Below are 57,671 nucleotides of genomic sequence, written 5' to 3'. Positions count from 1 at the left end.
AGATAATGTTCGATGATTGCCAGAAGCCGGATGTCGAGCCCGGCGCGAAAGACGACCTTGAATTGATCCAACAGCGAGGGATACATGCTGAGTAATTTTACGGCATCGATGCTCCGGCCAGTCCCGAGGTAATGCTCCTCCATGCGATTATAAATCTCGTTCGCGGCGGCCTGAAATTTTGCGTCCCCGAACGATCCGAACATCTCGGCTTCCGTTACGCAGAACCCATCCTCCACCAAACTCTGCCCCAACAATCTTTCGTCATCTCTCAATACTGACAAACTGGAGTTATGGGCCCGTACAGACTCCGCCCTGCTGTTCTCCCTTCTCGTCCTTATGATGTCAATTGAATATATCTGGTGAACCGCCTTAGACGGCCACTGCAGTATCCTGTGAGCGACTTTTTGTATGACGACGACGATTTTCCGAACGATTCCCATGGAGGATCGATTCCTGAAATTTCGAAAAATGGCTATAAATAATCTTCGAAAACGCCTTGGCACCCTACAAATACACACTTCGAAGAGCCGAGCTGTTCCGTTACAACGAGATGCTCCATAGGGCATAAGCAGCTGTAGCCCCGAGATATTTCATCTATTATCGATGCTCATGCCGCGGTCAATAACTAGCTGCCGCCGCATCTGCTAAAATCATATCAATCGGTGCCCGCGCAAATGTCCGTCTCCGGAGCCGTGAGTGGGCGCGATGATCGCGTCCGCTTCCCGGCACTGCCGCCCGGCGGCGGACCGGCGGTGCGGATCGAACGACCGGCCGGACGCCTGCCCCCGTTACGCGGCGCCCCCATCAAACCACCCTGGGTCAGGAATCGGGCTCGGTACTGGATCCGCTCAGAGCGGAGGCAATCCTGTATTCTCGCGGAGCCATACCGTGACGCGCCTTGAAGCGGCGGGCGAAATGGGCTTGGTTCGAGAAGCCGCACCCGTAAGCCAGCATGCCGATCGACAAGTGGAGGCAGGCCGGATCAGCCAGCCGCTTGGCTGCCACTTGGAGCCGGCGCTCCCAGATGTAATCGGAGATGTGGCGGCCCCGCTCGTGGAACAACTCCTGCAGCCGGCGCAGCGACACGCCCATCGCGGCGGCGAGTTGCGGCGGGTCCAGCGTCGGGTCGCCCAGGTTCGCCTCGATATACGCCTTGGCGCGCTGGACCGTGACGTTGCCGTGGATGGAACGCGGCACCTCCTGCGCCATTCGTTCGGAGAGGCTCGCCACGATCAGGTCGATCCCGATCGACGCCATGCGGGTGGCCGCGTCGGGGCTGAGCCGATCGCTCACCTGGATCAGATCCCGGATGTACGTGTTCGCCAGCGTCGTGGAGGCGAGGCCTGCTCCGACCGTGAGGACACTGAACAGCCGGGACGGACCCAGCATGGCCTCGAAACGCTCGCGCGGCAGGTCGAGGACCAGCGCGCTGCCCGTCTCCGTCTGGATGACAGCCGGGCGTGCATCGAGGACGACGAAGTCGCCCGTCCGGCTCACCGCCTCTCGGTCGCCTTGCTGGATGGCGTCCCGGCCGGAGAGCTTCATGACCGCGTAGACCCGGTCGTGCTGGCCATTGCGCCGGACCGCGTCGGCCGTCGCCTCGGTTCGCACCGCCGTGTGAGAGAAGCGCGAGATCGGCAGTGGGCCGATGCTCGACCCATCCAGACGGCCCTGGAAAGGGGCGTCTTGGAGGGTCCGCAGATCGGCCGGCACCAGCCGCTCGCAGACCATCTCCCGCCATCGACGAAACGCGTTCCGGGGATGAATTCCGTCCGTCGAGAAGAGCGGTAGCATCCGCGGCCTGCGCGCACAGCTCGCCGTTCGGCGGCGAGAGATGGGGAGGCGACCGTCTATTGTATATAATTTGGCCACTCAAGATTTGCGCGCCGGCTACGGGCGCGGAGGGGACGTCCGCTACCACGCACGGCCGCCCGGGAACGGGCCCGCGGAGATCAAACTGGCGCAGCTCTTCGGGCAAACCGCCTCGAACCGACGTGAGCGGCCCGAGGGCGAGCCTTCTGCTGTTCGGGCAGCGGACGCATGCAGCGAAGTTCGGGCCGAAGCGGCGATCTGGCGCCGCCGCATTCGGCCTCGTCCGCTACGTTCGGCCCGATCGCAGGCGTGCGACCTCGCTCGGCCCGATCTCGAGGTAGAAGCGAATCGCGTCGTCGACCAGGGCGTCGGGCGTGACACCCGCCGCCTTCGCGGCCCGAGCAACCTGGAGACCGAGCGCGAGATCGACGCGCAGGTCGGCGCCCCGGCTCGACGGCGCCGGTGCGGCGGTGGGAGCGGGTATGGGTGCAGCGGTGTTGCGCGACTCGAGCTTGCCGAGCTTCGCTTCGCGACGGCCCCGGTGGACGAGCGCGTCGGCGCGCTCGTTGAGACGGTCGCCGGCATGCCCCCGGACCCAGGTCCACTTCACGTCGCGCGCCGCGTTCAGTTCGTCGAGGCGCTTCATGAGATCGACGTTCTTCACGTCACCCGTGGTGGAACGCCAGCCCCTCGCCTTCCAACCGCGCATCCACTCGGTCACGGATTTGACGACGTACTGGCTGTCGCACCGCATCTCGATCGCGGCCCCGGCGGGAAAATGCTCGAGGCCCTTGATCGCGGCCGTCAGCTCCATCCGGTTGTTGGTCGTGGTGCCGGGCTCTCCGCCGCACAGCTCGACCGTGCCGTCCGGGGCCGCGATGACGACGCCCCACCCCCCAGGTCCGGGATTCGGGTCGCAACCGCCATCGGCATAAACGATCGTTCGCATCCTGGCGTCAGCCCTCTCGTACGCGGTGGTCGGTGGATGGCCGCCATCGATGCCCGAAATCGGCTGACAGATGGTAGCCCCAAGCCAGGCCTGTGCCGCTGGCGTGCGGCGCGCTGGGCAGCCCGTCTATCACCGATCCCGCGCCGTGCCAGGGCCGGTCGGGCGCTCACCGGCGGGATCGAGATCGTCGCGGGCCTGCCCCTCCGAGCGGAGCGGCCGCCCCGCGGCCTTCTGGCCGAGACCTGATCAGCTCGGCAGGGCGAGGCGTTGCTCACGAACCCGTCGCCGGCGTCCGCCCTGGCGACGACGGCGCGGTCCGCCGGGTGGCCGCACCGGGTGCCGAGCGACCGGGCTTTCCGAGGACCGTCCCGACGATCGGGCTCCGCGCTGGCGACGAGGGCGCTTTCGTGTGAAACGCGCTCCAGGGACGGAGACAGATGTGCGCCGGAATGGCTGAGGACGGGATCGCTGACTCTGGCCGGGCCTGGCGTCGGCTCGCCGCGGCGACGGCGCTCGGCACGGTCGGGGGCGTCGGCATGTGGTCGGTCGTCGTCGTGCTGCCCGCGGTCCAGGCCGAATTCGGGGTTGATCGGGCTGCGGCCGCCCTGCCCTATACCCTGACGATGCTCGGCTTCGCGATCGGCGGCCTCCTGATGGGGCGGCTCGCGGATCGCATCGGCATCGTGCCGCCGCTGGTCCTCGGCGCCGTGTGCCTCGCCCTCGGCTACGGGCTCAGCGCCCTCTCGACGAACCTCTGGCAGTTCGCCCTCGTGCACGGCGTGCTCGTCGGGGCGCTCGGCAGCTCGGTCGCGTTCGGGCCGCTGATGGCCGACGTGTCGCGCTGGTTCTGGCGGCGGCGGGGGCTCGCCGTCGCGCTGTGCGCGTCCGGCAATTACCTCGCGGGCACGCTCTGGCCGCCGGTGGTGGAGCGGGGTGTCCACGCTTTCGGCTGGCGCGCGACGCAGGCCGGCATCGGCCTGCTCTGCCTCGTCGCCATGCTGCCCCTCGCGCTGCTGATGCGCGGCCGGCCGCCACGGGCACCGGCAACGCGCGCGGCCGGCCCCCAGGCCGTGACGACGCTGTCGCCCGCGGCGATGCAGGGCCTCCTGGTCGTGGCCGGTCTCGCGTGCTGCGTGGCGATGGCGATGCCGCAGGTCCACATCGTGGCGTACTGCAGCGATCTCGGTTACGGCGTCGCCCGGGGCGCGCAGATGCTGTCGCTGATGCTCGGCTTCGGCATCGTCAGCCGGGTCGCGTCGGGCTTCGTCGCCGACCGGATCGGCGGGCTCGCGACGCTGCTGGCCGGTGCGCTGCTGCAGGCGGCGGCACTCGCGCTCTATCTCGCGTTCGACGACCTGACCTCGCTCTACGTGATCTCGGCCCTGTTCGGCCTGTTCCAGGGCGGCATCGTGCCGGCCTACGCGATCATCGTGCGCGAGTACCTCCCCGCCGAGGAGGCCGGGGCGCGGATCGGTGCGGTGCTGATGGCGACGCTGGCCGGCATGGCGCTCGGCGGCTGGCTCACGGGGGTGATCTTCGACGCCACCGGCTCCTACCATGCGGCGTTCGTCAACGGGTTGGCCTGGAACGCCGTCAACGTGGCGATCGTGCTGTGGCTGATCCACTGCCGCCGCGCGCGCACGGGTCTGGCCGCGCTCTGAGAGTGCCGGACCTGTTCCCGGACTCTCGTGCCGTCAGGCCGGTCGCGCGGCCGCCCGCCAGTCCCGGCTCGCCGCGCGCATCACGCCCGAACCGTTCTGGGGGTCACGGCGCGGCCGATCCTGTCTCGCGCACGGGCGACTCGTCGGGCCGGAAGAACAGGCCCGCCTTCAGACTGTCGCCGATGCGGTGAGCGCGCTCGATCAGGAGGGCGGCAGGTTCGGGTGAGAAGTGGGCGGAGGCCGTTTCCTCGAACAGGCCGAGCCAGCGCGCGAAGTGCTCGGGTTGGAGTCGGCCCAGCGCGAGGTGTTTGCCGAACGGATTGCCCTTGTACCGGCCTGACTTGAAGAGGACCGAAGACCAGAACGCCCGGACGGTCTCCATGTGCCGGGGCCAGTCCGAGTCGGGGATCGCGGCCGCGAAGACGGGTCCGATCAGCCCATCGCCGCGCACGCGGCCGTAGAAGGCATCGAGAAAGCGGGCGAGGCTGGCCTCGTCGAGTGCGACATCGGGCATGATCGTGAGATGCCGGCAGGGGCCGGTCTCTTCAAGGGGACGGGACGCTCGCCGGGTCGACAGCCCGAGGGGCGAGCTTGAGCCTCAGCCACCGGCCAGTGCCGGCCTTCGACCACGACCGAGGCCGTCTCGCGCGCCCCGCCTGGGCATCTGGCTGCCGGACGCATCTGGCCGAGCGCCCCGCGTCCGCCCGGGCACGTGCGGCCGGCGGACGCGCCGCCGCCCGTGAACCCGAGACCCTCCGAAGCGCGCCGATCCTCGCCGTCGACCGGGCGCGACGCCCGCGGGTCGGCGGAACCTGCCAGAGGGCATCGCCCATCGACCGCACGTCCTCGGCCGTCGCCGAAGCGGGCCCGCGGACCGGGCGACGAGGGGGAACCCTTGACCGCGATGCCGAGCCATAATAGATGATAGACATAATTTTTAGGCGACCAGCTGGCGACGGGGTTACGGCCATGGATGCGCGATGGGTGATCGGGTTCGCCGGCTTGGCACTCGCGGCATGCTCGCCGGCCGAGACCGCCGTCACGCCGGAGCCGGCGCTGGTCCAGACCGTCGCGGTCGCGCCCGCCGCGGCGGCCGTCGCGCGCTACACCGGGGTCATCCGGGCCCGCACCGAGAGCAATCTCGGCTTCCGGGTCGGCGGCAAGATCTTCGAGCGCCTCGTCGACCCGGGCGACCACGTGCGCCTCGGGCAGCCCCTGATGCGGCTCGACCGGACCGACTTCACCCTGGCGCTCAACGCGGCCCGCGCCTCGGTCGAGGCGGCCCGCGCGCAGATGATCAAGGCCAGGGCCGACGAGGAGCGCAGCCGCAGGCTCGTCGGCGACGGCTGGACCTCGAAGCAGACCTACGACCAGAACAAGGCGGCCGCCGACGCCGCCATCGCCCAGTTCGCCAACGCCGAGGCCCAGGCCGGCCAGATCGCCAACCAGGCCGGCTATTCCGAGCTCCAGGCCGATGCCGACGGGGTCGTGATGGAGGTGCCGACCGAGCCCGGGCAGGTCGTCGCCGCCGGGCAGACGGTGGTGAGGCTCGCCCGCGACGGCGCCCGCGAGGCGGAGGTGTTCCTGCCGGAGGGAAGCCGGCAGCTGGCCCAGGGCGCGGCGTCGGCGACCCTCTACGCCGAGGGGGAGACCACCTACCCGGCCAAGCTCCGGGAGTTGTCGGCCACGGCCGACCCGGCGACCCGCACCTACCGCGCCCGCTACATCCTCTCGGGCGGGGGCGAGACCGCGCCCCTCGGGGCGACCGTGACGCTCCAGCTGACTCCCGTCCAGGCACAGGCGCGGGCTTCGGTGTCCGTGCCGCTCGGGGCCCTGTTCGACCAGGGCGGCGGCTCGGCCGTCTGGCGCTACGACGCCGAGACCCAGACCGTCGCGGCGCAGCCCGTCACCGTCGCGCGCCTGGCGGAGGAGAACGCCGAGATCGCCTCCGGCCTGAACCCCGGCGACCGCGTCGTCGCGCTCGGCGCCCATCTGCTCAAGGCGGGGCAGACGGTCCGGCAGGCGACCGCGAGCATGGCGGAGGCCGGCCGATGACCGCCTCCGGCTTCAACCTCTCGGCCCTGGCGGTGCGCGAGCGCGCCGTCACGCTGTTCCTCCTGCTCGCCGTCACCGCGGCCGGGATCTTCGCCTTCGAGAAGCTCGGGCGCGCCGAGGACCCGACCTTCACGGTCAAGACCATGGCGGTCTCGGCCGCCTGGCCCGGCGCGACCACCGACGAGATGCAGCGGCAGGTCGCCGACCCGCTGGAGAAGCGGCTCCAGGAGCTCGTCTACTACGACCGGGTCGAGACGACCGTCCGCCCCGGCCTGATGCTGATGAAGGTCTTCTTCAAGGACAACATGCCGCCGGCCAAGCTCCAGTCGGAGTTCTACCAGGCGCGCAAGAAGCTCTCCGACCAGGCCTCCAGCCTGCCGCGCGGCGTGCTCGGGCCGCTCTTCAACGACGAGTTCTCGGACGTCTACTTCGCCCTCTACGCGCTCCAGGCCGAAGGGCTGCCGCACCGGCATCTCGTGCTGCGCGCCGAGGACCTGCGCCAGCGGCTGCTGCGCGTGCCCGGCGTCGAGAAGATCAACATCCTCGGCGAGCAGGCGCAGAAGATCTTCGTCGAGGTCTCCTACCAGCGCCTCGCGACTCTGGGCATCACCGGCCAGCAGCTCCTGGCGGCGCTCGCCAACCAGAACGACGTGACCCCGGCCGGCTTCGTCGAGGCCGACGGCCCGCGCGTGTACCTGCGGCTCGACGGCGCCATCGACGGCCTCGACGCGATCCGCGACCTCCCGGTGGCGGCCGGCGACCGCAGCCTCAAGCTCGGCGACATCGCCGCGGTGAGGCGCGGCTACGAGGACCCGAAGGTCTTCGCGATCCGCAACGACGGCGCGCCGGCCCTGGTGCTGGGGCTCGTGATGAAGCCGGGCTTCAACGGCCTCAGCCTGGGCGAGGCGCTGAACGCCGAGGAGGTCGCGATCCATCACGAACTCCCGACCGGCATCACCTTCACGAAAATCACCGACCAGGCGAAGGTGATCGACGACGCCATCCACGAGTTCATGGTGAAGTTCTTCACCGCGCTCTCGGTGGTGATCTTCGTGAGCCTCGTGGCCCTGGGCTTCCGGGTCGGCATCGTGGTGGCGCTGGCCGTGCCGCTGACCCTCTCGGCGGTGTTCGTGGTCATGATGATCACCGGCCGCGACTTCGACCGCATCACGCTCGGCGCCCTGATCATCTCGCTGGGCCTCCTCGTCGACGACGCCATCATCGCCATCGAGATGATGGTGGTGCGCATGGAGGAAGGCGCCGACCGGGTCTCGGCGGCGACCTATGCCTGGAGCGCCACCGCCGCGCCGATGCTGACCGGCACGCTCGTCACCATCGCGGGCTTCCTGCCGGTGGGCTTCGCCGCCTCTACGGCGGGCGAGTATGCCGGCAACATCTTCTGGGTGGTGGCCTTCTCGCTGATCGTGTCGTGGATCGTGGCCGTGACTTTCACGCCCTACCTCGGCGTCAAGCTCCTCCCCGACATCAAGAAGGTCGAGGGCGGGCACGCCGCGATCTACGCCACGCGGAACTACCAGCGCCTGCGCCGGGTCGTTCGGCTCTCGGTCGATCACAAGTGGATGGCCGCCGGCATCACCGTGGCGCTGTTCGCGGCGGCCGCGGTCGGCATGGGCAAGGTCGAGAAGCAGTTCTTCCCGAACTCGGAGCGCTCCGAGCTCATCGTCGAGGTGACGCTGCCGACCGGCTCCGCCTTCGCCACCACCGAGGCGAGCGTCCGGAGGGTCGAGGCGGCCGTGCGCGCGCTCCCCGAGGCGGGCGAGATCACGAGCTATATCGGCCAGGGCATGCCGCGCTTCGTGCTCTCGTTCGACCCGGAGCTGCCGGACCCCGCCTTCGCGCAGATCGTCGTCCAGACCGCCGACGCCCACGCCCGCGACGCGCTTCGGGTCAAGGTGCGGCGGCTCGTCGACGAGGGCCTCTTCCCCGAGGCGCGGGTGCGGGTGCTGCAGATCGTGTTCGGGCCGCCGGTGCGCTTCCCCGTCGCCTTCCGGGTGGTCGGTCCCGACCTCAACGTCGTCCGGGGCATCGCCGCGGAGGTGCGCGACGTCATGATGGCCAACCCCAACATGCGCCTCGTCCACCTCGACTGGGGCGACAGGACGCCGACCCTGCACCTCGCCCTCGACCAGGAACGCCTGCGCCTGATCGGCCTGACGCCGAAGGAGGCCGGCCAGCAGCTGCAGAGCTACCTCAACGGGACGCCGGCGACCCAGGTCCGCGAGAACCTGCGCTCCGTGGACGTGCTCCTGCGCAGCCCCGGCCCCGAGCGCCGCTCGCTCGGCGACATCGGCGACCTGACGCTGGCCACGCGGGACGGGCGGCAGGTGCCGCTCTCCCAGGTCGCGCACCTGGAGAGCCGCAACGAGGACGCGGTGCTCAAGCGCTACAACCGCGAGAGCTACATCCGCGTGCAGGGCGACGTGATCGACGGCAAGCAGCCGCCGGACATCCACGCGCAGATCGTGCCCGAACTCGCGGCCATCAAGGCGAAGCTGCCGCCCGGCTACCGCATCGACACGGCCGGCTCGGTGGAGGAGAGCGAGAAGGCGATGAGGGCGCTGGTGACGGTCTTCCCGCTGATGCTGATCGTGACGCTGACGGTCATCATGCTGCAGGTGCGCTCGTTCACCACCATGGTCATGGTGTTCGCGACCGCGCCGCTCGGCCTCGTCGGGGCCGTCCCGACGCTGCTTGTCTTCCACCAGCCCTTCGGCTTCAACGCGATCCTCGGCCTGATCGCGCTGTCGGGCATCCTGATGCGCAACACGCTGATCCTGGTGGACCAGATCCACCACGACCGCGCGGCGGGCCTGTCGGACTACGAGGCCATCGTCGAGTCGACGGTGCGGCGGGCCCGACCGGTGATCCTGACGGCCGCCGCCGCGATGCTCGCCTTCGTCCCGCTCACCCACTCGGTGTTCTGGGGGGCGCTGGCCTACGTGCTGATCGGCGGCGTCGGGGTCGGGACCCTGCTGACGCTGCTGTTCCTGCCGGCCCTCTACGCCCTCTGGTTCCGGGTGAAGCGGGACGCGCGCGCGGCGCGGACCGCGTCCGGCCCCGCACCGGTGCCGGTGCCGGCCGAGCCCTGACCCGGCATCACCCCCACCGATGCCCCGCTGTCCGGGGCATCCCGCGATCGCGCGTTCGCGTCTCGGGCGCGCGGTGCATCGACCGGCCCGCGCTTCGCCCCCTCGCGCGGGCCGGTCGACAGCCCTGACCGGCGGCCGCGGCGCGACCGCGACGCCGCCATCCGCCGGGTCTCGAGCATCCGCGGGTCGCCCTCCCTTCAATAAATGACATCTCGCATCTATGTGAGAGAGCGGTGCGGAGGACGGTACGATGCCAAGGGTCTCGCAGGAGCAAGCCAAGCTGAACCGCCAGCGCGTGGTCGAGGTCGCATCGGCCCTGTTCCGGGAGCGCGGCCTGCACGGGATCGGCGTCGTCGACATCATGGCGGCCGCCGGCCTGACCCATGGCGGCTTCTACGGTCAGTTCGCCAACAAGGACGCCCTCGCCGCGGAGGCGTTCGACGCCGCGATCGGCGCCGAGTACCGCGCGAACCTCGACGCCTTCATCGAGAACTATCTCTCCCTCGGGCACGTCCGGACGCCGGGGAGAGGCTGCCCCGTGGCGGCGCTGGTGAACGACGTCGGGCGCGAGCCGCCCGGAAGCGCCCTGCGGTCGCGGTTCACGCAGGGGGTCAAGGGGCTCGCCGGCCTCATCGCGGACAGGCTGCCCAGAGCTTCGAAGGAGCGCCGCAGGCAGCGCTCCCTGATCGCGCTATCGACCATGGTGGGGGCGGTGGTGCTGGCGCGGGGCGTCGACGACGAGGCCCTGGCCAGTGAGTTGCTCGAGGCGGCGCGCTCCGCGATCCCGGTCTGAGTCGATCCAAGGCGGCGCCTGGCCCGGGCTGCCGCACCGTCGGGGCGGCGCATCGCGCATCGCGCGTCGCCCGGCGAGCCGGACGCGCCGCACCCCGCGCTTTTAGATTGCGACCCGCATCCATATAGATTACGGTCAACATTGAAAATTGGATCGCGGACCCGACGCGGCCCGCCTGGGTCGCCCGCGAGGCCGCGCCTCCGTCGCCCGCCCCCGATTCCAGAAGGTTCACCGATGACCGGCGACGCGGCTTCGAGATCGCCCGAGCCTTCGCGGCGGAGGATCGTCGAATGGGCGGATCCCCGCTCCATCGCCGCGGCGGGACAAGCCCTCGCGGGGATCGACTTCCTGCGCGCGCTCATCGCGGGGGAGATCCCGCCGCCGCCCGCGATCCAGCTGCTCGGCATCGAATTCGTGTCGGTCGATCCCGGCACGGCCCGGATGTGCATGCCGGCCGCGGAGTACCTCTTCAACCCGCTGGGCTCCGTCCACGGCGGCTCCCTCGCCACGCTGCTCGACAGCGTCATGGGCTGTGCCGTGCACGCGACCTTGCCGGTCGGTCGCGGTTACACGACGCTGGAGTTCAAGCTGAATTTCCTGCGGGCCGCCACCGAGAGGTCCGGCCTGCTGACCGCGGTCGGGCAGGTCGTCCACGCCGGTCGGCAGCAGGCCGTGGCCGAGGGCCGCCTCAGCGACGAGTCCGGCCGCCTCGTCGCGACCGCGAGCACGACCTGCCTCCTGTTCGATCTGCCCGGAGCGCGGACGCCGGCCGCCGGCTGACCGCGCAGGCCGTCGCCGCCCGGGTGCCTGCACCGCACCGAAAGTCGGTCTCGAGCCCTATCGCCATCGCGGGCGCTCGGCCGCGATCCGTGAGACTGTGAGGTCCCCGCCATGGACATCCGCACGCGCCGCCTGCTCGAAGCGCCTCTCGTGCCGACCCTGGCCCGAATGGCCGTGCCGAACGTCGTGGTCATGGTCGTCCAGACCTCCATCGGCCTGATCGAGACGTACTTCGTCGCGGAACTCGGAACCGATGCCTTGGCCGGCATGGCCCTCGTCTTCCCGGTGGTGATGCTCGTCCAGATGCTGTCCGCCGGCGGCATGGGCGGCGGCATCCAGTCGGCGGTCTCGCGCACCCTGGGCGCGGGCCGGCGGGCGGAGGCAGATCTCCTCGCCTGGCACGCCGCCGCGATCGGCCTCGGGCTGGGTGCCGTCACCAGCCTCCTCGCCCTCCCCCTGGGCCCGAGGCTGTACGCCGCCATGGGCGGCACCGGGGGCTCGCTCGGGGCCGCGACCGCCTACGCGGGCGTCGTGTTCGGCGCGGCGATCCTGATCTGGCTGTTCAACGCGCTGGCGGCGGTGATCCGCGGGACCGGCAACATGGCGCTCCCGGCCGGCGTCACCTGCGCCGGGGCCGCCGTGCTGATCCCGCTCTCGCCCGCGCTGATCTTCGGCTGGGGCCCGCTCCCCAGGCTCGGGGTCGTGGGCGGCGGCGTCGCCTTCGCGGGCTACTACGCCGTGGGCTCCGCCGTCTTCGCCGCCTACATCTGGTCCGGCCGCGGCGTCCTGCGCCCGAGCCGGCGTCCCCCGATTCTGACCTGGGCACCGTCCCGTGAGATCCTGCGCATCGGCCTTCTGTCGGGCATCGCCAGCGTGACCTCGAACGTCACAGTCATCGCGGCGACCGGCTTCGTCGGGACGGCGGGGCCGGCGGCGGTGGCCGGATACGGCACCGGCGCGCGGCTGGAGTACCTGCTGGTCCCGCTCGTGTTCGGGCTCGGCTCGCCCATCGCGGCGCTCGTCGGGACGGCCCTCGGCGCCGGCATGGAAGCCCGCGCCCGCCGGGCCGCGCTGACCGGCGCCCTCGTGGCCGGCGGCCTGACGGAGGCCATCGGCCTCGCGGCGGCCGCGTATCCCGAGACCTGGCTGAGCCTGTTCGGGGGCGACGCGGCCATGATGGCCACCGGCTCATCGTATCTCCGGATCGCCGGGCCCTTCTACGGGTTCTTCGGGGCCGGCCTCGCCCTCTACTTCGCCGCCCAGGGCGCCGGCCGCGTCGGCTGGCCGCTCACCGCCAGCCTGCTCCGGCTGGGGGTGGCGCTGGGCGGCGCCTGGATCGCGGCCGTGCTCGGGCTCGGCTTGGCCGGGATGTTCGCCGCCCTCTCGGCCGGCTTCGTCACCATGGGCCTCGTCAATGCCACCGCCTTCGCCACGGGACGGATGATCCGAACCAAGGCCGCGCCCGAGATGGCCGCGGTGCCCGGAGCCGTCGCGGCGGCTGGAAGCCTCGCCCGGCGGGCCGCGATGCCCGGACCGGAGCCGATGGGCACGCGCGACGCGACGCGTCGTGACGCCCCGGCACCGTCGGGGCGATGACGAACGCGGTCTGCCTGCCGGGTCGCGGGGCCGGCGGGCGCGTCCCGGATGGCGGAGCCGGTCTCTGACGCGCCCGGACAGGACGGCCCGGGACGTCAGCCCTCGGCCTTGGCGAGGAAGTCGAAGTCGCAGCCCTCCGGGGCCTGCGTGACGCTGCGCCGGTAGAGCGCCTTGTAGCCCCGGGCCGGGGCCGGCGGCGGCCGGTGGTCGGCGAGCCGGCGGGCGATCTCGTCCTCCGCGACCAGGAGATCGACGCGCTTGTCCTGGATCGACAGGCGGATGCGGTCGCCGTCGCGCACCGCCGCCAGCGGCCCGCCGAGAGCGGCCTCGGGCGCCACGTGCAGGACGATCGACCCGAAGGCCGTGCCCGACATCCGCGCGTCGGAGATGCGCACCATGTCCTTCACCCCCGCCTGCGCCAGCTTCTTGGGGATGGGCAGGTAGCCCGCCTCCGGCATGCCGGCCGCGTGCGGGCCGGCGTTCTGCAGGACGAGGATGTCGCCGGGCGCCACGTCGAGATCGGGGTCGTCGACGCGCGCCGACAGGTCCTCCAGGCCGGTGAACACCACCGCCCGGCCCTCCGACTCGAACAGGTCGGGCGTCGCCGCCGCGCGCTTGAAGATCGCCCCGTCGGGCGCGAGGCTGCCGGACAGAGCCACGAGGCCGCCGACCGGCGACACGGGATCCTCCGCGGTGCGGATAATCGCGCGGTCGACCCAGCCGGCCGGCTCGTCCAGGCGCTCGGCGAGCGTCCGGCCCTCCACGTCCACGGTGTCGAGGTGGAGGAGCGGGCGCAGCTCGCGCAGGAGCGCGCCCATGCCGCCGGCGGCGTGGAAATCCTCCATGTAGCCCTGGCCCACGGGCTTCAGGTCGATCAGCACCGGTGTCTCGTCGGAGATCTGATTGAAGCGCTCGGGCGAGATCCGGATGCCGAGCCGCCCCGCGATGGCGGTGAGGTGCACGATGGCGTTGGTCGAGCCCGACACCGCCATCAGCACGCGGATCGCGTTCTCGACCGACTTCTGGGTGATCACCCGGGAGGGCCGGATCTTCGACTGGATCAGCCGCACCGCCGCGCGGCCGGTCTCCTCGGCGGCCACCAGCCGGTCGGAATGCACCGCCGGGATCGCCGCGGTGCCCGGCAGCGACATGCCGAGCGCCTCGGCGATGCACGCCATGGTCGAGGCCGTACCCATCACCGCGCAGGTGCCGGCCGTGACGGAGAGCCGGCCCTCGACCTCGGCAATCTCCTCGGCGTCGACGGTGCCGGCCCGGTACTTGGCCCAGAAACCCCGGCAATCCGTGCAGGCGCCGAGCCGCTGGCCCCTGTGGCGGCCGGTCGACATCGGGCCGGTGACGAGCTGGATCGCCGGCAGGTCGGCGGAGGCCGCGCCCATGAGCTGGGCCGGCACGGTCTTGTCGCAGCCGCCGATCAGCACCACCGCGTCCATCGGCTGGGCGCCGATCATCTCCTCGGTGTCCATGGCCATGAGGTTGCGGTACATCATGCTGGTCGGGTTGAGGAAAACCTCGCCGAGTGACACGGTCGGGAACGGCCGCGGCAGGGCCCCGGCCGCCAGCACGCCGCGGGAGACCGCCTCCACCAGCTCGGGCATGCCCCGGTGGCAGTTGTTGAAGCCCGACGGCGTCATGGCGATGCCGACCACCGGCTTGTTCAGGAGGCCGACCGAGATGCCCATGGAGCGCGCGAAGGAGCGGCGCAGGTAGCGGGCGAAGTCGCGGTCGCCGTAATTGGTCAGGCCGCGGTCGAGGCCGTGCGGTTCGTCGGTCATGGTCGTCTCCTCGCGAGGGCGGCCCGGGTCAACGCGGCCGTCCGGTCTGTCTCAGCGGTCGCCGGGCTCCCGGCGCCTGACGCGCGTCGAGCCGGTCCTCGAGCGCGCGGTTCATCCCGCCCCTGTCCTTCTCGCCGCGATTCCGGCGGCGCGCCGCCCGATAGGTTGCGACCGCAGGTGGCTCTGGCACCGGCACCGGGATGCGGAGAGGCATGGCCCAGTTCGGCGGCGCTGACGAGGTCCGCGCAAGGCATGGCCCATCGGATAGTCGTCCGAGAAGGGGCCGCGCGGGATCCGGCGTACGAAAGACGCCGCGGCGTCACCGCGTCCGATGCCGGAATCGGCGACGCCGCCGATCCGGGTCTGGCGCGAGCCGGTGACCGGCAGCGCCCGCGTCCCGCCCGATCCGTCCGGTGTTGCATCCGTAGCGGGACGGAGATCGCTCGGGCCGCGGGCGGCCTGTAAGATCGTCCTGGCGTCGGCTGGCCCGGCGCTTCCGCGGCAACCGGACACCGGGTCACGTCATGGATTTGCGCAGAGCGGCGGTCAGGCTCGCCCGTCAGGTGCGTGACGCCGCCCGCGGCCGGCCGGACACCGCGTCGCCGCGCGGTTCGACCGGTCGCGCGCGGACCGGGCCGTCGCGCAGATCGCTCGGCGCCCTGATCATCCTCGCGACGGCCTCGGTCTGGCTGGCTGTCGCCGTCGTGCCCAACCTCCTCGGAAACGGCGGAGCCCTGTGGGCGATCGTGCACGGCGCGTGCGTCCCCCATGAGAGGCGCGGACAGGGCCCCGCCCCCTGCAGCCTGGTCGACCTAGAGGGCGGGGTCGAGAAGGGCTACGCCATCCTCAAGGACCTCCGCGGGCGGGCGCAGTTTCTCCTGATCCCGACGGCGCGCATCACCGGCATCGAGAGCCCCGTGCTCCTTCAACCCGGGACGACGAACTACTTCGCCAAGGCGTGGCGCGCGCGAACCTTCGTCGAGGACCGCCTCGGCCATCCGCTCGACCGGCGCGACGTCAGCCTCGCGGTGAACGCGCGGCTGCGGCGGAGTCAGGGGCAGCTGCACATCCACATCGACTGCGTCCGCCGGGATGTCCGCGACGCTCTCCGCCGCCTCGCGCCCGCGATCGGCGATCGGTGGGCGCCGCTGGCCGAACCGCTGGTCGGTCGTCCGTTCAGGGCGATGCGCGTGCTCGGGGACGATCTGGACGCCGCGGACCCGTTCGACCTGCTGGCGCGCGACGGCGGGGCCCGCGCCGCCATGGGCGAGCACTCGCTGGCTGTCGTGGGGGCCGAGTTCCCGGGCGGAAAGCCGGGCTTCGTGCTCCTGGACGGTTTGGTGACCAGCCGTTTCGGCAAGGCGGCCAACGGCGAGATCCTGCAGGACCACACCTGCGGTCTTGCGGCCGAGCCCCCGTCGGCCGGGCTTCGACCTCTGGAATTCTGATGCGGGCCGACCCGGCTCTCGGTTGCGCGGAGCCCGGCCGGAGCCCGATCGTCGCGCGGGCGGCCGCTCGGGCTCGCGCGGCGGTCGCGCGGCGGTCGCGCGCGCTCTACCGCTTGTACTCTGGGGAGAGATGATCGAGCGGGTTGGTGCGCGCGTCCTTCGTCCGGCCCGTCTCGGCACCGGGGCTCCCGCCCTGCATCACGTCCGTCGACGACGAGATGGCGCTCGGCGGTGCGACGGGGCCGGTCGACCGGTCGGCGGGGGCAGCGCCGCCCTTCGTCGTGCTGACGCTTGGGGGCAGCGTGGCCGCAGTCGGCTGATCGATCCGGCTCGCCGCCGATTGGGCGAGGACCGGTCCGGACACCAGGATCAGCGCGCAGGCTCCCACGGCCGCGCGAACCGCGGAAGCTCGGGCGGTTCCGCCGGAGCGCGCGCATGTCGATACCATCGATCCATCCATCCTTGAGAGCCGGTCGGTCTGCGTCCGGTGACCCAATGGATCGGCGCGCGGGCAGTTCCGCTGGCCTCAGCGCAGCGTCAGCGCCTCCACGGCGGCCTTCTCCGAGGGCACCCCGAGCGCGGCGCCCGCGTGCTCCGTGACCAGGATCGAGGCGCGCGTGGCCGGGGCGGCGAACCGCTCCGGGGCCATGCTGCGCAGCGCCGCCAGGACCTTCTGCAACCGCACGCCGACCTGAACGATCCCCCCGCCCTCGCGGGCCAGCGGATGGAAGAAATCCGCGATCAGGTCGTCCGTCGACAGGGCCGGGACACGGATGCGCGGATGCTCGGGTTCGGGCGGTGGCCGGTCCGGATCCGGGACCCACTCCGAGAGCACGCGCAGACCGGCGCCGATCACCGCGATGGCCGTCCCGTAATCGGCGGCCGTCGGCGGGAGCGCCTTCGAGCCGATCTCCGCCAGGACCGACAGGCCGAAGCGCGGATCCTGCTCCCAGGCGCGGTCGTCGGCGATCAGGAAGGCCCGGCGGATCGCCGCCAGGGCGGCGGCCTCCATGTCGGGATCGACGAAGGCGAGGGGCGTGGCCGTGTGGACGAAGGCGCCCGGCAGCGCGGCCACGTCCAGCATCACGTCGCGCCCGCCGAGCGCCCGCGTCAGCACCGCTAGGTCGACGTGCTGGATGTAGCCGATCCGATCCGCGAGAACCGGCCGCGCGTGGCGGTGCGCCGGGTCCGGCGGCACGCCGCCGAGATGGGGCCGGTCGCGCCGGCCGCGCAGGGCCCGGGCGGCCGCGTGCTCGACCAGCCGGATCGTCTCGCCGACCCGGCCGAAACGGGTGAGCTGCTGCATCCAGCGCAGGAGGGTGACGACGATCAGGCCGATGACGACCACCGTCGCGCCCAGCAGCACGAGGCGCCCGCCCGGCCCGTAGAGGCGGGTCGACAGGGCGATGATCCCCACCACCGAGAACATGAACGCGCCGAGGAACGTGGCGAGCGCGTCGTGCGCCCGCCGGTCCTCGCTCCACAGGGTCGTGGCGCGCGGCGTCACGCCCGACGACGCGGAACCGAGGGCGTTGACCAGCACGGTCAGCGAGAAGGTCGTCACCGTCAGCATCGAGGAGGCGAGGATGCTCAGGACGTTGCCGACGGCGTCGGCGCCGACGCTCAGGGCGAAATCCTCCTCCACGTGGAACTGGAAGCGCCACGCGAGCAGGGCCGTCAGGACACCGCCGACGCAGTAGAGCGCCGCGCGGACCCAGGCCTGACGGAGGGTTCGGGACAGGATCAGCCGCCAGCGCGGCAGGACGGTCGTCACGCTCTCGATGGCTCCCGTTCGCCGCCGGGTGCGGGACCGGCGGCGCGACCGTCTCGGCGACGGACCAAAGTGGCTACTCGGCCGGCTGCGCCGCGCCGTCCGGCCCGGACTGCGCCCTGGCGGCCGCGTCGCCCCGCCCGAGCAGCCGCTCGAAGGCGACGTAGAAGGTCGGCGTGATGAACAGGGTGATGAAGGTCGCGACGACGAGGCCGCCGATCACCACCGTCCCCATCGAGACGCGGGCATGCGCCCCGGCGCCGCTCGCGATGGCGAGCGGGATCGAGCCGGTGATGAACGCGAAGGAGGTCATGAGGATCGGGCGCATGCGCAGGCGCGCCGCGTCCTGCGCCGCCTTCAGCACGTCCTCGCCCTGCCGGCGCAAGTCCTCCGCGAAGGACACGAGCAGGATCGAGTTCTTGGCGGCCAGACCGACGAGCAGCAGCAGCCCGATCTGGCCGAAGATGTCGAGCTCGAGCCCGCGCACGGCCAGGAAGCCGACCGCGCCGAAGATCGCGATCGGCGTCGCCAGCAGGATCACGAAGGGCAGGCGCAGCGACTCGTACTGCCCGGCGAGCAGCAGGAAGATCATCAGCACGCCGAGGCCGAAGATCAGCGGCGCGTAGCCGCCCGCGACCTTCTCCTGGTAGGCGACGTCGGTCCATTCCACGGCGTAGTCCGAGGGCAGCCGGCGCTTGGCCAGCGCCTCGACCTCCTTGAGCACCGTGCCGGAACTCGCGGTCGGGGCCACCTCGATCGCCACCTCGATGGCCGGGTAGGTGTTGTAGGACAGGACCGCGGTGGGGCCGGTGGTGAATTCCGCCCGCACCAGGGAGCCGATCCGCACGGGCTCGCCCCGGCTGTTGAGGACCGGCAGCGCCTGCAGATCCTGGATTGTGCGCCGGCCCGTGGCCTCGCTCTGCACGTAGACCTGGTAGACGAAGCCGAAGCGGTTGAAGAGGTTGACGAAGCTCGACCCGACGTAGGTCCCGAGCGCGTCGAACAGGTTCTGGAGGGGCACGCCGAGCTGCTCGGCCTTGGCCCGGTCGATCTCCAGGCGGATCTGCGGCACCCCGTAGCTCGTCGTCGGCAGCGCCTGGGCGACGTTGGGGCTCTTCTCCATCTCGTCGATGAAGCGCTGGGCCGCCTCGGCGAGCTTGATGCCGCCGGCACCGCTGCGGTCCTGGATCTCGAGCGTCAGGCCGCTGCGGGTGCCGAGCCCCGGCAGCGGCGACGGGTTGACCACCCGCACCTTCCCGTCCGGATCGTGCCGGAATTCCTTCTGCACGCGGGCGATGATGGCGTCGGCCGAGGCCGACCGCTCGCCCCAGGGCTTCAGGACCGGGATCTGGAACCCGTAGAACGGCGCCACCGCGTCGGCGAGGATGCTGCGGCCGACGACGCCGATCGTGTGATCGACCTCCGGCATGTCCCGCAGGCTCCCGCCGAGCCGCTCGACCATCCGGTCGGTGCGCGCCACCGAGGCGCCCTTGGGCAGGGCGACGTCGGCGAAGAAGTAGCCCTGGTCCTCGTTCGGGACGAAGCCGGTCGGGCGCTGCATCACGAGGAGCACGGTGAGCGCCGCGAAGGCCGCGAAGGCGAGGCCGACGAGGGCGAGGTGGCGGCTGAGCCGGCCGATCATCGCGGTGAGGAGGCCCGCGGCCCGCTCCAGCGCCCGGTTGAACCAGCGCAGCGGCGCCCTCCACCGGCTCTGGCCCGCCTGCGCACCCTCCGGCCGGTGCTTCAGGATCAGGCCGCAGAGCGCCGGCGTCAGGGTCAGCGAGACCACGGCCGAGATCATCACCGAGATCGCGATGGTCAGGGCGAACTGGTTGTAGAGCTGGCCGGTCAGGCCCGGGATGAAGGCCACCGGCACGAACAGGGCGGCCAGCACCAGGGTGGTGGCGATCACCGGGCCGGCGACCTCGTTCACCGCCTCCCGGGCGGCCGGGCGCGGCTCCATCCCCTCGTCCATGAGGCGCTCGGTGTTCTCGACCACGATGATCGCGTCGTCGACCACGAGGCCCACCGCCAGGACCAGGCCGAGCAGGCTCAGGGTGTTGAACGAGAAGCCGAGCAGCGCCATCGGCCCGAACGTCCCGACCAGCGCCACCGGCACGGCGATCGAGGGGATCAGCGTCGCCCGCCAGTTCTGCAGGAACAGGTAGGTGACCACCACGACGAGGATCAGCGCCTCGAACAGGGTGTGCACCACCTCGCGGATCGCCTCGCGGACGAACTCGGTGCGGTCGAGGGCGATCTTGTACTTGAGGCCCGGCGGGAACCGCCGCGCGATCTCCTCCATCGTGGCCTTCACCCCGTCCATGACGCGGACGGCGTTGGCGCCCGGCGTCTGGTAGAGGCCGAGGGTCGCCGAAGGTTTGCCGTCGAAGCTGGAGCGCACGCCGTACTGCTCCGAACCCAGCTCCACCCGCGCCACGTCGCGCACCCGCACCACGGAGCCGTCGGGATTGGCCCGCAGCAGGATGTTGGCGAATTCCTGGGGCTGGCTGAGCCGGCCCTGCGTGACGACCTGCAGCTCGAAGGCAGTGGGCTTGCCGTCGGTCGGCGGCTTGCCGAGGGATCCGGTGGTGATCTGCTCGTTCTGCTGGCTCACCGCGCGGATCACCGCGTCCGGGCTGATCGCCAGCGCCTCCATCTTCACCGGGTCGAGCCACAGGCGCATGGCGTAGCGCTTCTGGGAGAAGTTCTGGATCCGGCCCATGCCGTCGACCCGGCGGAGCGGCTTGATCACCTGGGTCTCGGCCCAGTTGGCCAGGAACAGCTCGTCGTAGGGCGCGCCCGGATCGGCGTAGAGCACGATGTTGCCGAGCCGCTGGCGGGAGCTCTTCTGGATCTCCAGCCCCTGCGCGCGCACCGAGGCCGGCAGCTTCGCCTCGGCCCGGTTGGCGCGGGTCAGGACCTCGGCGGCGGCGGCATCGAGGTCGGAGCCGATCTCGAAGGTGGCGTCGAGATTGACGCTCCCGTCGGTGTTGCTGGTCGAGGCGATGTAGAGCAGGTGCTGGGCGCCGTTGATCTCCTGCTCCAGGGGCGTCGTGACCGCGTCGTAGGCCTGCTGCGCGCTGGCGCCGGGATAGGTCGCCTGGATGTTGATGATCGGCGGCGCGATCTCGGGGAACTGGGCGATCGGCAGGGTCAGGCCGGCGACCGCACCGATCAGGGTGATCAGAACCGAGATGACGGCCGCCAGGACCGGCCGGTCGACGAAGCGGGCGAACAATCGGACCTCGACGGTAATCGGTGGCCGCGAGGACCGCGGGCGTGCAACGCGAACGCGTTTGGCGTGTTCCCCGTCGGGCTCGGCGCGGGCGCGCCGCAGCGGGAGGAGCAGTCAGCGTGCGGGCGGGGCTTCGGACTGGACTCCTCGGATGTGGCGCCGCGCTGGTCCTGGCGGCGGGCGGCTGGCTCGCGATGGGCCGGCCGGAGCCGTCGGCGCTGATCGCCGCGCTGCCCTGGTCGGACCAACCGGCCGAGACCGCGGAGGCCGAGCCGCCGATCGCCGTCACGGTGACGGCGGCGCGGACCCGGACCGTGCCGATCAGCTTCACCTACACGGGCACGATCATCGCGCAGCAGGACGCGGCCCTGCAGGCCCGGGTGACCGGCGACGTCACCGAGCGCCCCTTCGAGCCCGGGAGCCACGTGAAGAAGGGGCAGGTGCTGTTCCGGATCGATCCGCGCCCGTTCCAGGTGGCACTCGCCCAGGCCCAGGCCCAGGAGGCGCAGGCCAAGGCGCAGCTCCAGTTCGCGCAGGCCGAGGTGAGCCGGACCGACACGCTGGCCGACAAGGGCTACGCGTCGGAGCAGCGCCTCCAGCAGCTCCAGTCGAACGCGGCCGCGACCGCCGCCCAGGTCCAGGGGGCCGAGGCCGCGATCGCGCGGCAGAACCTCAACCTCGACTACGCGGTGGTCAGCGCGCCGTTCGACGGGCGGGCGAGCCTGTCGATCGTCAACCCCGGCGACCTCGTCATCGAGAACCAGACGGAGCTGGTCACGGTGGTGCAGCTCGACCCGATCGACGTGCAGATGGCGCTCTCCTCCGAGGATTCCGAGGCCTTGCGCGAGGCGATGCAGACCGGCCCGGTGACCGTGGAGGTGCTGGACGAGGCCGGCAAGCCCGTGCGCGACGCCAGGGTCTACCAGCTCGACAACCGGTTCGACCCCCGCACCGCCCGGCGCCTCGTGCGCGCGCTGCTGCCGAACACCGACGAGCGCTTCCTGCCCGGTCAGTTCGTCCGCGCCCGGGTCACGACCGGCACCGAGGAGAAGCTCCTCGTCCCCACGGTCGCGCTGTCGGCCCGGCTCGCCCAGCAGATCGTCTACGTGGTGGACGATCAGGGCGTGGTCCGCCAGAAGCCCGTGACCACGGGCGACAGCTTCGGCGAGGAGACCGCGATCCTGGCCGGGCTCAAGGCCGGCGAGCGGGTGATCACCGACCATCTCCAGGACATGCGGCAGGACCTCAAGGTCGAGATCCGGTCGGCGGACGCGGGTGCCGCGGCCGAACCGCGGGCGCCGCAGGCCGACGGGCCCGCCCCGGGCGCGCCGGGCTGAGCGGGCGATGCGGTCCGCGCTCCCGGTCGCGCTCGTCTCGGCGCTCGTCTCGGCGCTCGTCCTGCTGCTCGTCCTGACACTGCTCCCGGTGCAGGCCGCCGTGGCCGCGGCGACGCCAGGGTGCCGCGTCGACCATGCGCACTATGCCGCCCTCATTCCGGGGATGACCTACCGCCAAGTGCGGGTCCGTCTGGGTTGCGACGGCCGTCGCGTCTCGCACCTGACTGTCGGACGGGTCCGGCGCGCGACCTATTCCTGGCCCGGGCGCGGGACGTACGGCGCCAACATCACGCTCACGTTCCGCAACGACCGGCTCACCGACAAGTCGCAACTCGGTCTGCGCGCGCCCTGAGCGGCCTGCCGCGCCGGACGGTGACCGTCCTTCCCGGCGCGGGGGGCGCGGTGCCGGCAGCGGGAGCGACCGCAAAGGCCCCTCCGAGATCGGCCTCGAGCCGGCCCGGCTTCGTCGAGCTGGTGCCGGGGCTCATCCTCGGCTTCCTGGCTCTTGCGAGCCCGCGCTCGCCCGGGCTGATCCCGGACGCTGCCGGCCGCGCGAGCATCGCGCCGCTGGGGCTGCCACTCGGGGGCCACCCGTCCGAGGCTGTTCGCCCGCAACCCGGCGGTCACGCGCGCCGGGCATCGCGTCAGAAGCGCGAGCCGCGCCCGGGAGCGTGAGAGTCCCTGACGCGGCGACATCGTCAGGACGGCATGAAGACGTCGAGCGCGAAACGGGACGGGCGGAGCCGCCGTGGGACCGGGGCAAGAGCGCGCGATCGCCCCGACATCTGACGAGCAGGTCGACGTCTTCCGATCGAATACGGCCGGGCGAGATGACGCCTCCGGATATGGGTTGTCAGCGGCGCGGTGCCCGACGGGACATGTATGAACCCGCCGTGTCAGCCGCCTCAGAACCTGTTCCGGACTGTCCGGAACCGCATCGATATTCGGCTCCGCAAATGGCCATAATCACGAAATCTTCGCGGAGATGGCGCAAATATTCGACACGAAGATACGATCAATGAGGGCCGTTAACCAAGCTTTTCAATATCTTTGAAATTCGAGGCCGCTAATCTGCGGCGATAGACGCGGATTGAACTGCCTCAATGACGACAGCCGCAACGAGAGCGAAGTAGCGAGACGCCGCTTTGGGACTGTATTCCAAACTGCGGGCCGCACTGGCTGAAGACGCCCTGCTCTCGCGCGACGTGAAGCGTTCGCTCGTCGACGGGCTGTATCAACCCTTCGCATCTCTCGCGGTCGGCGCCGCGTCCGGCACGATCGTCGCCACGGCCGCGGCGTTCTGGTCCGATGATCGGGCAATCACCCTGACCGCGTTCGCGGTCGGCCTGATCGGGCTCACCCGCATCCTACTCGCTCGGGTTTACCTGACGAAGGGGCCGGAGAAGTACGATCGGTACGAAATCTGGGAGAAATACTTCTCCATCGGAGCGTTCGCCTACGCCGCGTCGCTCGGCATCCTGTCGTTTCTCATCACGACCCGGTCGTCCAATCTCGCGCTCCAGGTCATCACCCCCACGTTCACCATCGGTTACGCCGCAGGCATCTCGGGCCGCAACGCGGGCCGCCCCCTGCTGGCCATCGCGCAGGTTCTCCTGTCGGCGATGCCGCTCTCGGCGGGTCTGCTGGTGTCCGGCGACGGCGAGCGGGCCTCGCTCGGCATCCTGTCGCTCCTGTTCGCCTATGGCATGATCGACATCACGCTCAGCACGCGCGAGATCATCGTGTCGGCCCTGGTCACGACGCGGGAGAAGGAGGCGCTCGCCGAGAAATTCCAGGCCCAGGCCAATCTCTTCGACATCGCGTTGCGGAACATGTCGCACGGGCTGTGCATGTTCGACGCGCGCGGCCGCCTCCAGGTCTGGAACGACCAGTTCCTCTCGATATCGGGCATTCCCTCGAGCCGGATCCACACCAACTCCACGGCCAAATCGCTGTACAAATTGAGCCGCGCCATCGTCGATGAGAGAACAGCGGGACGCGGCTCGACACTCTCGACGTTCTCGGCGGCGTCGAATGCGTTGAGATCAGGGAATCTGGTCTTGATCCTCCCCGACGATCGCGTGGTGTCCTTGATGCAGCGGCGGACCGCCGAGAAGGGCTACGTCATCATCTTCGAGGACATCACCGAGCGGCGTCGGAACGAGGCCCGCATTCAGCAGATGGCGAGTTACGACGATCTGACCGGCCTGCTGAATCGAAGCAGCTTCAAGGCCAAGGTCTCCCAGGCGCTGAAGGCCAGCGCCAGCAGCAAGGGAGATTTCGCGGTCCACCTGCTCGACCTCGACCACTTCAAAGTCATCAACGACACGATGGGGCACCCGGCCGGAGACAGATTGCTGCAGATGGTCGCGGACCGGCTGCGCGGGATCGGGGCGCTATCCGGATCGGTCGCCCGCCTCGGCGGCGATGAGTTCGTCATCGTCCAGCAATCCGTCACGTCGCCGGCCGTCGCGGAGGATCTCGCGCAGCGCGTCCTGCAAGAACTGGAGCGGCCTTTCGATATCGACGGCAATCACGTCACGGTCGGCGCCTCGATCGGCATCGCGATCGCCCCGTTCCACGCCAACGACGAGGACAGATTGCTGAAATGCGCCGACATAGCCCTCTACGCCATCAAGGGGGCCGGCAGGAGCGGGTTCAAGATCTTCCAGCACGAGATGGAGGCGGCCACGCGCGCGCGGCACGCCCTCGAGTCGGATCTCCGGGCCGCTCTGACCAACGGGGAGCTGGAGCTTCACTATCAGCCGATCGTCGACTCGAGCACCGGTGCGATCGTGAGCTGCGAGGCCTTGCTTCGGTGGCAGCACCCCGTCTCCGGATACATCCCGCCGTCGGACTTCATCCCGGTGGCCGAGGACACGGGGCTCATCGTCCAGCTCGGCAACTGGGTCCTGAACGAAGCGTGCCGCGAGGCCCGGAAGTGGCCGTCGACCGTGAGCGTCGCGGTCAACATGTCGCCGCGTCAGTTCGGCGATCCGCAGCTGGCCTTCCACGTCATCGGCGCGCTGAACCGCTCCGGCCTCCCGGCGCATCGCCTGGAGCTCGAGATCACGGAGAGCGTGACGCTGGGCGCGACGCACAAGATCGTCGAGACCATCAACAAGCTCCGCCAGCTCGGGATCCGCCTGTCGATCGACGACTTCGGAACGGGCTACTCGTCCCTGAGCTCCCTGAGAAATTTCGCCTTCGACAAGTTGAAGATCGACCGGTCGTTCGTGTCGGATCTGGACAGGAAGACCGAGTCGACCGCGATCATCCGGGCGATCGTCGGCATGGGAAGAAGCATCGGGATGGCCATCGTCGTCGAGGGCGTCGAGACCGAGACGCAACTCTCCATCCTCCGCGCGGAGGGCTGTGATCTGATCCAGGGCTACGTCTTCAGCCGTCCGGTCGCCGCGCCACAGATCCGGACCATGCTCGCGGCCGCGGAGCCCCTGACGAAGCTAGCGAGTTGACGCCGACAGCTCCCGTGCCGGCACCGTGCGGGCCTGGGCGGCCTGGGCTTTTCCCCTGAGCTTGTCCTGGGCCAGAACAAGCCGCTCCATGATGCTCAGATCCCTGTCCGTGAGGTTCATCGCGGCGGCCGCCCAGACCGCAACGATCTTTCTCAGTTCCTCCAACGATATGCGATTGACCTCGCGGGCGGCCTGATAGATCGCCTGCTGCCCGTTGCGCCGCCGACGGTTGCCGGCGATGTAGGCGCGCACGGCGGCCTCGCCCTGGCCACGCTCGGCGAGGATGTGAACGATCCCCAGTTCGTGCATCTCTTCGGCGGTGTAGGTTCTTCCATCGAGAATCATCTCCTGAGCCTTGATGGTCCCCAGACGGCGGGCGAGGAAGCTGTACGCTCCCATACCGGGAAAGAGCCCGAAGAGTATCTCCGGAAAGCCGAACTTGGTGCCCTTCTCGGCGATGATCACATCGAACGAGAGCAGGCCCTCGAACCCCCCGCCCAGCGCGTCGCCCTGAACGAGGCCGATCGTGATGATCGGCAGATTCAGACCGTTCATGTTGCGGTGAAGAACATCGACGCACGCGTTGCCGTAACCGACCAGCGCGGCCTCGTCGCCCGCACGGATCTTGCTCGCGAACAGGTTCAGATCACCGCCGAGACTGAACACGCCGGGAAATCGTGATCCGAAGACAAAATAGTTCAGGTCAGGACCGCCGTTGCCGAAGACGCGCTCGATGTCATCCTGCAGCCGGCTGAAGTCGGCCAGCATCTCGGGATTCTGGCACGGGCGCCCGTGCGGGCGCATGAAGGCCCACAGGGTGTTGCTGCCGGCTTCGAAATCGACTTCGATCTGAGCGAGCTCGGAGATGCCGGGATCGGCGGGCGATACGGCCGGAGCGATCCGCGACTCGCTCGGTCGCCGCGCGGGCGCCGGCCGCCGCCGCAGCGGCACAGGACCGGGGTAAGGCACCAAATCCTTGGCGAGACCTGTAATAGACGCCATTTCATTTGGATCCGTTAAGTGGTCCTTAACCGTATCGCGGCCGGCGCCGCGGAGCTAGGCGGCCGGAGCCGGCCCTCCTCAGATAATTAAGCTTTGGTTAATTTCTGGCCGATTAGCCGCTTTTGCTTGCAAGCCGGGCCTATTGGCACGAGGCGACCCGTCAATGCCCAGGTGATCGTGCGGCGCGGGTCGCGTCCACGTCGCTCTCGCCGCCAGCGGGCCTGCCCGTGCCGACGCGCGTGCCCGTCCCGCCGGATCCGAACACCTCCGCCGCGCGACCCCGTCCTGTGACCGCCCTGCCCCGCCGCGCTGAAGCGGCTGGCGTTACAGCGACAGATCGAGCAGCCGCCCCTCGAACAGGCGGTCCCGCGAGGTCCGTATATGCGCGGCCATCGTGCTGCGCGCGGCCTCCGCCTCGCCATCGCGGAGCGCGCGGAAGATCGCCTCGTGCTCGTCGAACACGCCCCTGAGGCCGGAATTCGGCCCGAGCAGCGAGAGGCCGTGGATCTTCATGCCGACGGCGATGTGCGAGCGCAGCGCCTGGAGCGAGGCCGCGTAATAGTGGTTGTTGGACGCCTCCGCGATCGCGTGATGGAACGCGAAGTCGGCATCCTCCCGGTGCTGCTCCTGGCGCGTCGCCGTCGCGAGCAGGTCCAGGGCGGCCTCGATAGCCCGCAGCGCCGGACCGTCCCGCCGCAGGGCGGCGTGGAAGGCCGCATCGGGCTCGATGGTCAGGCGGAACTCGTAGCAGCGCTGGATGTCGGCGATGCTCTCGACGGGGGCGAAGCCGAGCTTCTGCTTCACCTCGGCCGCCCGGACGAAGCTTCCCGCGCCGCGGCGGGACACGATGGCGCCCTCGCGTCTCAGCCGGTCGAGGGCGGAGCGCACGACGGGACGCGAGACCCCGAATTGTCCCGCCAGGTCGTGCTCGCTCGGCAGACGGTCGTTCGGCGCGTACGTGCCGTCCGCGATACCGCCGACGATCGCGCGGTAGACCGTATCCACAAGGCTCGTCGGCCGAGGCATCGGCGCCTCCGGCGCCGGGGCTAGGGGTGCTGTCACTGGCTGACCGTTCCCGCGCGGCCACGGGGCCGGCTGTCGCTTCGAGGAACCGGCAGCCTGCCACATCGCAGCGCCGCAGTCACCCAACTTGTAAAAACATGTAAGGCCAGCCTCCGTCGACACAGCCCGTCGCGAACCGTTTGATCCGGTGGATACCGGCGCTGCGACGCGGACGGGCTGCCGGGAGCTGTCTCGAATCTGGCGACCACATCCTCTTGACCGCCCCCACAACGCCGCGTAGTTGGCTATCAACTTTACAACAAGTTGGACGCCGGAGCAGCGCTCCGCGCCCGGGGGAGGTCGCCATGCGTGATGCTGAGGGCTTCGTCGATCGCCTGGCCGCCATCGTGGGCCCGCGCAACGTGATCGGGCCGGAGGGCGATCTGGCCCCCTACGTCACCGATTGGCGCGAGCGCTATCACGGCCAAGCCGACGCGGTGGTGAAGCCCGGCACCGTCGCCGAGGTGTCGCAGGTCGTCGCCCTCGCGCGTCGCGAAGGCGTCGCCGTCGTCCCTCAGGGCGGCAATACCGGCCTGTGCGGCGGCGGCACGCCGACGGCGCCGGGCCGCAATCTCGTGATCCGCCTCGACCGGATGCGGGCGATCCGCGCGGTGAGCCCGCTCGCCAACACCATCACGGTCGAGGCCGGCTGCGTCCTGGCCGACATCCAGGCCGCGGCCGAGGCGGCGGACCGCTATTTTCCCTTGAGCCTCGGGGCCGAGGGCTCCTGCCAGATCGGCGGCAACATCGGCACCAACGCGGGCGGCACGGCCGTCCTGCGCTACGGACCGACCCGGGACCTCGTCCTCGGCATCGAGGCGGTGCTGCCGGACGGCCGGATCTTCGACGGCCTGCGCGCCCTGCGGAAGGACAACACCGGCTACGACCTGAAGCAGCTCTTCATCGGCGCCGAGGGCACGCTCGGCGTCATCACGGGCGCCGTGCTCAAGCTCTTCGCCAAGCCGCGCGTCTCGGTCACGGCCCTGGCCATGCTGCCCGGCGTCGATGCGGCGCTGGCGGTGATGGGCCTGCTGCGCGCCCATGTCGGCGACCGGCTGGGCTCGCTGGAGATCATGTCCCGCAGCCAGATCGAGGCGATCCGCGACCACGTGCCGGACACGGCGATCCCGTTCGGCCTCGACGCGCCCTGGTATCTCATCATCGAGCTCACCGACACGCTGGCCGGCACGGACCTCGCGACGCCGCTCGAGGCCGCGCTGGGCGAGGCCCTGGAGCGCGCGCTGATCTCGGACGCGCTGGTCGCCGCGAGCGCGGCGCAGGCCAAGGCGATCTGGAAGGTCCGCCACAGCGTCTCGGAGGGCAACAAGCGCTCCGGGCTCGTGGTCTCCCACGACAGCGCCGTGCCGCTGGACCGTCAGGCCGCGTTCGCCGTCAACGTCGAGAAGCGGATCCAGGAGGCGGTGCCCCGGGCCCGCGTGGCGATGCACGGCCATATCGGCGACGGCAACATCCACGTCTGCGCGCTGATCGACCGCGCCGCGATCGCCGACGGCCGCGAGGCCGAGCGGCTCGTGGCGCTCATCAACGGCATCGTCGACGACGAGACGCGGCTGCAGCGCGGCGCGATCAGCGCCGAGCACGGCATCGGCCTGTCCAACCGGGGCCGCCTCGCCCGCGTCACCGACCCGCTGGAGCTCGAGCTGATGCGGGCGATCAAGGGGGTCCTCGATCCCGCCGGCCTGATGAACCCGGGCAAGGTCCTGATGGACGACGCCCCGCGCACCTGACCGGCGGCCGGAACACGACAGGACGGGAGGGCGAGACCGTGACGGGACACACATCCATTCCACTGCCGAAGCAGCGCTGGCTCATCGTGCTGATGTGCTTCCTGGCGGTGGCGATCAACTACATCGACCGCGCCAATCTCGGCGTCGCCGTGCCGATGATCCAGAAGGAGTACGGGATCGATCCGGCCCTGATGGGCCTGATCCTGTCGGCCTTCTTCTGGTCCTACGTGCTGATGCAGCTGCCGGGCGGCTGGCTGATCGACAAGTTCGGCTCGCGCCTCACCTACACGGTCGCCACGCTGATCATGTCGGTGGCGACGCTGGCCACGGCCTTCGCGGGCGGTGTCGCGTCGCTCATCGCCTGCCGCATGGTGCTGGGGATCGGCGAGGCGTTCTGCTACCCCGTGAACGCCAAGGTGACGTCCCTGTGGTTCCGCCGCTCCGAGCGCGGCCTCGCCACCGGCATCTGGGCCTCCGGCTCCCGCGTCGGCTCGGCCATGACCTTGCCGCTCGTGGCATTCCTCATCGCCAATTTCGGCTGGCGCGAGGCCTTCCTCGTCACGGGCAGCATCGGGCTCGTGTGGATGGTGGTGTGGTACCTCGTCTACCGCGATCCGAAGAACCACGCGGCCGTCTCGGCGGAGCAGCTCGCCGTCCTCGAGGCCGACTACGCCGTGAAGGCCGGCGCCAGGAAGATCCGCTACGCCGAGCTGTTCCGCTACCGGACGATCTGGGGCATGATGATCGGGTTCTTCTGCCTGAACTTCGTCATCTACTTCTACACGACCTGGTTCCCGTCCTATCTCACCGAGTCCCGCGGCTTCTCGCTCGCCAAGCTCGGCACGCTCGGCCTGCTGCCCGGCCTCGTGGCGATCCCGGCCGGCTGGCTCGGCGGCTACCTGTCCGACCGCCTGTTCAAGAGCGGCTGGAGCCTCACCGCCGCCCGCAAGACCTGCCTCGTCGGCGGCCTGCTCGCCTCCTCGGTGGTGGCGCTGGCTCCCCTCGTGCCGGGGGACGGCGCGGCCCTGACCCTCCTGGCGATCTCGTATTCCGGCCTCGCCTTCGCCGGCGCCAACATCTGGACGCTGCCGGGCGACGTCGCGCCGACGCCGGCCCACGTCGCCTCGATCTCCGGCATCCAGAACTTCGCCTCGAACCTCGCGGGCATCGCGCTCACCACCTTCACCGGCGTGATGGTCTCGATCACCAAGGGGTCCTTCGTGGTGCCGCTCGCGGTGGCCGGCACCCTCAGCATCGTCGGCGCCTGCGCGTACCTGTTCATCGTCGGCGAGATCGCGCCGCTGAAGAGCCGTGACGAGGAGGCCGCGGGCGACGCGATGGCCACCGGCGCCAGCCCCGCCAAGGTCTGACGCCGCGCCCCGATGCCGACCCTGCGCCTCATCGCCGACGACCTGACCGGAACCCTCGACACGGCGGCCGGCCTCACGGGCCTCTGCGGGACCGTCCCGGTCGCGTGGCCGGGCATCCTGCCGGACCGGGCCTCGGGCTCCCTCGCCGTCGATGCCGGCACGCGCGAGCGCGCCGCGGCGGAAGCCGCGCGGATCGCCGGCGGGCTCGCCCCGCTGCTCGACGGCGCGGACATCGCCTTCAGGAAGCTCGACAGCCTCCTGCGCGGCCCCTGGGCGGCCGAGCTCGCGGCCACGGTGAAGGTGGGCGCGTGGCGGCGCTGCATCGTGGCCCCGGCCTTCCCCGTCCAGGGCCGGGTGACGGTGGAGGGCCGGCAGCGGGCGCGGCGGGCCGACGGCTGGCTCCCGGTCTCGGGGGACATCGCGCGGGCCCTGTGCGAGGCCGGTCTCCCCGCCCGCCGGGCGTCGGTGACGGACGGTCCGGTGGACGGCGTCGCCGTCTACGATGCCCGGACGGACGAGGACCTCGCCGCCGTCGCGGCGCTGCCGGCAGACGGTCCGGTCCTGTGGTGCGGCAGCGGCGGCCTCGCCGCCGCCCTGGCGCGCGGCGCGGCGGCGCCGGGCGACGACCGGCTCGCCGGCCCGGTCCTCGGCCTGTTCGGCTCGGACCGGCCCGAGACCGCGGCGCAGCTCGCGGCCTGCGGCACCCGCCACCTCGTCCTGTCGGCGAGCGACCCCGACCCTGCCGCCGCGGTGGCCGCGCGCCTCGACCGCGACGGCGTCGTCCTCGCGAGCCTCGCGCTGCCCGAGGGCACCGCCCGCGAGGACGCCGCGGCGCGGATCGCCGCCGCCTTCGCGGGCGTGATCGACCGCATCCCGCGGCCCGGCACGCTGCTGGTCGCCGGCGGCGAGACCCTGAAGGCGCTCTGCCTCGCCCTCTCCGCCGCGCGCCTCGACGTCACCGGGCAGGTCGCGCCCGGCCTGCCCCGCTCCACCCTCCGGGGCGGCCGCTGGGACGGCCTGCCGGTCGTCTCGAAGTCCGGCGCCTTCGGAACAGACGGCGTCTGGCGCGATCTCCTCCACCAGAACGGCTTTCCGCGCAGCAGGAGCGACGCGTGACCTCACATCTCGCCATCACCATGGGCGATCCGGCCGGCATCGGCCCGGAGATCATCGTCAAGGCCGCCGCCCGGCTGAGGGACCGGATCGACGCGGGCGAGCTCAGGCTCGTCGTCATCGGCAGCGTCCCGGCCCTGCGCCGCGCGGAGCGGGCGCTCGGCCTCCTGCCCGAGCCCGTCCCCGAGGTCGCCGAAGTCGCCGAGGACGGCGGCTGGCCGGCGCTGTGCTGCCTCCAGGCGGATGCCGAGGGCGCGCCGATCGAGCCCGGCCGGCTCTCCGCCGACGGCGGCCGCTTCGCCTACAAGGCGATCGAGGCCGGGGTCCGCCTCGCCCTGGCCGAGCGGATCGGCGGCATCGTCACCGCGCCGCTCAACAAGGAGGCGCTCAACAAGGCCGGCTACCACTACGCCGGCCACACCGAGATGCTGGCGGAGCTGACCGGCGTGCGCGGCTCGGTGATGATGCTGGCCCACGGCACCATGCGGGTCTCGCACGTCACGACCCACGTCGCCCTGGAGGACGTGCCCAAGCGCCTGACCCCGGAGCGCCTGCGCCGCGTCATCGACCTCACCGACACGGCGCTGAAGGGGCTGGGCCTGGCCAGGCCGAAGATCGCGGTCGCCGCGCTCAACCCCCACGCGGGCGAGGGTGGCCTGTTCGGGCGCCAGGACATCGACGTCAGCGCGCCGGTGATCGCGGCGGCCAACGCCGACGGGCTGGACGTGCACGGGCCGGTGCCGGGCGACACGGTGTTCGTGAAGCTGCGGGCGGGCCAGTACGACGCGGTGGTGGCGATGTACCACGACCAGGGGCACATCCCGGTCAAGCTGCTCGGCTTCGAGATCGACCCGGCCACGGGCAAGTGGATGGACCTGTCGGGGGTGAACATCACCCTGGGCCTGCCGATCATCCGCACCTCGGTCGATCACGGCACCGCCTTCGACATCGCCGGGACCGGCCTCGCCAACGAGCGCAGCCTCATCGAGGCGATCGAGTTCGCCGAGAAACTGGCGGCCAACCGCCGAGCCGCGTGAGGACCGCCATGGACATCGCCGCACCGATCGATCTCATCCGGCCGCAGGAGATCGCCTTCGGTGCGGGCACGCTGCCCCGCGTCGCCCGCTTCCTCGCCGAGCGCGGCTACCGCCGGCCCCTCGTGGTGGCGGACGCGTTCAACGCCGGCCGGGCGGACCTGCTCGGGCTGCCGGGCGCGGTCGCCGTGTTCGGCGCGGTGAGGCCCGAGCCGGACGTCCCGAACCTCGACGCCGCCCTGGCGCGCGCTGACGAGCTCCGCCCCGACTGCGTCATCGGCTTCGGCGGCGGCAGCGCCATGGACCTCGCCAAGCTCGTCGCGGTGCTGCCGGGCAGCGGCCAGAGCCTGCGGGACGTGGTCGGGGCGGAGAAAGTCGCGGGGCGCCGGATCGGCCTCGTGCAGGTCCCGACCACCGCCGGAACCGGCAGCGAGGCCGGCACCCGCGCCCTCGTCACCGACCCGGAGGCGCAGGCCAAGCTCGCGGTGCAGAGCCGCCACATGCTGGCCGACCTCGCGGTGATCGACCCGGACCTCACCATGACCGTGCCGGCCGCCGTGACCGCCGCGACGGGCGTCGACGCCATGGCCCACTGCGTCGAGGCCTTCACCAGCCGCCGATCGCACCCGACCATCGACCTCTACGCCCTCGAAGGCGCCCGCCTGGTCGGGCGGTACCTGCCGCGGGCGGTGGCGGACGGGTCCGACCGCGAGGCGCGGGCCGGGCTGGCGCTCGCCGCGCTCTACGGCGGGTTCTGCCTCGGGCCGGTGAACACCACGGCGGGCCACGCGGTGGCCTACCCGCTCGGCACCCGGCACCACGTCGCCCACGGCCTCGCCTGCGCGGCGATCTTCCCGCACACGCTGGCCTTCAACGCGGCCGCCGTCCCGGAGAAGACGGCGCGCGTCCTGGAGGCGCTGGGCGCCCCGGCCAGCGCCGACGCGGCCACCGTGCGCGCGCGCGCCGCCCGCTTCTGCGCCGACCTCGGCGTGGAGCTGCGGCTGTCGCGCCTCGGCGTGCCGGAGCGTGATCTGGAGGCGATGGCGGACGAGGCCCACGCCATCCGCCGGCTCCTCGACAACAACCCGCGCGCCATGAGCCGCGCCGACATCCTCGCGCTCTACCGAGCCGCCCACTGAAGGCCCCGCGATGACCGCCAACACCCTCCACCCGCGCGGCGTGTTCTGCGCCGCCGCCACGCCGCTGACGGCCGATTACGCGCCCGATCACCGACCCTTCGTGGCCCATGCCGGGCGGCTGATCGCCGAGGGCTGCGACGGCGTCGCGCTGCTGGGCACGACCGGCGAGGCGAACTCGTTCTCGCTCGCGCAGCGCAAGGCGCTCCTGGAAGCCACCGTCGAGGCCGGCGTGGCGCCCGGAAAGCTGATGCCCGGCACGGGCGTCGCGGCCATTTCGGAGACGATCGACCTGACGCGGCACGCCCTCTCGCTCGGCGTGACGACCGTCGTGATGCTGCCGCCGTTCTACTACAAGGGCGTCACCGACGACGGCCTGTTCGCGGCCTACGCGGAGGTGATCGAGCGGGTCGGCGACGCGCGGCTCCGGGTCGTGCTCTACCACATCCCCCAGGTTTCGGGCGTGCCGATCCCCCACGGTCTCATCGAGCGGCTGCGGGCGCGCTACCCGGAGACGGTGACCGGCATCAAGGACTCGTCCGGCGACCTCGCCAACCACGTGGCGATGATCGACCGCTTCCCCGGCTTCGCCGTGCTGACCGGCGCCGACCCGCTGCTGCTGACGCTTCTGCCGAAGGGCGGCGCGGGCTGCATCACGGCCACGTCCAACGTCTGCGCGGCCGATCTCGCCTTCATCTTCCGCAACGCCGCCGACCCGGCGCGGGCGGAGGCCGTCGCCGCGGCGCAGGCCCGCGTGGTCGCCGCGCGCGAGCGCACCGTGGGCCCCCGGCAGATGGCGTCCATCAAGGCGCTCCTGGCGGACGCCACGGGCGACGCGGGGTGGCTGCGCCTGTGCCCGCCCCTGACGGCCCTGTCGGCGGAGGAGCGGCGCGCGCTGCTCGGCGCCTGAGCGCGGCGGCTCCCTTCGCCGCCGCGCGGCCGCGCCGTCAGTAGTTCCACTGGACCTGGGCCCGGAAGAGGTCGCCCCGCGCGCGGCCGAACCGGCGCTCGTCCGCCTCGCGCCGCCGCATCTTGGAGTAGGCCAGGGTGATCTCCAGCGGCTTGATCGGCTGGAACTCGATGCCGACCTCGAACTCGTCGGTGGCGAGCGGCGGCGCGTTCGTCGCCACCTTCCAGCCGCCGCGATAGGTCTGGAGCCGCGCGTAGGGCATGAACGGCCCGACGAGCGAGTGCTCGAACCGATACATCGCCTGGAGGTAGCCGCCCTCCAGCGGCTTGGTCTCGATCGCCCGGGTGAGCGCGTCGAATTCGGGGCCGCGCCCCCAGTTCCATTCCGCCTGGAGGCCGAACGGCTGCGGATACAGGATCGCGTGAACGCCGACCCGCTCGTCCGCGTACGAGACGGGGCCGACGCCCCCGGCGCGGATCTCCGGCTTGAACCGGTTGCGGTAGGCCGAGCCGCCGACCTCCAGCACCTGCCCGGCGAAGGCGGATCCGAGGCCGTCGAGCGCGAACGGCCACGTCGCCATGCCGACGATCATCACGTCGTCGTTCTGTTCGAGCCGGTTGATCGTCTGGCCGTTGTAGACGCCGACGCCGAAGGCTCCGTAATTGCCGAAGAGCTTCTGACCGTCCTTGCCGAGGCGATCCCAGATCCGCTGCACCGACGGGGGCGTGTGGTAGGCCGTGATGCCGATGTCGCGCTCCCCCGGGATCGCGCTGTTGATCGCGTCCGAGCGGTCGAGGGTCAGGCGGTTCTGCGAGGATTGCAGGTTCTCCCAGCCGTAGGGCACCTTCTGCTGGCCGAAGCGCAGCCGGGTGCGGCGCTCGTCGTCGAGGAAGACGTCGGCGTAGGCGTCCCGCAGCTGGGCGAAGCCGCCCCGCGGCTCCCCGGCCGACTGGTTGCCGACGGAGACCGCGAAATCCGGCTGCAGGTAGATCGCCACGCGCTCGTGGACGTCGCCCTGCAGGATCAGCCGCACCCGGCGGAAGGTGAAGGTGTCCCTGTCGCGGATGCCGCCGTCGTGCACCGAGCGCAGCCGCGAGGAGCCGGCCGGCGCGTCGGCGTCGCCCGCGAGGACCTCGTTCACGCGCAGCTGCGTGTAGCCCCGCAGGGTCAGTCGCTCGAACCACGTTTTCGGCCGACCGGCATGAGCAGGCGGGGCCGGCGCGGGCTGCGCCTGACCCGACAGAACCGGCGCGGTTCCTGAAGCGGGACCTGAGGCAGGTCCCGCGGTCTCGACCGGCCTCGGCGCGGCCGGCCTGGGGCTGGGCGTGGGACCTCCGCCCTTCCGGCGCCGCTGTTCGGCCGACAGCGTCCTGACGACGGCCTTCAGCTCGTCGATCTGCCGTTGCAAGTCCTCGACCGTGCGTGCCTCCGCCGGGGCTTCAGGAATCATCATCCCGAGGCCGAGCAACGTCGTGACACCGTATCGCCGCATCCATCGATCCTCATCCGTGTCCGGCGCGCCCGACCCGCTCCGGTGGCGGGAAGCTCGGACGCCGTGATCACGGCGGGACCGGTTCCACGGGCAGATGACACCCGAGCGTCATCCGCGCCCGGGCCGGCGCGATCGCGGGCGGCATGTGTGAGGGGGCACGGCCGTCGCTCCCGCGCGGGACTGGATCCGTCGCAGCGACGTGCGGGCACGGGCGATCGCGCCTTCAGAGTCGGCGGCTCCGATACTCCGCTCGCGAAGCGGGGCCGGGCCCGTCCGTTTGGCCGCGGGCCGCCCGTCCCCTAGGGTCGGCCGATGAGACGCCGCTACCTCGTCGGACCGTTCCTGTGCGTCGCGCCGCTCGCCCTCCTCTTCGGCACGGCCGACGGGCCCGCGGGCTCCGCGGCCCCCGGCCTGTTGCCGCAAGCCGAGCGCGCGGACCTCATTCGCGTCGAGAAGGCGCGACGGCGGCTGACGCTCCTCCGCGGCGGACGCGTGCTCGCGGTCTACCGCGTTGCCCTGGGCTTCGCGTCGATCGGCCCGAAAGCGACGGAAGGCGACGGCAGAACACCCGAGGGGCACTACCGCATCGCTGGCAAGAACCCGAACAGCATCGCCCACCTCGCGCTGCGGATCTCCTATCCGGACGCGGCCGACCGCGCCGCGGCGTCCGCGGCCGGCGCGCCACCCGGCGGAGACATCATGATCCACGGTCTCAGGAACGGCTTCTCCTGGGTCGGCCGCCTGCATCGTCTGATCGACTGGACGGATGGCTGCGTGGGCGTGACCAACGCCGAAGCCCGATCGATCTACGCGCGGGTCGAGGTCGGCACGCCGATCGAGATCCGGAGCTGAGCCGGAGCGGACGCCGTCCGGAGGCTGGTTCAGGCCCGGAACGCGCGACCGGTGCGCCTCGGAAAGAACCCGGCCGGGGCACCGACAGGCCTCCGCCGACCTGGGGACAGTCCCTCAGCATCCGGCCTGGCCTCAGCGGACGGGGTCCTGGGCGAGCCCGTCCGGCCCCGGGGGGCTGCGCCACGGAAGCGGGTCGAACGAGCGCCGGAGCGCGTCGAGGAACCGCTCCGTCCGGGCCGCGCGCGACCGCCGTTCCGAGCCGAGCAGGGCGACGACCGGCGCCGACGGCAGGGCGTAGCCTTCGAGCAGGCGCGTCAGCCGCCCGGCGCGCAGGTCGTCGGCGACATCCCATTCCGAGCGGACGATCACGCCGAGGCCGGCGACGGCCCAGCCCCGCACCACGTCGCCGTCGTTGCTGACCAAGCCCGCGTCCACCCTGACGCGCGCCTCGGCGCCGTCCGCCGCGCGGAAGCGCCAGAGCGTCACGTCCTCGTCGTTCTCGCGCAGCGCGATGCAGGTGTGATCCCGCAGATCGGCCGGCACGCGCGGGGCCGGGTGCCGGTCCAGGTAGGCGGGCGCCGCGCAGAGGATCCGGTCGTTCGGCGCGAGGGCGCGCACGGTCAGGCTCGGGGTCGCCTCCCTGATCTCACCGACGTGGATCGCGAGGTCCCAGGTCTCGGACGGGATGCGGCCCAGGCGGTCCGAGAGCAGCAGGTCGATCCGCACGCCCGGATGCCGGATCCGGAATGCCGTCACGACCGGGGCCACGTGGCGGCGTCCGAAGCCGAGCGGGGCGACGACGCGCAGATGTCCGGTCACCGCGCCGACACGCTCGGCCAGGGCGTCGGTGAGATCGTCGAAGGCGCCGAGGAGGTCGCGGCCGCGCTCGGCCAGCAACTCCCCCTCGTCGGTCAGCGTCAGGCCGCGACCGGACCGGTCCACCAGATGGACGCGCAGCCGTTTCTCGAGGCTGCGCAGCCTCTGCGTCACGGCGGGCGGGGACACGTTCAGGCTGCGCGCCGCGGCGGCCAGGGACGGGCTGGCCGCCACCGCCACGAAGAAGCGGAGATCGTCGGTGTCGAGCATTAAGGCTGACCTTAATCCAGAATGCCGAACGGATTAATGGCGTCTCCCGGTCCGGCATGGTCTGTCACCCGGCAGCGAGACAGGGAGGCGCGGACATGCCGGGCATTGGAACCGAGGCGCAGGTGCCGTCATCGGAGATCGACGGGGCATCGAGTCCCCTCCAGACGCCGTGCCTCCTCCTCGACGAGGCGCGGCTGCGCGCGAACCTCGCGGGGATGCGGGCGCACCTGGACCGGCTGGGCGTCGCCCTCCGGCCGCACCTGAAGACGGCGAAGTCGATCGACGTCGCCCGGCTCGCCATGGCCGGTCCGGCCGGCCCGGCGATGGTCTCGACCCTGCGCGAGGCCGAGTACTTCGCCGAGGGCGGGGTGCGGGACATGATCTACGGCGTCGGCATCGCCCCGCAGAAGCTCGACCGCGTCGGCGCGATCCGGCGACGCTGGGGCGCGGACCTCGCCGTGGTGCTCGACTCGATCGAGCAGGCGGGCGCGGTCGCCGCCTGGGCCGCGCGGACCGGCGACCGTCTGCCGGTCCTGATCGAGGTCGACGCCGACGGGCATCGCTCCGGCGTGAAGCCGTCCGATGCGGCGCTGCTGGCGGCGATCGGGCGCGCGCTCGACGCGGGCGCGGACCTGCGCGGCGTGCTGCTCCATGCCGGCGACAGCTACGGCCTCAGCGATCCCGAGGCTCTCGCGGCGGCCGCGGAGGCCGAGCGCGCGGCGGCGGTGACGGCGGCCACCCTGCTGCGCGAGGCGGGCCTGCCGTGCCCGGTGGTGAGCGTCGGCTCGACCCCGACCGCGCGCTACGCCCGGGACCTCGACGGGATCACCGAGGTCCGGGCCGGCGTGTTCATGTTCGGCGACCTGTTCCAGGCCGGCGTCGGCTCCGTCGCGGTCGACGACATCGCGGTGAGCGTGCTCGCCACCGTGATCGGGCACCGCCGCGACAAGGGCTGGCTCATCACCGATGCCGGCTGGATGGCGCTGTCGCGGGACCGGGGCACGGCCCGGCAGGCGGTCGATCAGGGCTACGGCGTGGTCTGCGACCGCGCCGGCCGCCCCTACCCCGACCTGATCGTCGCCGACGCCAACCAGGAGCACGGCATCCTCGCCCTGCGCCCGGGCGCCCGCGCCGCCCTGCCCGACCTGGCCATCGGCGACCGCGTGCGCATCCTGCCGAACCACGCCTGCGCGACGGGCGCCCAGTACGACCGCTACCACGTCCTCGACGCCGACGGGCGGGTCGCCGCCGTCTGGCCGCGCATCAATGGCTGGTAGGCGACGCCGGCCGTGACGGCCCGGATCACGCGGCCCTCGACCGCCCGGCGGCGCCGGACGCGACGGGAGCCGGCCCGGACGCGGTGCGGCGGGTGAGCGCCGCCCGCGCGGACTGACGCGCGCTCCGGGACGCGTCGGCGCGGCCCGCGGCCGCGCGACGGACGACACCGCCCGATGCGGCGCCCGACACGGAAGGAGGACCCATCATGACATCCCACCGATTCGATGCCGTCCTGTTCGATCTCCTGACGGCCCTGCTGGACAGCTGGTCCCTGTGGGACTCGGTCGCCGGCAGCGAGGAGGCCGGCCGCCGGTGGCGGGCCGAGTACCTGCGGATCACCTACCGAACGGGGGCGTACCGGCCCTACGAGGATCTCGTGGCCGAGGCCGCCGCGGCGGTGGGCCTGCCGCGCCGCCTCGCGGCGGACCTCGAGGACCGCTACGGCGAACTCCGGCCCTGGCCCGGCGTGACGGAGACCCTGCAGGCGCTCGCGGCGCGCTCCGTGCGGCTCGGCGTCGTGACCAACTGCTCCGAACGTCTGGGGCGCATCGCCGCCGGTTGCCTGGGGGTCGAGCTCGACGCGGTCGTCACGGCGGAGCGGGCCGGGTTCTACAAGCCCGATCCGCGTCCCTACCGGCTGGGACTGCAGGCCCTCGGGGTCGAGCCGGCGCGCTGCCTGTTCGTCGCCGGCTCGGCCTTCGACCTCGTGGGCACGGCGCAGGTGGGGCTGGCGACGTACTGGCACGACCGCGTGGGCATGGCGGCCCCGGACGGCGCGGCGCCCCCGCTGGCGCACGAGACCACCCTGGATCCGCTGCGCGCCTGGTTCGATCCGAGCGCGCGCTGACGCCGGCGGTCTCCGGGCGCAGGCGGGGAGCGGTCCCGGGGCGGCTGACGGGTCGGCGGAGGGCGCCTTCGGAGCCGGCGACGGCGGCCCGACCGGTCGCCGCGCACTGAGCGAACGGGGCGAACCGGGCGCAAGCTTTGCCTTTCGGTCGTCGCCCGGTCCATGTAGCCGCCCATGATCCGCCTCATCCCCAGCCTGCCCGCGGCCTACGTCATCGCGCGGGTGGTGTGGCCCCTGCCGGCGCCGCTCGCGCTCAGGCTCGGCCTCGCCGCGCTCCTCCTGATCGCCTCCCAGTACCACCTGTGGAGCCGCCTCTCCTCCGGGTCGGTCTTCGCGCCGGAATTCCCGCGCCCGGTCGTGATCCTGTTCAACTGGGCGTTCGGCGCGATCGCGCTGGCGGCGGTGATGCAGCTCGCCCTCGACCTCGTCGCCCTGATCTCCCTGGCGCTGCCCGGAGGCGGCTGGGCGATCGCGACCGCTGGGCGCGCCGCGCTGGCCGCGTCGGCCGCCTGCCTCTCGGCCGCCGCCGTGTGGCAGGCCGCGCGCGTGCCGCCGTTGAAGGACGTGCCCGTCGCGATCGCGGACCTGCCCCCCGGCCTCGACGGCTACACGATCCTGCACCTGACCGACCTGCATATCAGCCGCCTGTTCCCGGCCGCCTGGGCGCGGGCCGTCGTCGCGCGCGCCAACGACCTCCGCGCCGACCTGATCGTCGTGACCGGCGACTTCATCGACGGTTCGCTGGAGGCCCGGCGAAACGACGTCGCGCCGTTGCAGGCCCTGCGCGCGCGCGACGGTGTCTGGGCCGTGCCCGGCAACCACGAGTACTTCTTCGACCACGACGCCTGGATGCGCCACCTCGCGGGATTGGGGATCCGCGTCCTCGCCAACGCCCACACGATCCTGACGTGCGGGGGCGCCGCGCTGGTGCTGGCCGGCGTCACCGACCGCTCCGCGCCCGCCACGGGGCATCCGGGCCCCGACCTCGACGCGGCCCTGGCGGGCGCACCGTCGGGCGCGCCGATCGTCCTGCTGGACCACCAGCCGGCGAACGCCGCCCGAGCCGCGGCGCGCGGCGTGGCGCTCCAGCTCTCCGGCCACACCCACGGCGGCATGATCCGCGGCCTGGACCGTCTTGTGGCGCGCGGCAATGCCGGGTTCGTCTCGGGCGCGTACCGGGTCGGGGCGATGCGGCTCTACGTCAGCAACGGCACCGGGCTCTGGCCCGGCTTCGCCCTCCGGCTGGGGCGTCCGTCGGAGCTGACGCGGATCACCCTGCGGACCGCCACCTGACGCCGCGCGCGGCGCCGCGGCGGTCGCGCGGCCGCGCCGAGGCCCCCTCGTGCCGCGGGTCCGGTGATCGAGCCCGCAGGAGCCCGGCGCCTGGAGCTGGCGCAGGGTGATGCCGGCCCGGGCGGGCTTCCACGTGGTCGCGCCGGACCAGCACCAGCGCGGGTACGGGAGCACGACGGGCAGGGACGGCCGCGACGACGGCGATGCCGCGGCGTTCCGCACGCACACCTACGCGCTCGACGCCGTGCGGATCGTGTACGCCCTGGGACGCCGTTCCGCGGCGGCAGTCGGCCACGATCTCGGCGCGATGGTCGCCGCCCGCTGGGTGCAGCGGGCGCAGCCGCAGCGCTCCAACACCGCGCCCCTCGGTTTCCACCGGAAGCCGGATTCTGCGCCCTGAGCAGCGGCAGCCGCACGGCTTCTCAGCGGGCCGCGCCGACCGGCCGCGACCGGCGCGCCGCGGTGACGCGGTGGAGCAGCATTCCGGCGAGCATCGCCGCCACGAACAGCCCGACCTCCGGCAGGCCGAGGGTCAGGCCGGCCAGGGCCGGGCCGGGACAGAAGCCGGCGAGCCCCCAGCCGAGGCCGAACAGCGCGGCTCCCGCGAGCAGCCGGGCATCCACGCTCCGGTTCGTCGGCACCTCGAAGCGCGGCGCCAGGGCGGGCTGCGCCATCCGCGCCTTGATCGCGTAGCCCAGCGCCGAGACCCCGACGGCCCCGGCCAGCACGAAGGCGAGGCTCGGATCCCAGGCGCCCGCGACGTCGAGGAAGCCCAGGACCCGCTCGGGGTTCATCATGCCCGAGAGGGCGAGGCCGACGCCGAACAGCAGGCCGCTCACCAGGGCAACGAGGAGGCGGGGCGCGCTCATCGCGTCACGCCGTGCCGAACGAGGAAGACGGTGACGATGGCCGCCGCCATGAAGGTCGCGACCGCCGCCAGGGAGCGCGGCGAGAGCCGGGCGAGTCCGCAGACCCCGTGACCGCTTGTGCAGCCCGAGCCCAGGCGGGTCCCGAAGCCGACGAGAAGACCGGCGGCGATCAGCATCGGCCACGACGCGCCCACGCGGATGTCCGGCCACTGGCCCGCCGCCAGCCGGTACAGGGCCGGACCGGCGAGGAGCCCGACGAGGAAGGCCGCGCGCCAAGCCAAGTCGCGGGCCGCCGCCCCGAGGCGGCCGTCGAGGCGGCCGTCGAGCAGGCCGCCGAGGATGCCGCTGATCCCGGCGATGCGACCGTTGGCCAGAAGCAGCAACGCCGCCGAGGCGCCGATCAGGGCGCCCCCCGCGAGCGGAGCGAGGAAAGCGGTCACGGTTCGTCTCCGATCTGCCCGAACATCGCGGCCTGTCCGAGGGCCCGAGCCGGCACGTCGGGCGCGCGCCGGGAGCCGCCGCGGTCGGCAGTTGGTCACGAGGATACCCTCGACCGCGTCGAGAAGCGCCCGGAGTCGCGGATCGGTCAAGCTTTAGCAGACCGCGCTGTGCTCACGCCGGGTGGCGACGCCATCGGCGGTGCGCAGTTCGCCGCGCTGCCCCGACAGGCTCTGGTGCCGGACGCCGAAGCGCCGCCCTGCTGCCACGCCGGGTGCGACGTCGGCTTCGAGGGCCCCGGATCGAGGCTCGACCGGCACGTCGCCCTCCGTGCGACCTGACCGGGACCGTCCTGGCTATCGACATGCGTGATGCGAGACCCGTGCGAGCGGAACCCGTGACCCGATCCGGTCGCGCCTCGATCCGGATCCCGCTGCACGGATGCCCGGCCGCTGCCCCCGCTCGAAGTCTTCGCGACCGTCCGGCAGTGTCTCGGGCGGCTTCGTCACCGGGGCAGATCACGACATCCAGATCACGACGCCCGGCTCCGACCGGGGTTGACGGAGCTGCGCAGATTAGACAGGTTCCAGTGACTAACCTGTGTTACAGTCAGGGCGCCGATGTCCACTGATCTTCCCCAGGGTAGAGTCACGTTCCGCGGCCGCGGTCTGGCCTTCGCGCACGGCGCCAAGCTCGTGCTGAAAGTGTGCCCGCTGTGCTCGCAGTGGAACGCGCCGCGGGCTGCCGACCTCGGGCAATGCGGCTGGTGCGCCTACACCCCGTCCGGTCGCGACGTCGAACCCGCGCCGAGCCGCCACGACACCGACATCACCGCGTAGACGGCACAGGGGCGCGAAACGGAGCGCGACGCCGCCCATCGCGGCGATGGGAGCGCGGAGCGAATCGACCGGCCCTGACGACCGTGGGGGCGTGGAGATCCGCACCGCCGTCGACGGGCGCCGCCCACCTCAGCTGTACTGAAGCTCGGCCCGCGCCCGGGAGAGTTTGCGCAGGATTCGGCGGATGTGCTCGCGGAGCATGAGAGTCTCGTCGGTCGGACTCTCATCCGGAGGCACGGCCAACACATCCAAGACGCTTACGGCCCGGTAGCGCATCCGCTCCTCCGCCAACATGATGACGTGTCCTAGCAGCTACTTCTTATTAACGCATCCATCATTTGATCGATTCCGCACCCCTGAAGCGAGCAAGTTTACGTAGATCGCTAAATTGATGACCCAATCGAATCGCGCAATAGAGTTTCCACCCTCTCTGCTTCACCGAACCGGTGCCTGAGCGAAATAATCCCGGCTTCGCTCAGCTTCGATCGTACGGTCTCGTGGCGGACGCTGGTCGGCTCAATAGGGACCGCGGCGCGGGCGAAGGCCCTCCCCGCACCAGCCGCTCGGTGGCGGTTGCCATGCCGTGAACAGGGTCGCGCTCGTCGAGCCTCGATGCCTGTGCGACGCGCCGGCGTCCCGAGCGCGGCGAGATCGGCATCGGCCGCCCTGAGCTCCGACCGCTCGAGGGAGAACTGATCTTCCGCTCCACCACGGATCTTCGGTGCCGAGGTGCGGACAGCGCGAGGGCCCCGGCGCGGATCGTCCCGGACCTCCGCGCCCGCGCGGCTGCAGCGGTTGGCCGTTCCCCCGTGATCGGAGGGCGGCCATGTCCGGCACGATCGCCCGCGCTAGCAATCCGCGGTGCGCCGGCCGATCTCGCTGTCGAGGTAGACGGACCAATCCGACAAGGTCGTGAGCTGCGAGCCGAACATCTTGCTGACCTGGTAGAAGCCCAGGGCGCGGTAACTCTCGAACTGGCTCTCCGAGAACCACTGGTTGGCCGTGCTCTCGTGCGGGAAGGCCGGGCTGGTCGCGCCGTAGGCGCGGACTTCGGCGGGGATGTCGTCCAGGAAGCTCGGCTTGATGTAGATCAGCGATCCCGCGTCGCGGGCGCCCGGATACGCGATCGTGCCGCGCGCGTAGCCCAGCGCGCCGGCGCGCTTGCCCTCGCGCTCGATCGTCGAGCGGGAGAGAATGCGCATCTCGCCCATCTGGACCTTCGCCAACCCGTCCACCTCGGCCTTCCGGATCACGTTGCCGAGGTCGAAGAAGGTGCATTGCTCGTCCTGGCCGGCGTCGATCACCACGATCCGCGCGCAGCGCCGTCGCAGCATCTCGTAGACGCCGAGATTGTCGAAATGGCCGCCATCCGAGAGGTAGATCGCCTGCCGGACATCGGTGCTGCGGCCGCCGAGCTCGCTCAGGAGCGCGAGCACGGAGTTCGCCGGCTTGGCGAGCTTCAGGTCGTCCCGGCGCGCCACCGCGGGGTTCGGCAGCCAGGCGCCGAGCCGGACGTTGAACAGGGTCATCAGGAACGCGATCAGGCGCGACGAGTGATAGCCCCAGTTCGGGCTGACCGCGGCCCCGGAGATCGTCAGCAGCCCGCCCAGCAGCGGCCCTCTGCCCGCGCTGACACGATCGCCCCGCGTCTCCATCCCGGCATACTGCGACGTGCGGATATAGGCCCCGCGCGGACCGCCGGTGCCGGGCAGGTCGCGCGCCCTGTCGGCGCGGTCGAGGATCGCCGAGCCGCAGGCGAACGGTGTCGCGGTGAACGAGGCGGCCTTCCGCTCCGCCCACTCGGTGTGGAGGAGATCCGTCAGATTGAGCGTCATGTTGACGACGGGCAGCAGCCGCTTCTCCGTCCCGAGTTCGGCGATGCGCGGGCTGTCCTCCTCGTCGAAGTCGGTGAAGGGATCGGCGTCGCGCCGCGTCCGCGCCGAGCCGAGGAAGCCGCGGGTCAGGCGGTTGCGGTAGACGCCGTGCATGGAGAAGCGGTTGACGTTGACGCGGCCGAACAGCCAGACAGCCCCGGCCAGGAGCGCCGCCACAGCGACGTCCAGGATCACGATCATGCCGTAGGGGTTGATGCCGCAGGCGGGGCCGGCATCCGCGCCGCCCCGCGCCCAGCGCGGCAGCAGGCAGTCGCCCCACCAATCATGCGCGGAGCCGAGGACGCGGCCGAGGCACCAGCCCATCAGGGCGAACAGGCTGATCCCGAAGACCGCCGCCATCGCGCTGAGGCCCATCATCACGAGGTCGTCCATGCGGCCCTTGGCGGCCAGGGACTGCGCGCGCACGAAGACCTGCTTGCCCAGGAAGGCGGCGGCCGGACCGGTGGCGAGGGCGCCGAGCGCGCCGAACACGGCGGGGATATGCGCGTCCTGGCGACCGAGGGCGTCGGCGGACAGGACCAGGCAGCACAGGCACAGGCCCGTCCAACCCATCGCGGCCAGCAGGAACTGGCCGTCGACGCGCGCGACCCACTCGCGGTCGAGGTCGGCGCACTCGGCGCTCTTCCGGAACCCGATGAAGATGACACTCTGGAGGAGGTGAATGACGATCAGCGCCGGCGGGGCCGCGACCGTCAGGACCTGCGAGACCTCGGCCCGTCCGGCATCGAAGCTGGCGGCGTCGCCGACCAGCCAGTCGATGGATGCGCCGGCGCAGAGACTGATCAGCGCGGCCGAGACGAGGCTGCTGGCGAGCCAGGGACCGACATTCCGCTCGTACAGCCAGAGCCCCGGATGGCCCTTCGCGGTCTGCCAGATCAGGCCGCCGAGATAGGCCGCGACCTGCACGGCGAAGTACGCGAGGCCCAGACGGCACAGGGACAGGCCCGAGACCGGCAGCGGCTGCTCGAACAGCGCGCGGAGCGTGAACGGCAGCGCCAGGGCCCAGACGCAGGTCGGCGCGATGATGCAGGCCGCGATCCGCGCCGGGGACGCGTACGCCGTGACGTCGCCCGTCCGCGGCCGATGGCTCGGCAGCAGGGTGCAGGCGCTGAACGTCGCGACGAACAGCGCCGCGCTTCCGAGCACCAGGGGCAGCCACAGCGTGCTGCCGCTCGCCGCCTCGAGGGCCGTCCTGTAGGCGAGCAGCGCGAGGGGAACGAACAGCAGCAGCGGGAAGATGATCAACCAGTTGAGGATCGTGTTCCGGGTGTAGAGAACGATGCCGGCCCAGGTGTCCGACGACAGGATCCCGACTTCCGGGGTCAGGTAGTTCGTGTACCGCCGCAATTTGGCGAAGATCTCGTTGCCCGAGCCGCCGAGCTGGCGCTCGGCCTCGGCGATGCTGCCGCACTGCCGGATGAACGTCTGCAGCCAGCCGCCCGCGAAGCCGCCCCCCGATACCGTCGACAGGTAGTGGAACTCGCCGAGCATCCGCCGGCTGGCCAGGGCCTGCAGGGCGCCGAGGCAGAAGGTGGCGCTGCGGATCCCGCCGCCGGACAGGCACAGGGCCGCGAGCCGGGCCTGGTCGGCCCGCGCCTGCCAGGGCGCGCGATCGCCGGGATGCGGCCCGCAGAAATGATCCATCTCCTCTTCGAGCGCCTGCTCGGTGTCGAGGAACCACGCGTCCGGCCCCGTCATCACGGCGGGCAGATGATGGGGAGGGGCGTCCGCCTGGATGTCCGCGATACTGGCGCTCATCGCTCCTCCTATCGTCCGCGCGGGGCCGGACTTCGCGGTTCAGCCGTTCCGATCCGTGGTCGCGCGAACATCTCTCCGTCGGCCGCCGGAACAGTTTATGATAAAATTCTATGCTTCCAGTATTGATCCCGTGAACGAATTTCGTGAACTCGATGGGACAGACATTTCGCTCGAGGCAGACTTGTAGCTGATCGGCGCCGCCGCGACGGCGATAGCGGAAATTACCGACGCTCGGAACCTCACAGAAAAACTGTATTCGAACATCATCCATTCGAAGGACGCGCGGGCGTCGATCGGCGTCTATTGAAATCGGCGAGACGCTTCGCGAAGGCAGGGTTCCGCCATGTCCCAGGTGCGATCGTGACCCGCTCCCCGGCCGCCCGCGTCGTCGCGCTCACGGCGATGATCCTGGTCCCGGTGCAGCCCGGATCGGGGGCCGCCGACCCGGGGCCGGGGGACGGGCCGGACGGCGGCCCGCACTTTCTCGCACAGTCCTGGACGCCGCAGGAGCGCGCGTGGTTCTACGGGGCGAGCCAGGGCTCGCAGATCATGCCCTACGCCTGGTTCATGTCCCTGGAGCGCCCGGACGACGACAGGCTCTTCGTCGAGGACGGGCTCGCGCGCTTCGGCTACCTGCCGAATCCGTATGACGGGACGCGCGGATCGATCCGCAGCGGGCTTCCCATCGGCTTCGTGAAGGATGTGGACGATCGCGGCGAGTGGATCGGCATGACCTGCGCCGCCTGCCACGTGAACCGGGTCGACCTGCGCGGTCGGTCGATCCTGATCGACGGCGGCCCGGCCGATGCCGACATGTTCGCCTTCATCGAGGAACTCGGCAGCGCCCTCGCGCGGACGCGCGACGACGGGGCGCGCTTCGAGCGCTTCGCCCGCCGCGTCATCCCGGCGGAACTGTCGGCGCCGGGGGCGGGCCCGTCCGAGGCCGACCGCCGCCGCCTGCGGGTCAGCCTGACGCGGTTGGCCGACGACTTCTCCCGCTACGTCGCGTCGAGCCGGACCGCGGTGCCCTGGGGGCCGGCACGCCTGGACGCCTTCGGGATGATCTTCAACCGGGCGACCGGCATCGATCTGCGCGACCCGCACAACATCGCCCCGCCCGACGCGCCCGTCAGCTACCCGTTCCTGTGGGATACGTCGTGGCACGACCGGGTGCAGTGGAACGGCTCGGCCGCGAACGGGCTCGCCGTCGAGCGCCTGGGCCGGAACGTCGGCGAGGTGCTGGGGGTCTTCGCCCGCACCGACATCCGTGAGCCGACCCTGCCGCCGCTGTGGTTCGAGACCTCGGCGGACCGGGTCAACCTCCTGCGGATCGAGAACCAGCTGGGCGCCCTCACGGCGCCGGCCTGGCCCGACCGGATCGCGCCGCGCACGGAGGCGCAGACCCGGGACGCCGCGGCCGGCAAGGTCCACTACGACCGGTACTGCGTGTCCTGCCACGCGATCGCCCCGACCGGCGCGAACCGCGCGCTGACGGTGACCCTGACACCGCTGGCGGAGATCGGGACCGACCCGAAGATGGCGACGAACGCCGTGTCCCGGCGCGCGCGGACCGGGATCCTCGAAGGGGTCCGGATGCCGTTCCTGGCGACGACGCCGCCGCTGGCCGCCGAGACGAGCAGCCTCGAACTCGTGGCCACGCTCGTCGCCGGCGCGATCCTGGCGCCGCTCGACCGCGGACCGGATCCGTCGGGCGTCGGGGCGGACCAGGCCGTCATCCTCGACCGGCTCCTCAAGCGCGGCGCCGCCGCCCTCGAAGCCCGCAACGCGATGCTCGACGATGTCTCGACCGCCGGCGGCAAGGGCCTCGTCGCCGCGTTCGTCGGGGCGCGGAGAGACCGCGATCTGCTGGTCTACAAGGCCCGGCCGCTCAACGGGATCTGGGCGACGGGCCCGTACCTGCACAACGGCTCGGTGCCGAACCTGTACGAACTTCTGCTGCCGGCCAGCCGGCGATCCAGGACGTTCCGGGTCGGCAGCCGCGAGCTGGACGAGGACCGGATCGGCTTCCGGTCCGACAGCGGGCCGTTCCTGTTCGACACCGCGCTCCCGGGCAACGCCAATACCGGGCACGAGGGGCCCGCCTACGGGACCGAGCAGCTCGACGACGCGCAGCGGCGGCAGCTTCTGGAGTATCTGCGAACCCTCTAGACGCCATCCGCGGCCTCGATTTCCATCTCATCAGTATTGATTTGCAGTTCAATCGGATCCGTAATGGAAGGTCCAGTTTCGGCGCCTGTCGGTCCGACCGGAAGGCTGGAGATCTGAGAACACTCAAGACTCGCACTCACCGCGGAGCGTGGCCATGCAGGATCTCGAGGCGTATTCGGTGCTGGTGGGGTCGATCTACGACCGCGTCGGCCAGCCGGAGGAGTGGTCGGCGCTCCTGGAGGATCTGACCGATTTCGTCGGCGGCCGGGTCGGACAGCTCGCCGTGTTCAGCCTCGACGGGAACCGCAAGCCGATCTGGGCGGTGTCCGGCTTCGAGCGGGCGCGGTACCGCGAGTTCCTCTACCGGCACGCCACCGAGGATCCGCGCCTCCCCTACATCCTGTCGAACCAGGGCAAGGTCATCCGCGCCGAGGAGGGGGTCGACGCGGTGCAGTTCCGCGAGTCGGCCCTGTTCAAGGAGGTCGTGCAGCCCTTCGAGATCGAGCACAGCCTCGTCACCTACTTCGCCAAGGAAGCCGACGTGATGGCGACCCTCGCGGCGATGCGGGGCGAGGACGGCGGTCCCTTCCGGTCCGACGAGGTCCGGCGCCTGGCGATGCTCGTCCCGCACCTGCGCCGGGCCTTCGAGCTGTACGCGCTGATGCGGCAGGCCTCCGAGCGCACGTCCGATCTCGCCTCCGCCCTGGACCTCCTCGACGCCGCCGTGATCCTCACCGATTCCGACCTGCGCGTCGCGCACGCCAACCGCGCGGCCGAAGCGCTCGCGCGGTCCCGCACCGGCCTGTCCTTCGTGAAGGGCAGCCTCGTCCTCAAGGACAGCCAGACCGGGCGGCGGATCGCCCGCGCCGCCGGCGAGGCGCTCGCGGCCGCGAGCGGCGACGTGGCGATCACGCAGGCCGACCACATCACGGTGACCTGCGGCGAGAGCGGCGTGCCCTACCGGGTGTCGTTGCATCCGCTGTCGAAGCGGCCGGCGGGCACCGGGTCGAAGGTGCGGGCCGAGCTGGCGATCGTGATCCGGACCGGGACCCAGAAGGCCCAGGAGAGCAACGCCGCGCGGCTGCAGAAACTGTTCGGGCTGACCGTCGCCGAGTCGATCCTCGCCAACGCGGTGGCTTCGGGACGGTCCCTCGACGCCCACGCCCAGGACCGCGGCATCGCGATCTCGACCGCCCGCACCCAGCTGCGCGCCCTGTTCGCCAAGACCGAGACGCACCGGCAGGGCGAGCTCGTGGCGCGCCTGCGCGAGGGGCTGGACGTCTCGCTCAACTGACCACCGGGCGTCGGGCCGAACGGCCCGCGCCTCTCCGCGAACGCCATTGGAGGTCGTGCATGCGCGCCGCAGCTCCCGAGACGCCCTGCCTCGCGTTCCTGGAGGCCCTGCCGGTGGCGCAGCGCTGGCAGCGCGCCCGGGACTGGATCGCCCGCGCGCCGCGGCCGTTCTTCGCGCAGCTGCGCGCGCGGCGGACCGCCCTGGATTGCGGCGCGGCCATCCTGGTCGCCGGCCGCGCGGAGGTCGAGGAGATCCTGTCCCTGCCGCAGATCTTCTCCGTCGCGCTCTACAAGCCCAAGATGGGCGAGTTCATGCTGGCGCTCGACGGCACGGAGGTGAATTACCGCGACAAGGCGGTCATGCGCGCCGTGCTGTCCTGGCGCGACCTCCCGGCGATCCGCGACCTGGCGGGCGCCGTCACCGACGCGGCCCTCGACGCGGGCGGCGGGGCCATCGACGTCGTCGCGTCGCTCTCGCGCCTCGTGCCGCTGCGGATCGTGCAGCGCTTCTTCGGGTTCACGGCCCCGGATGCCGACCTTCTGCGCTGGTCGTACGCGAACCAGTTCGACCAGTTCAACAACCTCCCCTTCGACGAGCGCCCGGATGCCGAGGCGATCCGCGCGGCGGCGGATCGGGCGCGCCAGGAGATGCGGGCGGCGTTCGCCATGATCATCCCGGCGCGCGTCGCGGCGATCGAGGCCGGCGCCGATCTGCCCGACGACGTCCTGACCCGCCTGCTCCGGCTGCACCTGCCGGCGGCGACCGGCTTCGGCATGGACCGCGTCGTCATCAATGTCGGCGGCCTGCTGATCGGGGCCATCGAGACCACGTCGGAGGCCGTGGTGAACGCCCTCGCCGAGCTCCTCGGCCGGCCGCAGGTCCTCGGGGCCGCGCGCGCGGCCGCCCGGACCGGGCCCGCCGCCTTCGACGGCTACGTGTGGGAGGCGCTGCGCTTCGCGCCGATCGTCGCCTTCATGTTCCGCCAGGCGGAGGCCGACCACGTGCTCGGCCGGGGCAGCCCGGCCGAGAGCCGGATCGCGAAGGGCCGGATCGTCCTGCCCCTCAGCCTGTCGGCGATGTTCGACGCGACCGGCGTGCCCGAGCCGGACCGCTTCGATCCGACCCGCCCGGATCAGACCTATCTCCATTTCGGCCGGGGCCATCACGAGTGCCTCGGCCGCCACGTGGCGGGCGCGATGATCCCGGAGATCGTTCGGCGGATTCTTCTGCGCGACGCCGTGCGGGCCGAGGGCGCGGTCGAGGACGGGGGCACACCGTTTCCGACCGCGTTCCGGATCTCCTACGCCGGACGGTCGGCGGGGGCCGCCGAGCCCGGTTAGCCCGGCGCACGGACAGGACGCCGGTACCAGGAGCGCGATCGGTCGGGAGTCCGCGCCGCGCGACCGCGCGTCCGGACCCGGGGCGCCGCGTGCAGACCCGCCCGAGGGGCGCCCGGCCGCGCGGGCCGTCCCGTCAGAGCTTCGTCACCGCAGATCCCGGAGCATCGACATGGCATCCTTCACGGATTTTCAGGACGGCTACGAGCGGACCTGGGCGTCGCTGCAGATCCGGCCGGAGAAGCTCGCGACCGTGCGCAAGCTCGCGCAGCAGCTCGCCGCCGGCAAACCGCGCTACCTGGAGATCGAGGCGCGCACGGGCGTGCCCTGGTGGTTCATCGGGCTCTGCCACTACCGGGAATCGGCCTTCGATTTCGACACGTATCTCGGCAACGGACAGAAGCTCGGACGACGGACCACGATCGTCCCGAAGGGGCGCGGCCCCTTCACCGGGCCGCAGGCCTTCGTCGAAGGGGCGGTCGACGCGCTGCGCCTCCAGGGCCTGATCGGGGTCGGCGACTGGAGCGTCGCGCGCGCCCTCTACCGGCTCGAGGGCTTCAACGGCTACGGCTACCACGGCCGGGGCGTGAACTCGCCGTATCTCTGGGGCGGGTCGACGGCCTACGGGCCGCCGGGCGCGCGCGGCGGCAAGTTCGTGCGCGACCACGTCTTCGACCCGAACGTGGTCGACACGCAGATCGGCACCGCGGTGATCCTGCGGAGCCTCATCGACGTCGACGCCACGGTCGCGCTCGCGGCGCCGCGCGCCGTCGAGGCGGCCGTGTCCCGCGAGCCCGACGACGAACTCGCCGACAGCACGCTCTGGGTTCAGCAATCGCTCAATCGCCTCGGCGCGACGTCGCCCCTCGTCGAGGACGGCCGGAACGGGCCGCGGACCATGACGGCCGTCGCGACGTTCCAGGCGCGGTGCGGCCTGGACGATACCGGCCTCGCGGATGCGCGCACGATCGCCGCCATCCAGGAGGCGCTGCGGCCGGCGGCGCCGGACAACGCGGTGCTGGCGCGGATCCAGGACCTCGAGCGTCAGGTCGCCGCGAGGGCGGCCACCACGTTGCAACCCGCCCCGATGCAACCCACCCCGATGCAACCCACCCCGATGCACCCGGTGGTGATCGCGCCGGCCGCACCTGTGCCGGCCGCGCCGCCCGCGGATGTCGCGGCGCGGCTCGACGAACTCCTCCAGGCCCTGCGCCGACAGATCGACGGTGCGCGCCTCCCGACCGCGCCGATCTCGCCCGGCCCGCCCACCGCGCGTCCCGACGGCGCGGTCCTCGGGCCGGTCAACGGCGCGCTCGGGCAGACGATCGGGCAGCTGCTCTCCGGCAAGAAGTCGGCGATCGGCATCGTCGGCGCCGTCGTCACGCAGATCCTGTCGCAGGTGCCGCTCGGCACCGGTCTGGGCCAGGTGCTCGCGCAGCTCACGCCCGCCTTCGGGCTGAGCCCCTACACGATGCCGCTCTTCATCGGGCTGACGGCGTGGGGCGTGCTCGGGAAGTTCGAGAAGTGGAATGGGCGTGCGGGGACGGCGACAGCGTAGCGCGCGATCGGTGTCCGAGGAGGCAGGCGCTCACGACGCGCCGCGCCGGGGACGCTGCCTCCGGTAGGCGAAGGCCGCCGTGACCGGCGGCAGGGCCGCGAGCACGAAGCCAACGGCGCCGCGACCGGCCCGCTCCAGCGACGCGGCCACAGGCCCGGGCGGAAGGTCCGCGAGGCGGTGAACCGAGAGGCCGACACCCGCCGGCGATCCTACCAGCGATACGTGAGCGTCCCGAAGACGCTCCGGCGGAACCCCTCGAAGACGTAGCCGGTGTAGAAGCCCGACGTGAAGTACCGCTGGTCGAAGATGTTGTTGGCGTTCACCGACAGGACCGCGCCCTTCCAGGCCGGGTTCAGCTGGGCGAGGTCGTAGTTCAGCGAGGCGTCGACGAGGGCGTAGGCCGGGATGCGATCGACGTTGGTGGCGTCCGTCCGCTCGCCGACGTAGCGCACGCCTGCCCCCGCCCGGAAGCCGGCGAAGGGCGAGTTCAGCGGGAAGGTGTAGTCGGCGAACAGCGACAGGGTGTTGTCCGGCGCGTTCGGCAGGCGGTTGCCGACGAGCGCCGGGTTGGTCGCGTTCCGCGTGACCTTCGTGTTGAGGTGGGCGTAGCCTAAGATCAGGTTGAACCCGTCGAACAGGCTCGCCTTGCCCTCCAGTTCGAAGCCCCGCGATTCCGCCGCGCCGGTCACGATGAAGAAGCCGGGGTTGAGGGTATCGGCGAGGGGGATGTTGGTCTGCGTGATCTCGAAATACGACGCGGTGACGAGCGCGTTGGTGCCGGGCGGCTGCCACTTGACGCCGCCCTCGATCTGGCTGGCCTCGCGGGGCGGCAGCGCCGACCCGTCCGCCCGCTGGCCCGCGATCTGCGGGTTGAACGACGTCGAGTAGGCGGCGTAGGGCACGATTCCGGCGGCGAACTCGTAGCCCAGGGCGGCCCGGTAGCTCAGGGCCGAGAAGTTCTGGTTGTCGACCGTCGTCCGGTTGAGGGTCGCGACCGGCAGGTTCGGGAAGTTGAAGGTGGTTCGGACCTGCTGGTCGACCCAGTCGTTGCGCAGGCTGCCCGTGAGGATGAAGCCGTTCCACTTCATCTGGTCCTGAACGTAGGCGCCCGTCTGCTGCTGCAGCGCCCGGGTCGAGACGTTCGTCCGCTGCGGGAAGGCGATGCCGAGGTTGTAGACCGGATTGTACAGGTCGATCAGGCGGTTGGCGGCGTTCGTCGGGTAGCCGTTCGGGAAGGTCCGCGCGTCGCGGCGATAGTAGTTCTGGAAGCCGACGCCGAAGACGACGTCGTGCTGGATGTCCCAGGTGTCGAAGCGTCCCTGGACGTAGTTGTCGGTCAGGAGCCCCTGGCTCGACTGGTCGCGCAGGTACGGGAAGACCGAGACGGCCAGGAAGCCGGGCGGCGTGAAGGCCGGGCTGGCGCCGACCGCGTCGAATTTCGAGGTGGTCTCGTAGGCCCGGAAGGCGGAGTGCAGCAGCCATCCCGGCGCGAAGCTGTGGTCGAGGATGTAGCCGATCTCCTTGTTCTCCAGGAGGCCGGTGTTGAAGTTCGGCTGCCCGACGAACTGGCTGCGCGGGAAGAAGCCGCGCGCGCTCGGCAGGATCGAGCCGACGATCGGCAGGCTCTGCTCCGACCCGCCGCCGCGGTACTCGGCGTACTTGCCGAGGACCGTGAGGGCGGTGTCGGCGTCCGGCCGCCAGGTCAGCGCCGGGGCGATGAAGGTCCGGTCGTCCGGCGTGTACCTGACCTGGCTGTCGGCGCTGCGGACGAGACCGGTCACGCGATAGGCGAATTGCGGCGCCCCCTCGACCGGGCCGGACAGGTCGAAGCCGGCCTGGACGCGCCCGTAATTGCCGCCCTGGATGAACACCTCGTTGAACGGGACGAAGGTCGGGCGCTTCGAGACGAGGTTGATGATGCCGCCCGGCTGGCCCTGGCCGTAGAGCACCGAGATCGGCCCCTTCACGACGTCGATCCGCTCGTAGGCGTAGGGCTCGATGTTCTGGTCGAACGAGTTGAAGCCGTAGCGCAGGCCGTCCTCGTAGACGCTGTCGAAGTTGTTGGCGTTGAAGCCGCGCAGCGTGAAGGTCGGCCCGCCCTGCCCGCCGGGATAGTCGACGGCCTGGACGTTGGGCGTGTAGGCGACCGCGAGGTTGACGTCCTGCACGCCCCGGACATTCAGCTCGTCGCGGGTGATGACGCTGACGGTGGCGGGCGTCTCCAGGATGGAATCGTTGCCCTTCGAGCTCGCGGTGGACCGGGTCGCGACGAAGCCCGTCGTCCCGAATGTCGGCTGCTGGGCCTCGACCGAGAGCTCGTCGAGGGTGACGGACGCGGCGGCCGCCCCGACCGGCGTCGGCGCGTTCGAATCCCCCGGCGGCAGGGACGCCTGGGCGTAGCGCGGGTTCACGAGGGTGATCGTCGCGTGCTTCGCCGCGCGGTAGGTCAGCCCCGTCCCGTCGAGCAGCCGCGTCAGCGCCTCCAGGGGCAGGACGTCCCCCTCGACGCCCCGCGTCGCGAGGTTCTCGGTCAGCGCCGTCCGGTAGGCCAGCGACAGGCCCGTCTGCGCGATGAGGCTCGCCAGGGCCGGCTCGAGGGGACCGGGCGCGATCGAGAGCCGGACGCGCCGCGCCGAGAGCGCGCGCGGCGGCGCGGCGTCCCCGGTCGCGACGGGCACGATGTTGAGCCGTTCGCCGGCCCGCACGAAGGTCGGGGTGATCGACCGTTCCTGGGCGGCCGACGCCTGCCCGATCGCGATCAGGGACGCGCTCGCCAGAACCGCCCCGCGCCACGTGCCGCCCAGCGCACCGCCCAGCGCGCCGCCGAGATCCCACACCGCCATCCATGCCCCCGTTCCGCGGAGGGCGGCGCGCTTGGCGCGCGCTCTGCGGCCCTCACGGACGAACGACAATCGAGCCGCGAGACTCCTGACCTCCCCGCGCGGGTTTTTTTCGCCCCGTCAGGCCGGCGGCCTGACGAGGACGAGGTACGGGGTCAGGCGCGTGACGCGCAGGCCCATCGTCGCGGCCAGCACGTCGAGCGCTGCGTCGGTGTCGCGGATGTCGAGCGTCCCGCTGAAGCGCTGCGCGCCGAGCCCCGAACCGAGCAGGACGATGCGCCCGCGCCGATAGCGGTTCAGGTCGGCCACGACCGCGGCGAGGGGCTGCCCCGTGACGACGAGCTTGCCGTCCCGCCACGCCGTGGCGCGCCCGACATCGCCGCGCTCGACCATCAGGCGGCCGTCGGCGCTCCGCAGGGCCACCTCGCCGGCCCCGATGGTCACGGCGCCGGCGGATGTCGACGCGTCCACGCGCCCCTCCGCCACGCCGACCGGTTCGGCGTCCCCGCCGGCCCGGACGAAGAAGCGCGTCCCCACCGCGCGCACCCGCAGACCGCCGCCGTGGACCACGAAGGGCCGGCCGCTGTCGGGCACGACATCGAACACCGCCTCCCCGCGCAGCAGGTGGACGT

General features: G+C 71.6%; 44 protein-coding genes (2 of these 44 cut by a window edge). 28 read left to right on the top strand and 16 right to left on the bottom strand.

Annotation, left to right across the window (positions count from 1 at the left end):
- The 3 genes from LOK46_RS31870 to LOK46_RS31860 form a co-directional block, all read right to left on the bottom strand.
- Positions 1–440: the 5' portion of a hypothetical protein gene (locus LOK46_RS31870; protein WP_273564888.1), read on the bottom strand. 553 nt of this gene lie to the left of the window's left edge; only the first 440 of its 993 coding nucleotides appear in the window; the start codon lies at positions 438–440; its stop codon lies beyond the left edge, outside the window.
- A gap of 379 nt (positions 441–819) precedes the next feature.
- Complete coding sequence (locus LOK46_RS31865; protein WP_273564887.1) at positions 820–1,794, bottom strand: helix-turn-helix domain-containing protein; 975 nt, start codon at positions 1,792–1,794, stop codon at positions 820–822.
- 304 nt (positions 1,795–2,098) lie between these two features.
- Positions 2,099–2,761: a ribonuclease H family protein gene (locus tag LOK46_RS31860; RefSeq protein ID WP_273564886.1), complete on the bottom strand. Its 663-nt coding sequence runs from the start codon at positions 2,759–2,761 to the stop codon at positions 2,099–2,101.
- A gap of 449 nt (positions 2,762–3,210) precedes the next feature.
- Between LOK46_RS31860 and LOK46_RS31855 the strand changes: the two genes are divergently transcribed.
- Positions 3,211–4,422 (top strand): MFS transporter, encoded by a 1,212-nt coding sequence (locus LOK46_RS31855; protein WP_273564885.1) that lies wholly within the window; start codon positions 3,211–3,213, stop codon positions 4,420–4,422.
- Between the two features lie 103 nt (positions 4,423–4,525).
- Here the strand turns inward: LOK46_RS31855 and LOK46_RS31850 are convergent, their stop codons facing one another.
- Complete coding sequence (locus LOK46_RS31850; protein ID WP_273564884.1) at positions 4,526–4,936, bottom strand: group III truncated hemoglobin; 411 nt, start codon at positions 4,934–4,936, stop codon at positions 4,526–4,528.
- A gap of 455 nt (positions 4,937–5,391) precedes the next feature.
- Between LOK46_RS31850 and LOK46_RS31845 the strand changes: the two genes are divergently transcribed.
- From LOK46_RS31845 to LOK46_RS31825, 5 genes are all read left to right on the top strand, one after another.
- Complete coding sequence (locus LOK46_RS31845; RefSeq protein WP_273564883.1) at positions 5,392–6,477, top strand: efflux RND transporter periplasmic adaptor subunit; 1,086 nt, start codon at positions 5,392–5,394, stop codon at positions 6,475–6,477.
- Complete coding sequence (locus LOK46_RS31840) at positions 6,474–9,587, top strand: efflux RND transporter permease subunit (protein WP_273564882.1); 3,114 nt, start codon at positions 6,474–6,476, stop codon at positions 9,585–9,587. Before LOK46_RS31845 ends, LOK46_RS31840 begins: the two co-directional genes overlap by 4 nt.
- A 250-nt stretch (positions 9,588–9,837) precedes the next feature.
- Positions 9,838–10,380: a TetR family transcriptional regulator gene (locus LOK46_RS31835; RefSeq protein WP_273564881.1), complete on the top strand. Its 543-nt coding sequence runs from the start codon at positions 9,838–9,840 to the stop codon at positions 10,378–10,380.
- A 234-nt stretch (positions 10,381–10,614) separates the two neighbouring features.
- Positions 10,615–11,160, top strand: a complete 546-nt coding sequence (locus LOK46_RS31830; protein ID WP_273564880.1) for a PaaI family thioesterase — start codon at positions 10,615–10,617, stop codon at positions 11,158–11,160.
- A gap of 111 nt (positions 11,161–11,271) precedes the next feature.
- The gene (locus tag LOK46_RS31825) at positions 11,272–12,756 is read left to right on the top strand and encodes an MATE family efflux transporter (RefSeq protein ID WP_273564879.1); all 1,485 of its coding nucleotides are present in this window, start codon (positions 11,272–11,274) and stop codon (positions 12,754–12,756) included.
- Between the two features lie 95 nt (positions 12,757–12,851).
- On the opposite strand, the gene LOK46_RS31820 is transcribed toward LOK46_RS31825, so the two are convergent.
- A complete protein-coding gene (locus tag LOK46_RS31820; RefSeq protein ID WP_273564878.1) occupies positions 12,852–14,549 on the bottom strand; it encodes a dihydroxy-acid dehydratase in 1,698 nt (565 codons plus the stop codon).
- A gap of 524 nt (positions 14,550–15,073) precedes the next feature.
- On the opposite strand from LOK46_RS31820, the gene LOK46_RS31815 reads away from it, so the two are divergent.
- Positions 15,074–15,997, top strand: a complete 924-nt coding sequence (locus LOK46_RS31815; protein ID WP_273564877.1) for a CDP-diacylglycerol diphosphatase — start codon at positions 15,074–15,076, stop codon at positions 15,995–15,997.
- A 146-nt stretch (positions 15,998–16,143) separates the two neighbouring features.
- Complete coding sequence (locus LOK46_RS31810) at positions 16,144–16,317, top strand: hypothetical protein (protein ID WP_273564876.1); 174 nt, start codon at positions 16,144–16,146, stop codon at positions 16,315–16,317.
- A gap of 206 nt (positions 16,318–16,523) precedes the next feature.
- On the opposite strand, the gene LOK46_RS31805 is transcribed toward LOK46_RS31810, so the two are convergent.
- Both LOK46_RS31805 and LOK46_RS31800 read right to left on the bottom strand, forming a co-directional pair.
- Positions 16,524–17,771, bottom strand: a complete 1,248-nt coding sequence (locus LOK46_RS31805; RefSeq protein ID WP_273564875.1) for a DUF2254 domain-containing protein — start codon at positions 17,769–17,771, stop codon at positions 16,524–16,526.
- 73 nt (positions 17,772–17,844) lie between these two features.
- A complete protein-coding gene (locus LOK46_RS31800) occupies positions 17,845–21,009 on the bottom strand; it encodes an efflux RND transporter permease subunit (RefSeq protein ID WP_273564874.1) in 3,165 nt (1,054 codons plus the stop codon).
- A 116-nt stretch (positions 21,010–21,125) separates the two neighbouring features.
- Between LOK46_RS31800 and LOK46_RS31795 the strand changes: the two genes are divergently transcribed.
- The 3 genes from LOK46_RS31795 (at position 21,126) to LOK46_RS31785 (ending at position 25,819) form a co-directional block, all read left to right on the top strand.
- Positions 21,126–22,343 (top strand): efflux RND transporter periplasmic adaptor subunit, encoded by a 1,218-nt coding sequence (locus LOK46_RS31795; protein WP_273564873.1) that lies wholly within the window; start codon positions 21,126–21,128, stop codon positions 22,341–22,343.
- Between the two features lie 7 nt (positions 22,344–22,350).
- The gene (locus tag LOK46_RS31790; RefSeq protein ID WP_273564872.1) at positions 22,351–22,695 is read left to right on the top strand and encodes a hypothetical protein; all 345 of its coding nucleotides are present in this window, start codon (positions 22,351–22,353) and stop codon (positions 22,693–22,695) included.
- A gap of 793 nt (positions 22,696–23,488) precedes the next feature.
- Positions 23,489–25,819: a putative bifunctional diguanylate cyclase/phosphodiesterase gene (locus LOK46_RS31785; protein ID WP_273564871.1), complete on the top strand. Its 2,331-nt coding sequence runs from the start codon at positions 23,489–23,491 to the stop codon at positions 25,817–25,819.
- On the opposite strand, the gene LOK46_RS31780 is transcribed toward LOK46_RS31785, so the two are convergent.
- Positions 25,808–26,821 (bottom strand): crotonase/enoyl-CoA hydratase family protein, encoded by a 1,014-nt coding sequence (locus LOK46_RS31780; RefSeq protein WP_273564870.1) that lies wholly within the window; start codon positions 26,819–26,821, stop codon positions 25,808–25,810. The genes LOK46_RS31785 and LOK46_RS31780 overlap by 12 nt on opposite strands.
- Positions 26,822–27,145: 324 nt before the next feature.
- Complete coding sequence (locus LOK46_RS31775; protein ID WP_273564869.1) at positions 27,146–27,847, bottom strand: FadR/GntR family transcriptional regulator; 702 nt, start codon at positions 27,845–27,847, stop codon at positions 27,146–27,148.
- Positions 27,848–28,188: 341 nt separating this feature from the next.
- Here LOK46_RS31775 and LOK46_RS31770 point away from each other — a divergent pair, with 341 nt between their 5' ends.
- From LOK46_RS31770 to LOK46_RS31745, 6 genes are all read left to right on the top strand, one after another.
- Positions 28,189–29,631: an FAD-binding oxidoreductase gene (locus tag LOK46_RS31770; RefSeq protein ID WP_273564868.1), complete on the top strand. Its 1,443-nt coding sequence runs from the start codon at positions 28,189–28,191 to the stop codon at positions 29,629–29,631.
- Positions 29,632–29,693: 62 nt separating this feature from the next.
- Entirely contained in the window at positions 29,694–31,001 is a 1,308-nt protein-coding gene (locus LOK46_RS31765) for an MFS transporter (protein ID WP_273565203.1), read from the top strand.
- A 12-nt stretch (positions 31,002–31,013) separates the two neighbouring features.
- Positions 31,014–32,117 carry a nucleotide-binding domain containing protein gene (locus tag LOK46_RS31760; RefSeq protein ID WP_273564867.1) on the top strand — a complete coding sequence of 368 codons (1,104 nt, stop codon included), beginning with the start codon at positions 31,014–31,016 and terminating at the stop codon, positions 32,115–32,117.
- Complete coding sequence (pdxA, locus tag LOK46_RS31755) at positions 32,114–33,151, top strand: 4-hydroxythreonine-4-phosphate dehydrogenase PdxA (RefSeq protein WP_273564866.1); 1,038 nt, start codon at positions 32,114–32,116, stop codon at positions 33,149–33,151. The genes LOK46_RS31760 and pdxA overlap by 4 nt, the downstream gene beginning before the upstream one ends.
- A gap of 8 nt (positions 33,152–33,159) precedes the next feature.
- A complete protein-coding gene (locus LOK46_RS31750) occupies positions 33,160–34,287 on the top strand; it encodes an iron-containing alcohol dehydrogenase (protein ID WP_273564865.1) in 1,128 nt (375 codons plus the stop codon).
- A 10-nt stretch (positions 34,288–34,297) separates the two neighbouring features.
- Positions 34,298–35,194, top strand: a complete 897-nt coding sequence (locus LOK46_RS31745; protein ID WP_273564864.1) for a dihydrodipicolinate synthase family protein — start codon at positions 34,298–34,300, stop codon at positions 35,192–35,194.
- Positions 35,195–35,231: 37 nt separating this feature from the next.
- On the opposite strand, the gene LOK46_RS31740 is transcribed toward LOK46_RS31745, so the two are convergent.
- On the bottom strand, positions 35,232–36,686 hold the full coding sequence (locus LOK46_RS31740; protein WP_273564863.1) for a porin: 1,455 nt from the start codon (positions 36,684–36,686) through the stop codon (positions 35,232–35,234).
- Between the two features lie 312 nt (positions 36,687–36,998).
- On the opposite strand from LOK46_RS31740, the gene LOK46_RS31735 reads away from it, so the two are divergent.
- Positions 36,999–37,538: a L,D-transpeptidase family protein gene (locus tag LOK46_RS31735; RefSeq protein ID WP_273564862.1), complete on the top strand. Its 540-nt coding sequence runs from the start codon at positions 36,999–37,001 to the stop codon at positions 37,536–37,538.
- A 132-nt stretch (positions 37,539–37,670) separates the two neighbouring features.
- On the opposite strand, the gene LOK46_RS31730 is transcribed toward LOK46_RS31735, so the two are convergent.
- Positions 37,671–38,624 carry a LysR substrate-binding domain-containing protein gene (locus LOK46_RS31730; protein ID WP_273564861.1) on the bottom strand — a complete coding sequence of 318 codons (954 nt, stop codon included), beginning with the start codon at positions 38,622–38,624 and terminating at the stop codon, positions 37,671–37,673.
- Positions 38,625–38,719: 95 nt separating this feature from the next.
- Here LOK46_RS31730 and LOK46_RS31725 point away from each other — a divergent pair, with 95 nt between their 5' ends.
- The 4 genes from LOK46_RS31725 (at position 38,720) to LOK46_RS31710 (ending at position 42,442) form a co-directional block, all read left to right on the top strand.
- The gene (locus tag LOK46_RS31725) at positions 38,720–39,901 is read left to right on the top strand and encodes an alanine racemase (protein WP_273564860.1); all 1,182 of its coding nucleotides are present in this window, start codon (positions 38,720–38,722) and stop codon (positions 39,899–39,901) included.
- A gap of 206 nt (positions 39,902–40,107) precedes the next feature.
- Positions 40,108–40,749 carry an HAD-IA family hydrolase gene (locus tag LOK46_RS31720; protein ID WP_273564859.1) on the top strand — a complete coding sequence of 214 codons (642 nt, stop codon included), beginning with the start codon at positions 40,108–40,110 and terminating at the stop codon, positions 40,747–40,749.
- Positions 40,750–40,923: 174 nt separating this feature from the next.
- A complete protein-coding gene (locus LOK46_RS31715; protein WP_273564858.1) occupies positions 40,924–42,042 on the top strand; it encodes a metallophosphoesterase in 1,119 nt (372 codons plus the stop codon).
- Between the two features lie 109 nt (positions 42,043–42,151).
- Complete coding sequence (locus LOK46_RS31710) at positions 42,152–42,442, top strand: alpha/beta fold hydrolase (RefSeq protein WP_273564857.1); 291 nt, start codon at positions 42,152–42,154, stop codon at positions 42,440–42,442.
- A 22-nt stretch (positions 42,443–42,464) separates the two neighbouring features.
- On the opposite strand, the gene LOK46_RS31705 is transcribed toward LOK46_RS31710, so the two are convergent.
- Together LOK46_RS31705 and LOK46_RS31700 are read right to left on the bottom strand one after the other, a co-directional pair.
- Positions 42,465–42,911: a YeeE/YedE family protein gene (locus LOK46_RS31705; protein WP_273564856.1), complete on the bottom strand. Its 447-nt coding sequence runs from the start codon at positions 42,909–42,911 to the stop codon at positions 42,465–42,467.
- Positions 42,908–43,351, bottom strand: coding sequence for a YeeE/YedE family protein (locus LOK46_RS31700; protein WP_273564855.1), 444 nt, complete (start codon positions 43,349–43,351; stop codon positions 42,908–42,910). Before LOK46_RS31700 ends, LOK46_RS31705 begins: the two co-directional genes overlap by 4 nt.
- A gap of 168 nt (positions 43,352–43,519) precedes the next feature.
- On the opposite strand from LOK46_RS31700, the gene LOK46_RS31695 reads away from it, so the two are divergent.
- Both LOK46_RS31695 and LOK46_RS31690 read left to right on the top strand, forming a co-directional pair.
- On the top strand, positions 43,520–43,690 hold the full coding sequence (locus tag LOK46_RS31695) for a hypothetical protein (RefSeq protein ID WP_273564854.1): 171 nt from the start codon (positions 43,520–43,522) through the stop codon (positions 43,688–43,690).
- Positions 43,691–43,969: 279 nt separating this feature from the next.
- On the top strand, positions 43,970–44,188 hold the full coding sequence (locus tag LOK46_RS31690; RefSeq protein WP_273564853.1) for a hypothetical protein: 219 nt from the start codon (positions 43,970–43,972) through the stop codon (positions 44,186–44,188).
- A gap of 848 nt (positions 44,189–45,036) precedes the next feature.
- On the opposite strand, the gene LOK46_RS31685 is transcribed toward LOK46_RS31690, so the two are convergent.
- Complete coding sequence (locus LOK46_RS31685; RefSeq protein ID WP_273564852.1) at positions 45,037–47,841, bottom strand: hypothetical protein; 2,805 nt, start codon at positions 47,839–47,841, stop codon at positions 45,037–45,039.
- 402 nt (positions 47,842–48,243) lie between these two features.
- Between LOK46_RS31685 and LOK46_RS31680 the strand changes: the two genes are divergently transcribed.
- The 4 genes from LOK46_RS31680 (at position 48,244) to LOK46_RS31665 (ending at position 54,199) form a co-directional block, all read left to right on the top strand.
- Positions 48,244–50,010 carry a di-heme-cytochrome C peroxidase gene (locus LOK46_RS31680; RefSeq protein ID WP_443192927.1) on the top strand — a complete coding sequence of 589 codons (1,767 nt, stop codon included), beginning with the start codon at positions 48,244–48,246 and terminating at the stop codon, positions 50,008–50,010.
- A gap of 154 nt (positions 50,011–50,164) precedes the next feature.
- A complete protein-coding gene (locus tag LOK46_RS31675) occupies positions 50,165–51,304 on the top strand; it encodes a helix-turn-helix transcriptional regulator (protein WP_273564850.1) in 1,140 nt (379 codons plus the stop codon).
- A 59-nt stretch (positions 51,305–51,363) separates the two neighbouring features.
- Positions 51,364–52,644, top strand: a complete 1,281-nt coding sequence (locus tag LOK46_RS31670; protein WP_273564849.1) for a cytochrome P450 — start codon at positions 51,364–51,366, stop codon at positions 52,642–52,644.
- A 169-nt stretch (positions 52,645–52,813) separates the two neighbouring features.
- Positions 52,814–54,199, top strand: a complete 1,386-nt coding sequence (locus LOK46_RS31665; RefSeq protein ID WP_273564848.1) for a peptidoglycan-binding protein — start codon at positions 52,814–52,816, stop codon at positions 54,197–54,199.
- A 209-nt stretch (positions 54,200–54,408) separates the two neighbouring features.
- Here LOK46_RS31665 and LOK46_RS31660 read toward each other — a convergent pair whose 3' ends face one another.
- Together LOK46_RS31660 and LOK46_RS31655 are read right to left on the bottom strand one after the other, a co-directional pair.
- On the bottom strand, positions 54,409–57,042 hold the full coding sequence (locus tag LOK46_RS31660) for a TonB-dependent siderophore receptor (protein WP_273564847.1): 2,634 nt from the start codon (positions 57,040–57,042) through the stop codon (positions 54,409–54,411).
- Between the two features lie 117 nt (positions 57,043–57,159).
- On the bottom strand, positions 57,160–57,671 hold the 3' portion of the coding sequence (locus LOK46_RS31655) for a FecR family protein (protein ID WP_273564846.1). 436 nt of this gene lie beyond the right edge of the window; the window shows 512 of its 948 coding nt (coding positions 437–948); its start codon lies beyond the right edge, outside the window; its stop codon occupies positions 57,160–57,162.

The organism is Methylobacterium sp. NMS14P, from assembly GCF_028583545.1.
In the GTDB taxonomy this organism is placed as follows: Bacteria; Pseudomonadota; Alphaproteobacteria; order Rhizobiales; family Beijerinckiaceae; genus Methylobacterium.
The sequence above is the reverse complement of the archived record's forward strand: the minus strand, read 5'-3'. Positions and strand labels throughout refer to the sequence as shown.

What these genes read in the sequence shown, in the direction of transcription:
- LOK46_RS31865 (WP_273564887.1), bottom strand. Translation starts at nt 1,794, where the DNA reads ATGCTACCGCTCTTCTCGACGGACGGAATTCATCCCCGGAACGCGTTT.
- LOK46_RS31860 (WP_273564886.1), bottom strand. Translation starts at nt 2,761, where the DNA reads ATGCGAACGATCGTTTATGCCGATGGCGGTTGCGACCCGAATCCCGGA.
- LOK46_RS31855 (WP_273564885.1), top strand. Translation starts at nt 3,211, where the DNA reads ATGGCTGAGGACGGGATCGCTGACTCTGGCCGGGCCTGGCGTCGGCTC.
- LOK46_RS31850 (WP_273564884.1), bottom strand. Translation starts at nt 4,936, where the DNA reads ATGCCCGATGTCGCACTCGACGAGGCCAGCCTCGCCCGCTTTCTCGAT.
- LOK46_RS31845 (WP_273564883.1), top strand. Translation starts at nt 5,392, where the DNA reads ATGGATGCGCGATGGGTGATCGGGTTCGCCGGCTTGGCACTCGCGGCA.
- LOK46_RS31840 (WP_273564882.1), top strand. Translation starts at nt 6,474, where the DNA reads ATGACCGCCTCCGGCTTCAACCTCTCGGCCCTGGCGGTGCGCGAGCGC.
- LOK46_RS31835 (WP_273564881.1), top strand. Translation starts at nt 9,838, where the DNA reads ATGCCAAGGGTCTCGCAGGAGCAAGCCAAGCTGAACCGCCAGCGCGTG.
- LOK46_RS31830 (WP_273564880.1), top strand. Translation starts at nt 10,615, where the DNA reads ATGACCGGCGACGCGGCTTCGAGATCGCCCGAGCCTTCGCGGCGGAGG.
- LOK46_RS31825 (WP_273564879.1), top strand. Translation starts at nt 11,272, where the DNA reads ATGGACATCCGCACGCGCCGCCTGCTCGAAGCGCCTCTCGTGCCGACC.
- LOK46_RS31820 (WP_273564878.1), bottom strand. Translation starts at nt 14,549, where the DNA reads ATGACCGACGAACCGCACGGCCTCGACCGCGGCCTGACCAATTACGGC.
- LOK46_RS31815 (WP_273564877.1), top strand. Translation starts at nt 15,074, where the DNA reads ATGGATTTGCGCAGAGCGGCGGTCAGGCTCGCCCGTCAGGTGCGTGAC.
- LOK46_RS31790 (WP_273564872.1), top strand. Translation starts at nt 22,351, where the DNA reads ATGCGGTCCGCGCTCCCGGTCGCGCTCGTCTCGGCGCTCGTCTCGGCG.
- LOK46_RS31780 (WP_273564870.1), bottom strand. Translation starts at nt 26,821, where the DNA reads ATGGCGTCTATTACAGGTCTCGCCAAGGATTTGGTGCCTTACCCCGGT.
- LOK46_RS31775 (WP_273564869.1), bottom strand. Translation starts at nt 27,847, where the DNA reads ATGCCTCGGCCGACGAGCCTTGTGGATACGGTCTACCGCGCGATCGTC.
- LOK46_RS31770 (WP_273564868.1), top strand. Translation starts at nt 28,189, where the DNA reads ATGCGTGATGCTGAGGGCTTCGTCGATCGCCTGGCCGCCATCGTGGGC.
- LOK46_RS31760 (WP_273564867.1), top strand. Translation starts at nt 31,014, where the DNA reads ATGCCGACCCTGCGCCTCATCGCCGACGACCTGACCGGAACCCTCGAC.
- LOK46_RS31750 (WP_273564865.1), top strand. Translation starts at nt 33,160, where the DNA reads ATGGACATCGCCGCACCGATCGATCTCATCCGGCCGCAGGAGATCGCC.
- LOK46_RS31745 (WP_273564864.1), top strand. Translation starts at nt 34,298, where the DNA reads ATGACCGCCAACACCCTCCACCCGCGCGGCGTGTTCTGCGCCGCCGCC.
- LOK46_RS31740 (WP_273564863.1), bottom strand. Translation starts at nt 36,686, where the DNA reads ATGCGGCGATACGGTGTCACGACGTTGCTCGGCCTCGGGATGATGATT.
- LOK46_RS31735 (WP_273564862.1), top strand. Translation starts at nt 36,999, where the DNA reads ATGAGACGCCGCTACCTCGTCGGACCGTTCCTGTGCGTCGCGCCGCTC.
- LOK46_RS31730 (WP_273564861.1), bottom strand. Translation starts at nt 38,624, where the DNA reads ATGCTCGACACCGACGATCTCCGCTTCTTCGTGGCGGTGGCGGCCAGC.
- LOK46_RS31725 (WP_273564860.1), top strand. Translation starts at nt 38,720, where the DNA reads ATGCCGGGCATTGGAACCGAGGCGCAGGTGCCGTCATCGGAGATCGAC.
- LOK46_RS31720 (WP_273564859.1), top strand. Translation starts at nt 40,108, where the DNA reads ATGACATCCCACCGATTCGATGCCGTCCTGTTCGATCTCCTGACGGCC.
- LOK46_RS31715 (WP_273564858.1), top strand. Translation starts at nt 40,924, where the DNA reads ATGATCCGCCTCATCCCCAGCCTGCCCGCGGCCTACGTCATCGCGCGG.
- LOK46_RS31710 (WP_273564857.1), top strand. Translation starts at nt 42,152, where the DNA reads ATGCCGGCCCGGGCGGGCTTCCACGTGGTCGCGCCGGACCAGCACCAG.
- LOK46_RS31705 (WP_273564856.1), bottom strand. Translation starts at nt 42,911, where the DNA reads ATGAGCGCGCCCCGCCTCCTCGTTGCCCTGGTGAGCGGCCTGCTGTTC.
- LOK46_RS31690 (WP_273564853.1), top strand. Translation starts at nt 43,970, where the DNA reads ATGTCCACTGATCTTCCCCAGGGTAGAGTCACGTTCCGCGGCCGCGGT.
- LOK46_RS31685 (WP_273564852.1), bottom strand. Translation starts at nt 47,841, where the DNA reads ATGAGCGCCAGTATCGCGGACATCCAGGCGGACGCCCCTCCCCATCAT.
- LOK46_RS31680 (WP_443192927.1), top strand. Translation starts at nt 48,244, where the DNA reads ATGATCCTGGTCCCGGTGCAGCCCGGATCGGGGGCCGCCGACCCGGGG.
- LOK46_RS31675 (WP_273564850.1), top strand. Translation starts at nt 50,165, where the DNA reads ATGCAGGATCTCGAGGCGTATTCGGTGCTGGTGGGGTCGATCTACGAC.
- LOK46_RS31670 (WP_273564849.1), top strand. Translation starts at nt 51,364, where the DNA reads ATGCGCGCCGCAGCTCCCGAGACGCCCTGCCTCGCGTTCCTGGAGGCC.
- LOK46_RS31665 (WP_273564848.1), top strand. Translation starts at nt 52,814, where the DNA reads ATGGCATCCTTCACGGATTTTCAGGACGGCTACGAGCGGACCTGGGCG.
- LOK46_RS31660 (WP_273564847.1), bottom strand. Translation starts at nt 57,042, where the DNA reads ATGGCGGTGTGGGATCTCGGCGGCGCGCTGGGCGGTGCGCTGGGCGGC.